At 66.3% G+C, this 53,302-nt stretch carries 58 protein-coding genes (1 of these 58 cut by a window edge); 28 read left to right on the forward strand and 30 right to left on the reverse strand.

Annotation, left to right across the window (positions count from 1 at the left end; translation table 11 throughout):
- Positions 1–33: 33 nt before the first annotated feature.
- Both ACFMBG_RS07325 and ACFMBG_RS07330 read right to left on the reverse strand, forming a co-directional pair.
- Positions 34–864, reverse strand: a complete 831-nt coding sequence (locus ACFMBG_RS07325; protein WP_421054052.1) for a VCBS repeat-containing protein — start codon at positions 862–864, stop codon at positions 34–36.
- Positions 864–1,187, reverse strand: a complete 324-nt coding sequence (locus ACFMBG_RS07330; protein ID WP_421054053.1) for a 2Fe-2S iron-sulfur cluster-binding protein — start codon at positions 1,185–1,187, stop codon at positions 864–866. The genes ACFMBG_RS07325 and ACFMBG_RS07330 overlap by 1 nt, the downstream gene beginning before the upstream one ends.
- 166 nt (positions 1,188–1,353) lie before the next feature.
- Here ACFMBG_RS07330 and ACFMBG_RS07335 point away from each other — a divergent pair, with 166 nt between their 5' ends.
- The 3 genes from ACFMBG_RS07335 (at position 1,354) to ACFMBG_RS07345 (ending at position 3,174) form a co-directional block, all read left to right on the forward strand.
- Positions 1,354–1,803: an OB-fold nucleic acid binding domain-containing protein gene (locus ACFMBG_RS07335; RefSeq protein WP_421054054.1), complete on the forward strand. Its 450-nt coding sequence runs from the start codon at positions 1,354–1,356 to the stop codon at positions 1,801–1,803.
- Between the two features lie 74 nt (positions 1,804–1,877).
- Entirely contained in the window at positions 1,878–2,417 is a 540-nt protein-coding gene (locus tag ACFMBG_RS07340) for a peptidoglycan-binding domain-containing protein (RefSeq protein ID WP_421054055.1), read from the forward strand.
- 88 nt (positions 2,418–2,505) lie between these two features.
- Positions 2,506–3,174, forward strand: a complete 669-nt coding sequence (locus tag ACFMBG_RS07345; protein ID WP_421054056.1) for a Crp/Fnr family transcriptional regulator — start codon at positions 2,506–2,508, stop codon at positions 3,172–3,174.
- Positions 3,175–3,603: 429 nt separating this feature from the next.
- Here the strand turns inward: ACFMBG_RS07345 and ACFMBG_RS07350 are convergent, their stop codons facing one another.
- From ACFMBG_RS07350 to rpiA, 6 genes are all read right to left on the reverse strand, one after another.
- A complete protein-coding gene (locus tag ACFMBG_RS07350) occupies positions 3,604–5,040 on the reverse strand; it encodes a Do family serine endopeptidase (RefSeq protein ID WP_421054057.1) in 1,437 nt (478 codons plus the stop codon).
- 307 nt (positions 5,041–5,347) lie between these two features.
- Positions 5,348–5,542 carry a DUF2065 domain-containing protein gene (locus ACFMBG_RS07355; RefSeq protein ID WP_259958806.1) on the reverse strand — a complete coding sequence of 65 codons (195 nt, stop codon included), beginning with the start codon at positions 5,540–5,542 and terminating at the stop codon, positions 5,348–5,350.
- Positions 5,542–6,423: a protease modulator HflC gene (gene hflC, locus ACFMBG_RS07360; RefSeq protein WP_421054058.1), complete on the reverse strand. Its 882-nt coding sequence runs from the start codon at positions 6,421–6,423 to the stop codon at positions 5,542–5,544. Before hflC ends, ACFMBG_RS07355 begins: the two co-directional genes overlap by 1 nt.
- Positions 6,423–7,571 carry an FtsH protease activity modulator HflK gene (gene hflK, locus ACFMBG_RS07365; RefSeq protein ID WP_421054059.1) on the reverse strand — a complete coding sequence of 383 codons (1,149 nt, stop codon included), beginning with the start codon at positions 7,569–7,571 and terminating at the stop codon, positions 6,423–6,425. Before hflK ends, hflC begins: the two co-directional genes overlap by 1 nt.
- A gap of 80 nt (positions 7,572–7,651) precedes the next feature.
- Positions 7,652–9,007 (reverse strand): glutathione-disulfide reductase, encoded by a 1,356-nt coding sequence (gor, locus tag ACFMBG_RS07370; RefSeq protein ID WP_421054060.1) that lies wholly within the window; start codon positions 9,005–9,007, stop codon positions 7,652–7,654.
- A gap of 387 nt (positions 9,008–9,394) precedes the next feature.
- Entirely contained in the window at positions 9,395–10,183 is a 789-nt protein-coding gene (gene rpiA / locus ACFMBG_RS07375; protein ID WP_421054061.1) for a ribose-5-phosphate isomerase RpiA, read from the reverse strand.
- A 145-nt stretch (positions 10,184–10,328) separates the two neighbouring features.
- Between rpiA and ACFMBG_RS07380 the strand changes: the two genes are divergently transcribed.
- The 4 genes from ACFMBG_RS07380 (at position 10,329) to ACFMBG_RS07395 (ending at position 14,429) form a co-directional block, all read left to right on the forward strand.
- A complete protein-coding gene (locus tag ACFMBG_RS07380; protein ID WP_421054062.1) occupies positions 10,329–11,105 on the forward strand; it encodes a methyltransferase domain-containing protein in 777 nt (258 codons plus the stop codon).
- Between the two features lie 132 nt (positions 11,106–11,237).
- Positions 11,238–11,945: a glutathione S-transferase family protein gene (locus ACFMBG_RS07385; RefSeq protein WP_421054063.1), complete on the forward strand. Its 708-nt coding sequence runs from the start codon at positions 11,238–11,240 to the stop codon at positions 11,943–11,945.
- Positions 11,945–13,318 carry an L-serine ammonia-lyase gene (locus ACFMBG_RS07390; protein ID WP_421054064.1) on the forward strand — a complete coding sequence of 458 codons (1,374 nt, stop codon included), beginning with the start codon at positions 11,945–11,947 and terminating at the stop codon, positions 13,316–13,318. Before ACFMBG_RS07385 ends, ACFMBG_RS07390 begins: the two co-directional genes overlap by 1 nt.
- Positions 13,319–13,514: 196 nt before the next feature.
- Positions 13,515–14,429 (forward strand): DMT family transporter, encoded by a 915-nt coding sequence (locus ACFMBG_RS07395; RefSeq protein ID WP_421054065.1) that lies wholly within the window; start codon positions 13,515–13,517, stop codon positions 14,427–14,429.
- On the opposite strand, the gene ACFMBG_RS07400 is transcribed toward ACFMBG_RS07395, so the two are convergent.
- Complete coding sequence (locus ACFMBG_RS07400) at positions 14,416–15,078, reverse strand: thiamine diphosphokinase (protein WP_421054066.1); 663 nt, start codon at positions 15,076–15,078, stop codon at positions 14,416–14,418. The genes ACFMBG_RS07395 and ACFMBG_RS07400 overlap by 14 nt on opposite strands.
- 140 nt (positions 15,079–15,218) lie before the next feature.
- Here ACFMBG_RS07400 and ACFMBG_RS07405 point away from each other — a divergent pair, with 140 nt between their 5' ends.
- A complete protein-coding gene (locus ACFMBG_RS07405; RefSeq protein WP_421054067.1) occupies positions 15,219–18,152 on the forward strand; it encodes a hypothetical protein in 2,934 nt (977 codons plus the stop codon).
- 136 nt (positions 18,153–18,288) lie between these two features.
- Here ACFMBG_RS07405 and ACFMBG_RS07410 read toward each other — a convergent pair whose 3' ends face one another.
- From ACFMBG_RS07410 to nthA, 5 genes are all read right to left on the reverse strand, one after another.
- The gene (locus ACFMBG_RS07410; RefSeq protein WP_421054068.1) at positions 18,289–18,525 is read right to left on the reverse strand and encodes a DUF2842 domain-containing protein; all 237 of its coding nucleotides are present in this window, start codon (positions 18,523–18,525) and stop codon (positions 18,289–18,291) included.
- Positions 18,525–19,838 (reverse strand): adenylosuccinate synthase, encoded by a 1,314-nt coding sequence (locus ACFMBG_RS07415; protein ID WP_421054069.1) that lies wholly within the window; start codon positions 19,836–19,838, stop codon positions 18,525–18,527. Before ACFMBG_RS07415 ends, ACFMBG_RS07410 begins: the two co-directional genes overlap by 1 nt.
- Before the next feature lie 562 nt (positions 19,839–20,400).
- Positions 20,401–20,733, reverse strand: a complete 333-nt coding sequence (locus ACFMBG_RS07420) for a nitrile hydratase accessory protein (protein ID WP_421054070.1) — start codon at positions 20,731–20,733, stop codon at positions 20,401–20,403.
- Positions 20,730–21,407, reverse strand: a complete 678-nt coding sequence (nthB, locus tag ACFMBG_RS07425) for a nitrile hydratase subunit beta (RefSeq protein ID WP_421054071.1) — start codon at positions 21,405–21,407, stop codon at positions 20,730–20,732. The genes ACFMBG_RS07420 and nthB overlap by 4 nt, the downstream gene beginning before the upstream one ends.
- Positions 21,404–22,018: a nitrile hydratase subunit alpha gene (gene nthA / locus ACFMBG_RS07430; RefSeq protein ID WP_421054072.1), complete on the reverse strand. Its 615-nt coding sequence runs from the start codon at positions 22,016–22,018 to the stop codon at positions 21,404–21,406. The genes nthB and nthA overlap by 4 nt, the downstream gene beginning before the upstream one ends.
- Positions 22,019–22,189: 171 nt before the next feature.
- Here nthA and secG point away from each other — a divergent pair, with 171 nt between their 5' ends.
- Together secG and ACFMBG_RS07440 are read left to right on the forward strand one after the other, a co-directional pair.
- Positions 22,190–22,555, forward strand: coding sequence for a preprotein translocase subunit SecG (secG, locus tag ACFMBG_RS07435; RefSeq protein ID WP_421054073.1), 366 nt, complete (start codon positions 22,190–22,192; stop codon positions 22,553–22,555).
- A 172-nt stretch (positions 22,556–22,727) separates the two neighbouring features.
- Positions 22,728–24,371, forward strand: coding sequence for a CTP synthase (locus tag ACFMBG_RS07440; RefSeq protein ID WP_421054074.1), 1,644 nt, complete (start codon positions 22,728–22,730; stop codon positions 24,369–24,371).
- Between the two features lie 159 nt (positions 24,372–24,530).
- On the opposite strand, the gene ACFMBG_RS07445 is transcribed toward ACFMBG_RS07440, so the two are convergent.
- A complete protein-coding gene (locus ACFMBG_RS07445; RefSeq protein WP_421054075.1) occupies positions 24,531–24,911 on the reverse strand; it encodes a DUF983 domain-containing protein in 381 nt (126 codons plus the stop codon).
- A gap of 147 nt (positions 24,912–25,058) precedes the next feature.
- Here ACFMBG_RS07445 and ACFMBG_RS07450 point away from each other — a divergent pair, with 147 nt between their 5' ends.
- From ACFMBG_RS07450 to ACFMBG_RS07460, 3 genes are all read left to right on the forward strand, one after another.
- Positions 25,059–26,429 carry an aminotransferase-like domain-containing protein gene (locus tag ACFMBG_RS07450; RefSeq protein ID WP_421054076.1) on the forward strand — a complete coding sequence of 457 codons (1,371 nt, stop codon included), beginning with the start codon at positions 25,059–25,061 and terminating at the stop codon, positions 26,427–26,429.
- Between the two features lie 43 nt (positions 26,430–26,472).
- Complete coding sequence (locus tag ACFMBG_RS07455; RefSeq protein WP_421054077.1) at positions 26,473–26,805, forward strand: DnaJ family domain-containing protein; 333 nt, start codon at positions 26,473–26,475, stop codon at positions 26,803–26,805.
- Between the two features lie 82 nt (positions 26,806–26,887).
- A complete protein-coding gene (locus ACFMBG_RS07460) occupies positions 26,888–27,790 on the forward strand; it encodes a fructose bisphosphate aldolase (protein ID WP_421054078.1) in 903 nt (300 codons plus the stop codon).
- Between the two features lie 69 nt (positions 27,791–27,859).
- Here the strand turns inward: ACFMBG_RS07460 and ACFMBG_RS07465 are convergent, their stop codons facing one another.
- From ACFMBG_RS07465 to ACFMBG_RS07475, 3 genes are all read right to left on the reverse strand, one after another.
- On the reverse strand, positions 27,860–28,135 hold the full coding sequence (locus ACFMBG_RS07465) for a hypothetical protein (RefSeq protein ID WP_421054079.1): 276 nt from the start codon (positions 28,133–28,135) through the stop codon (positions 27,860–27,862).
- Complete coding sequence (locus tag ACFMBG_RS07470) at positions 28,132–28,329, reverse strand: hypothetical protein (protein WP_421054080.1); 198 nt, start codon at positions 28,327–28,329, stop codon at positions 28,132–28,134. The genes ACFMBG_RS07465 and ACFMBG_RS07470 overlap by 4 nt, the downstream gene beginning before the upstream one ends.
- A gap of 413 nt (positions 28,330–28,742) precedes the next feature.
- Positions 28,743–29,528 (reverse strand): crotonase/enoyl-CoA hydratase family protein, encoded by a 786-nt coding sequence (locus ACFMBG_RS07475; RefSeq protein ID WP_421054081.1) that lies wholly within the window; start codon positions 29,526–29,528, stop codon positions 28,743–28,745.
- A gap of 142 nt (positions 29,529–29,670) precedes the next feature.
- On the opposite strand from ACFMBG_RS07475, the gene ACFMBG_RS07480 reads away from it, so the two are divergent.
- Together ACFMBG_RS07480 and ACFMBG_RS07485 are read left to right on the forward strand one after the other, a co-directional pair.
- The gene (locus tag ACFMBG_RS07480) at positions 29,671–30,783 is read left to right on the forward strand and encodes a pyridoxal phosphate-dependent aminotransferase (RefSeq protein WP_421054082.1); all 1,113 of its coding nucleotides are present in this window, start codon (positions 29,671–29,673) and stop codon (positions 30,781–30,783) included.
- 90 nt (positions 30,784–30,873) lie between these two features.
- Positions 30,874–31,068: a histidinol phosphate aminotransferase gene (locus ACFMBG_RS07485; protein ID WP_421054083.1), complete on the forward strand. Its 195-nt coding sequence runs from the start codon at positions 30,874–30,876 to the stop codon at positions 31,066–31,068.
- 30 nt (positions 31,069–31,098) lie between these two features.
- On the opposite strand, the gene ACFMBG_RS07490 is transcribed toward ACFMBG_RS07485, so the two are convergent.
- Positions 31,099–32,307, reverse strand: coding sequence for a pyridoxal-phosphate-dependent aminotransferase family protein (locus ACFMBG_RS07490; RefSeq protein ID WP_421054084.1), 1,209 nt, complete (start codon positions 32,305–32,307; stop codon positions 31,099–31,101).
- A 207-nt stretch (positions 32,308–32,514) separates the two neighbouring features.
- Here ACFMBG_RS07490 and ACFMBG_RS07495 point away from each other — a divergent pair, with 207 nt between their 5' ends.
- Positions 32,515–34,377: an ABC transporter ATP-binding protein gene (locus tag ACFMBG_RS07495; protein WP_421054085.1), complete on the forward strand. Its 1,863-nt coding sequence runs from the start codon at positions 32,515–32,517 to the stop codon at positions 34,375–34,377.
- A 66-nt stretch (positions 34,378–34,443) separates the two neighbouring features.
- On the opposite strand, the gene ACFMBG_RS07500 is transcribed toward ACFMBG_RS07495, so the two are convergent.
- Positions 34,444–35,124 carry a TIGR04283 family arsenosugar biosynthesis glycosyltransferase gene (locus ACFMBG_RS07500; protein WP_421054086.1) on the reverse strand — a complete coding sequence of 227 codons (681 nt, stop codon included), beginning with the start codon at positions 35,122–35,124 and terminating at the stop codon, positions 34,444–34,446.
- Positions 35,125–35,222: 98 nt separating this feature from the next.
- Here ACFMBG_RS07500 and ygfZ point away from each other — a divergent pair, with 98 nt between their 5' ends.
- The 3 genes from ygfZ (at position 35,223) to ACFMBG_RS07515 (ending at position 37,386) form a co-directional block, all read left to right on the forward strand.
- Positions 35,223–35,957, forward strand: coding sequence for a CAF17-like 4Fe-4S cluster assembly/insertion protein YgfZ (ygfZ, locus tag ACFMBG_RS07505; protein WP_421054087.1), 735 nt, complete (start codon positions 35,223–35,225; stop codon positions 35,955–35,957).
- Entirely contained in the window at positions 35,954–36,757 is an 804-nt protein-coding gene (locus ACFMBG_RS07510) for a fructosamine kinase family protein (protein WP_421054088.1), read from the forward strand. Before ygfZ ends, ACFMBG_RS07510 begins: the two co-directional genes overlap by 4 nt.
- 83 nt (positions 36,758–36,840) lie before the next feature.
- Positions 36,841–37,386 (forward strand): hypothetical protein, encoded by a 546-nt coding sequence (locus ACFMBG_RS07515; RefSeq protein WP_421054089.1) that lies wholly within the window; start codon positions 36,841–36,843, stop codon positions 37,384–37,386.
- A gap of 142 nt (positions 37,387–37,528) precedes the next feature.
- Here the strand turns inward: ACFMBG_RS07515 and efp are convergent, their stop codons facing one another.
- Positions 37,529–38,092 (reverse strand): elongation factor P, encoded by a 564-nt coding sequence (gene efp, locus ACFMBG_RS07520; protein WP_421054090.1) that lies wholly within the window; start codon positions 38,090–38,092, stop codon positions 37,529–37,531.
- A gap of 219 nt (positions 38,093–38,311) precedes the next feature.
- Here efp and ACFMBG_RS07525 point away from each other — a divergent pair, with 219 nt between their 5' ends.
- Both ACFMBG_RS07525 and ACFMBG_RS07530 read left to right on the forward strand, forming a co-directional pair.
- Positions 38,312–38,629: a DUF6280 family protein gene (locus ACFMBG_RS07525; protein ID WP_065270891.1), complete on the forward strand. Its 318-nt coding sequence runs from the start codon at positions 38,312–38,314 to the stop codon at positions 38,627–38,629.
- Positions 38,630–38,847: 218 nt separating this feature from the next.
- Complete coding sequence (locus tag ACFMBG_RS07530; protein WP_421054091.1) at positions 38,848–40,287, forward strand: cobyric acid synthase; 1,440 nt, start codon at positions 38,848–38,850, stop codon at positions 40,285–40,287.
- Between the two features lie 276 nt (positions 40,288–40,563).
- Here ACFMBG_RS07530 and ACFMBG_RS07535 read toward each other — a convergent pair whose 3' ends face one another.
- The 5 genes from ACFMBG_RS07535 to ACFMBG_RS07555 form a co-directional block, all read right to left on the reverse strand.
- Entirely contained in the window at positions 40,564–41,715 is a 1,152-nt protein-coding gene (locus ACFMBG_RS07535; RefSeq protein WP_421054092.1) for a hypothetical protein, read from the reverse strand.
- A 75-nt stretch (positions 41,716–41,790) separates the two neighbouring features.
- Positions 41,791–43,197, reverse strand: coding sequence for a TolC family outer membrane protein (locus tag ACFMBG_RS07540; RefSeq protein ID WP_421054093.1), 1,407 nt, complete (start codon positions 43,195–43,197; stop codon positions 41,791–41,793).
- 134 nt (positions 43,198–43,331) lie between these two features.
- Positions 43,332–43,985, reverse strand: coding sequence for a protein-L-isoaspartate O-methyltransferase family protein (locus ACFMBG_RS07545; protein WP_421054094.1), 654 nt, complete (start codon positions 43,983–43,985; stop codon positions 43,332–43,334).
- A gap of 209 nt (positions 43,986–44,194) precedes the next feature.
- Positions 44,195–44,506 carry a TraR/DksA family transcriptional regulator gene (locus ACFMBG_RS07550; protein ID WP_421054095.1) on the reverse strand — a complete coding sequence of 104 codons (312 nt, stop codon included), beginning with the start codon at positions 44,504–44,506 and terminating at the stop codon, positions 44,195–44,197.
- A gap of 153 nt (positions 44,507–44,659) precedes the next feature.
- On the reverse strand, positions 44,660–44,986 hold the full coding sequence (locus ACFMBG_RS07555; protein WP_411352436.1) for a TraR/DksA family transcriptional regulator: 327 nt from the start codon (positions 44,984–44,986) through the stop codon (positions 44,660–44,662).
- A gap of 173 nt (positions 44,987–45,159) precedes the next feature.
- Here ACFMBG_RS07555 and ACFMBG_RS07560 point away from each other — a divergent pair, with 173 nt between their 5' ends.
- A complete protein-coding gene (locus ACFMBG_RS07560; RefSeq protein ID WP_421054096.1) occupies positions 45,160–45,297 on the forward strand; it encodes an entericidin A/B family lipoprotein in 138 nt (45 codons plus the stop codon).
- A gap of 69 nt (positions 45,298–45,366) precedes the next feature.
- Here the strand turns inward: ACFMBG_RS07560 and ACFMBG_RS07565 are convergent, their stop codons facing one another.
- A complete protein-coding gene (locus ACFMBG_RS07565) occupies positions 45,367–45,606 on the reverse strand; it encodes a hypothetical protein (protein ID WP_421054097.1) in 240 nt (79 codons plus the stop codon).
- Between the two features lie 308 nt (positions 45,607–45,914).
- Between ACFMBG_RS07565 and ACFMBG_RS07570 the strand changes: the two genes are divergently transcribed.
- Positions 45,915–46,487 (forward strand): DUF488 domain-containing protein, encoded by a 573-nt coding sequence (locus tag ACFMBG_RS07570; RefSeq protein WP_421054098.1) that lies wholly within the window; start codon positions 45,915–45,917, stop codon positions 46,485–46,487.
- 31 nt (positions 46,488–46,518) lie between these two features.
- Positions 46,519–47,193: a hypothetical protein gene (locus ACFMBG_RS07575; protein ID WP_421054099.1), complete on the forward strand. Its 675-nt coding sequence runs from the start codon at positions 46,519–46,521 to the stop codon at positions 47,191–47,193.
- 262 nt (positions 47,194–47,455) lie between these two features.
- On the opposite strand, the gene lepA is transcribed toward ACFMBG_RS07575, so the two are convergent.
- Positions 47,456–49,255 (reverse strand): translation elongation factor 4, encoded by a 1,800-nt coding sequence (gene lepA, locus ACFMBG_RS07580; protein ID WP_421054100.1) that lies wholly within the window; start codon positions 49,253–49,255, stop codon positions 47,456–47,458.
- A 630-nt stretch (positions 49,256–49,885) separates the two neighbouring features.
- Here lepA and ACFMBG_RS07585 point away from each other — a divergent pair.
- The 3 genes from ACFMBG_RS07585 (at position 49,886) to ACFMBG_RS07595 (ending at position 51,665) form a co-directional block, all read left to right on the forward strand.
- Positions 49,886–50,068 carry a hypothetical protein gene (locus tag ACFMBG_RS07585; RefSeq protein WP_421054101.1) on the forward strand — a complete coding sequence of 61 codons (183 nt, stop codon included), beginning with the start codon at positions 49,886–49,888 and terminating at the stop codon, positions 50,066–50,068.
- Positions 50,069–50,218: 150 nt separating this feature from the next.
- The gene (locus ACFMBG_RS07590) at positions 50,219–50,530 is read left to right on the forward strand and encodes a hypothetical protein (protein WP_421054102.1); all 312 of its coding nucleotides are present in this window, start codon (positions 50,219–50,221) and stop codon (positions 50,528–50,530) included.
- A 169-nt stretch (positions 50,531–50,699) separates the two neighbouring features.
- Positions 50,700–51,665: a LysR family transcriptional regulator gene (locus tag ACFMBG_RS07595; protein ID WP_421054103.1), complete on the forward strand. Its 966-nt coding sequence runs from the start codon at positions 50,700–50,702 to the stop codon at positions 51,663–51,665.
- 1 nt (position 51,666) lies between these two features.
- On the opposite strand, the gene ACFMBG_RS07600 is transcribed toward ACFMBG_RS07595, so the two are convergent.
- Positions 51,667–52,104 (reverse strand): low molecular weight protein-tyrosine-phosphatase, encoded by a 438-nt coding sequence (locus tag ACFMBG_RS07600; protein WP_421054104.1) that lies wholly within the window; start codon positions 52,102–52,104, stop codon positions 51,667–51,669.
- Between the two features lie 49 nt (positions 52,105–52,153).
- Between ACFMBG_RS07600 and ACFMBG_RS07605 the strand changes: the two genes are divergently transcribed.
- On the forward strand, positions 52,154–52,870 hold the full coding sequence (locus ACFMBG_RS07605) for an NAD-dependent deacylase (protein WP_421054105.1): 717 nt from the start codon (positions 52,154–52,156) through the stop codon (positions 52,868–52,870).
- Between the two features lie 90 nt (positions 52,871–52,960).
- Here ACFMBG_RS07605 and ACFMBG_RS07610 read toward each other — a convergent pair whose 3' ends face one another.
- On the reverse strand, positions 52,961–53,302 hold the 3' portion of the coding sequence (locus ACFMBG_RS07610; protein ID WP_421054106.1) for a copper chaperone PCu(A)C. Its footprint extends 147 nt past the window's final position; 342 of the gene's 489 nt are visible here — the last part of the coding sequence; its start codon lies beyond the right edge, outside the window; the stop codon is at positions 52,961–52,963.

Here is a 53,302-nt window from a genome sequence, read left to right on the forward strand (position 1 = left end):
GGGCGCCGCGCCAATGCGCGGCGCAGGCAGCGCTCAGCGGCAGGCCAAGGCGTCCTGCACGCCTGTTCCAGGGCGGAAGGGGCCGGTGTCCCGGGTGGAGATTTCGCCATCCTGCAGCCGGGACGCCATGATCCGGCGCCAGTCGCTGCTGACCGTCACCAGTTCCGGCCCCTGGCCGCAGTCGCGGATGCCGGAGGTGATGAAATCCTGGCCGATCCGGTGATTGGTCAGGCCGGGCGCGCTGGCAACCTCGGTGAGCTTGCCGTCCCTGAACCGCCAGATGCGGAGGATCCTGGCCAGATGCGGGCGGTCGATATAGGCGATCTCCACATGCCCGTCGCCGTCCAGGTCCGCGGCGCCGATGGGAGCAAGCCAGCGGTGGCTCTGGCCGATATGCGGGGTTTCGGCAATCTTGCCCTCTGCGCCATACAAGGCCAGCGCGGCACCAAGATTCACATCGGTTTCGACCACCATCACTGCATTGGGGCGGCCATCGAGAGTCAAATCCACCAGGCGCGGCTGCAGGTCTTCAAAGACGTGATCCCCGGGAAGTGCGGTCCTGAAGCCCCGAGCCTCCCCGTTCCGCCCGGAGAAACGCAGAGACAGCCCGGACCATTCGATCTCATCCCCCAAAACCCCGTGTGCATAGCGGTTTGTCGGACCGGTGAATTCGGACGAGTAGATTTCATCCGCCAAACCTGGCGGCCAATGGCCAATGCCGCCGGGGCCTGTTTGCGCTGCAGTCGGCCCGCAGACCAGTGCAAGCCCCCCCAGCAGCCCCAGGCACAGCGCTGCCCAAGCGCGGCGGGCGGAACCGGGCCGGGCGCGCATCCGCAGACGCCGCGCCGCCGGCCCGGCAGCCATCAGATCTGTTTTTCGGGCATATGCACCACCAGACCGTCCAGATCGTCGGTCACCTTGATCTGGCAGGTCAGGCGCGAGCGGGCCGGATCGGGCTCGTAGGCGAAATCCAGCATGTCCTCTTCCATGTCGTCCTTGGCGGGCAGCTTCTCGACCCAGTCCGGCGCGATATACACATGGCAGGTCGAGCAGGCGCAGGCGCCGCCGCAATCGGCCTCGATGCCCGGAATATTGTTGTCGCGCGCGCCTTCCATCACGGTCAGCCCGCTGGCGACATCCACAACATGGCTGGTGCCGTTGTGCTCGATGTAAGTGATCTTTGCCATTGTCAGCTCTCTTCCCTTTTCCGGTACTTGGACGACTGTGTAGCCAAGCCCCTGCGCCGGTGCCAGCCCCAATTGCGACCCCGGGCTGCCGCTGCTGGACTTTCCAGGCAGATGTTCTATATTTGTTCACTCCGGAAATTTCTCAACCGCGGAGCCTGTTTGCCTCATGCCAGCCCCCTCTGCAGCCGCCTCAGCCCCGCCCGCCGCCGCACCGCCCCCCGCAGCGGCCGGCCGTGCCCGGCCCTGGCCGCGCCCGCCGCATTGCCTGCCTGCCGCCCGGCTGCAGGAGCCGCCGGAAAACGCCCGCGTCACCGTCGCCGGGCTGGTGATCCTGCGCCAGCGCCCCGGCACCGCCAAGGGGGTGATCTTCGTCACGCTCGAGGACGAAACCGGCGTCGTCAACGTGATCGTCTGGCGCAAGATCTACGAGGCCTTCCGCCGCGCGGTGATCTCCGGGCGGCTGTTGCGCGTCACCGGGCGGCTGCAGCGGGCGCATTCGGTCACCCATGTGATTGCCGAGACGGTCGAGGATATCTCCCCCATGCTCGACCTCCTGCTGGCGGACCAGGGCCGCCAGGACGATCCGGCCTTTGCGCAAGGGCCGGAACTGGGCTAGGCTGCCGCCAAAGCAAAAGCGCCCGGCACGGACAGGGGCGCCGACCTGAGGCACGCTGACAAAGGCATCCGGGCATGACGCCACCCCTCCACACACCCTGCAGGCGCCTTGCGCCCGCGCTGCTGCTGGCCGCCCTGGCGGCGCTGACCGCCTGTGTCCAGCCGCAGCCAGGCAGCCCCGGCAGCAATGTCTCCCGCGACGGCCGCTACGCGCCGCCCGGCGCGCCGCCGGACAGCTGCTGGAGCAAGCACACCTCTCCCGCGGTGATCGAAACCGTCACCAGCCAGGTGCTGGCGGAACCGGCACAGCTGGACAGCAGCGGCCAGGTCATCCGCCCCGCCATCTTCCGCACCGAAACCAGCCAGCAGATCGTGATACCGCGGCAGGAGCGCTGGTTCGAGATCCCCTGCCCCGCCACGATGACCCCGGATTTCATCCGCACTGTGCAGCGGGCGCTGGCGGCCCGCAGGCTCTACCGCGGCCCCATTCACGGCCAGATGGACATGGCCACCCGAAAGGCCGTGCAGCGCTACCAGGCGCCGCTGGGGCTGGACAGCGGCACCTTGTCGCTCACCTCCGCCCGCAAGCTGGGGCTGGTGGCAGTGGCTGGCTGAACCAGCCGGTTCAGTTCCCCGGTTCCCCGGCAGCAAACCCTCTGCTAAGGTCCGCCGGACTGGGCTCCAGACGCAAAGAGATTTGGCCATGCTGAAAACCCGCCTGCCCGATACCGGCTTCCTTTCCGGCGCCTCAGGCCCGCTGCGCCGGATGCTGGAAAGCCAGGCCACCGAGGTGCGCCTGCGCCAGGGCGAAGTTCTGTTCGAGCAGGGTGACCCGGGCGATGCGCTTTATGCCCTTGCCGAGGGCGCGCTGGAGTTCTCGGTGCTCTCCGCCTCGGGCCGCAAGCTGTCGCTCGACATGATGCGCCCCGGCGCGGTGTTCGGCGAGATCACCCTGTTCGACCCGGGCGAGCGCACCGCCACCGCCATCGCCGCCGAGCCCAGCCGGGTGCTGCGCCTGCGCAGCGGCGACGTGCTGGAGCAGATCCGCCAGCACCCCGACCTGGCCGCCGACCTGCTGCGGCTGGCCGGGCAGCGGATGCGCTGGATGAACACCCAGCTGAACGAGCAGGTGTTCCTGCCGATGCCGGTGCGGCTGGCGCGCAAGCTTCTGTATCTGGCGCCCGAGGGCAGCGACGGGCGGGTGGCCCTGTCCCAGGCCGAGCTGGCGGAATTTGTCGGCGCCACCCGCGAGGCGGTCTCCAAGACGCTGGCCGCCTGGAAGCGCAGCGGCCTGGTCGGCATCAGCCGCGGCGGCGTGCAGATCCTCGACCGCGCTGAGCTGGCAGTCCTGGCGGAGCCGGATTCCATCTGACCTTGAAATTTTCTCACTGCTGTGGCGGGAAATACCACGCTCTGTAATCCGGGTTACAGAAACCTTGGCGCTGCCGCACCATAACCGCTTCATAGTCAGCCATTATCCGTTCCATCCCAATGGCTGCCTGTCCAACAAGAGCCATGTGCCCGCCAGCACATGGCTCTTCCCTTGTTTGGCGGCCTCGAAATGCCCGGGCGGCCGAGCAGGAGACGCACCACCACCGAATTTGGAGGGCACCGGAATTCTGCGAGAATTCCGGCCCGGAAAAGACGTGTTTTCCGAGCCGTTTCCCGCGCCGGGAAACGGTTCCCCGCCAGCCACTCAGCCAAGGGTCTCTTCCGGGTATCAAGGGGACGGCAGAAACGAAGCAAGGCCGGGCAACAGCCCCGGCCTTGCCTGTTTGCTCCGCGGATTGGATCCGCCGGTTTAGTCCGCCAGGTTCAGCGCCACAAAGCGCGGCTCGCCGCCGCGGCGCACCAGCAGCAGCAGCGACTTGCGGCCCGCTTCCCTGGCTTCCTCGACCCGGGCTTCCAGCTCGCTGATCGAGCCAACCTTCTGCTGGCCCGCCTCGGTGATCACGTCACCGGCGCGCAGGCCCTTTTCCCAGGCCTCGGAGGTCTCGTCCACCGACAGGATCGCCAGCCCCTCGACATTTTCACCCACGTTCAGCTCGCCGCGCAGCTGGTCGGTCAGAACGCCAACCGACAGCCCCAGCAGCTCCTTCTCGGAGACATCCGGCTTGCTGCCGCCGCTCTCCGGGGTGGAGGAGCCGCGCTCCGCATCCTCGCGGCGGCCCAGGGTCACCCGCAGGGTTTCGGTCTTGCCTTCGCGGTAGACCACCACCCGCACGGTCTTGCCGACCTCGGCGTTGCCGACCTGGCGCACCAGGCCGCGGGTGTCGCGCACATCAACGCCGTCAAAGCTGACGATCACATCACCGGCCAGCACCCCTGCATCCTTTGCCGGGCCGTCCGGCACGTCGGTCACCAGCGCGCCGCGCGCCTTGTCCAGCCCGATCGCCTCGGCCAGATCGGCATCCACATCCTGGATCTTCACGCCCAGCCAGCCGCGGCGGGTCTCGCCGAATTCCTTCAGCTGGTCGACCACCTTGACCACCACATTGGACGCCATCGAGAAGCCGATGCCGATGGAGCCGCCAGTGGGCGACAGGATCGCGGTGTTCACGCCGACCACGTCGCCATCCATGTTGAACAGCGGCCCGCCGGAGTTGCCCCGGTTGATCGCCGCATCGGTCTGGATGTAGTCGTCGTAGGATCCCGAAAGCTCGCGGTTGCGGGCCGACACGATCCCCGCGGACAGCGAGAAGCCCTGCCCCAGCGGGTTGCCCATCGCCACCACCCAGTCGCCGACACGGGCGGTGTCGCTGTCGCCGAACTTGACGTATTTCAGCGGCATCGGCGCCTGCACCTTCAAGAGCGCGATATCGGTGTTGGGATCGGTGCCGATCACCTTGGCCGGCAGCAGGTCCTTGGGCTGGCCCTCACCCGGGTAGAACTCGATCTCGATCTCGTCGGCGCCATCGATCACGTGGTTGTTGGTGACGATGTAGCCATCCTCGGAGATCACAAAGCCGGAGCCCAGCGCCGAGGAGCGGCGCGGCCGGTTGCCATTGCCATTGCGGTCCTGGAATTCCCGGAAGAAATCCTCGAACGGCGAGCCTTCCGGCACGATGCCCTGCGGCCCGGTGCGCCCTTCCACCACGGTGGTGGTGGTGATGTTGACCACCGACGGGCTCACCCGCTCGGCCAGCGGCGCCAGGCTCTCGGGCCGGGCCATCGCGGTCACCGCCTGCATCAGCAGAACCGCCATGCTCAGCACCGCAAGCCAGACCATGCGCATCATCGCGCCCCTGCCGCTTGCCTGGCCGGAAATTGCAATTGCCTGTGGCTGCACGGAACTACTCCTTGTCATGTTTAATTTTTCTCCTCCCCCGGCCCGGCGCAAACGCCAGGCATGACCGGGGAAGTCTTATGGACCCAATGTAGGAACTTCCGCCCGGCCCGCAACAAATGTTGCAAGGAATAAAGCCGCCGTGACCCGGTTTTCCGGCCGCAGCCGCGGGCGCGTGCCCTGCTGGCGCCATCCTAGCAGGGAAAGATTACCTTTTCGCTGAAATTCTGCGTGTGCCGCAGCGCGCCGCAAAGGCCTGTCAGAAGCCGAGCAGGAAAGCCAGCCAGACCAGGATCAGCCCCAGCGCCAGCGCCGCCAGCCCGGCATTGCGGCGCTGCTCCTCGCTCAGCATCCGCAGCATTTCCAGCAGACGCTCCACAAGCGAAGGGGCCAGTGCGTACACCAGCCCCTCTGCAATCAGCACCAGCCCGAGGGCCAGGAGGACGAACCCCATTACTGCGTCGCCGTCTTGCCGCCCGAGGATTTCAGGTAGTCGAAAAACTCGTTGTCGGGCGACAGCACCAGCGAGGAGTTCCCCGCCAAGAGCGAATTCGCATAGGCGTTCAGCGAGCGGTAGAATTCAAAGAATTCCGCATCCCGGCCATAGGCCTCGGCAAAGATCGCGTTGCGCTCGGCGTCCGCCTCACCGCGGATCACCTCGGCCTCGCGCTCCGCCTCGGAGACCAGTTCGACCTCGGTCCGGTCGGCCTGGGCGCGCACCCGCTGCGCCGCCTCTTCACCGCGGGCGATCTCGTCCGCCGCTTCCCGCTCGCGCTCGGCGCGCATCCGGGCAAAGGTGGCTTCCAGGTTGGCCTGCGGCAGGTCGGTGCGCTTCAGCCGCACGTCAATCACCTCAAGACCCAGCGCCCGGGCCTGGGCAATCGCGCCATTGCGGATCCGCAGCATCAGCGCGGCCCGGTCCGACGACAGGATGTCGTTGGAGCTGACGGAGCCCAGCACCTCACGGGTCTGCGCCCGCATGATCTTGTCCAGGCGCGATTCCGCGGCACCGATACCGCCGGCACCCACCGCCTGGCGGAAGGTATCCACATTGGCGATCCGGTAGCGCGAGAACGCATCCACGATCAGGCGGCGGTCATCCAGCGGGGTGACCTCCAGCGGACCGACTTCCAGGCTCAGAATGCGGTCGTCGTACCGCACCACGTTGTCGATCACCGGCACCTTGAACGCCAGGCCCGGGGTTTCCTTGATGTCGACAACCCGGCCAAAGCGCAGCACCAGCGCCTTTTCACGCTCGTCCACGATGAAGATCGCCGACAGCACTGCAATTGCCGCAACCACCAGGACCGGCAGAAGAAGAGTCGATTTCCGCATCAGTTGCCCTCCTGCGGCTTGCGCAGCTCATTGAGCGGCAGGTACGGCACCACGCCTTGCCCTTGGCCGCCTCCGGTTTCATCCAGAATGATCTTATCCACGCGGCCCAGTACTTCTTCCATGGTTTCCAGGTACAGGCGCTTGCGGGTCACTTCCGGAGCTTTCTGGTACTCCGCCAGAACCGCGCTGAAGCGGCTGGCCTCACCCTGGGCCTCGTTCACCACCTGGGCGCGGTAGGCTTCGGCCTCTTCCAGCGTCTGCGCCGCCTGGCCGCGGGCGCCCGCCAGCTTGCGGTTGGCATAGGCGTCGGCCTGCTTCTCAAGCCGGTCACGCTCCTGCCCGGCCGATTGCACTTCGCGGAAGGCGTCTTTCACCGGCTCCGGCGGGTCGGCGCCGTCAAAGTTCACCCGGATGATGTTCACACCGCTGTCATAGCTGTCCAGGGTCGCCTGGATCAGCTCTTCCAGCCGGGCGGTAATGGCGCCGCGGTCGCGGTTCAGGATCGGTGCCAGCTCGGACTGGGCGATGATCTCGCGCATCGCCGATTCCGACACCGCGTTGATGGTCGAGCGCGGGTCGCGCAGGTTGAACAGGAACTGGGCCGGATCGGAGATGTTCCAGACCACCTGGAAATCGACGTCGATGATGTTCTCGTCACCGGTCAGCATCAGGCCCGCATCCGAGCCGCGCCCGCCGGCGCCGATGTTCTCGGTCTGCTCGACCCGCACCGGGATCACCTCATAGGTGACCAGCGGCCAGGGGGCAAAGTTCAGGCCCGGCTGGCCGGTGTCCGAATACTCGCCCAGGAACAGCTCCACCGACTGCTCTTCCGGCTTCACGGTGTAGATGCTGGCAAAGCCCCACAGGACCACTGCGGCAACAGCCGCCAGGCCCATCGTGCCCTTGGTGAACAGCGGCGCACCGCCGCCCGGGCCGCCGCGTCCGCCGCGGCCGCCGCCAGCGCCGCCGCGCCCGCCCATCAGCACGCGCAGCTGCTCCTGGCCTTTCTTCACCAGCTCATCGATTTCGGGGATCTGGGGTTCGTCCGGCTTGCGGCCGCCGCCGCCATTGCCGTTGTTGCCCCGCTTGCCTCCTCCGCCGCCGGAGGAGCCGCCGCCCCCCCATGGGCCACCGCTATTGCCCGCCATTTCACTCCTATCCGTTTGCTGCCGCCCATGATCATTCATTACAGGCGGCATGTGTTGTCAGTTATTGCCGGTGCAGCGTCTCAGCTCGAGCGCACCGGAGTCTTCAGCGTTACCAACTCTTCCGACATTGTCGGGTGCACCGCAACCGTGCGGCCGAAATCTTCCTTGGTCGCCCCCATTTTTACGGCGATTCCGGCCAGCTGGATCATCTCTCCGGCGCCGGGTGCGACGATATGGCAGCCCAGCACCTTGCGGGTTGCCTTGGAGACGATCAGCTTCATCAGCACCCGCTGCGCCCGTCCGGCAAAGCTTTGCTGCATCGGCTTGAAGGAGGTTGCATAGACCTCGACCGGCTCCTGCTCGCTTGCCTCTTCCTCGCTCAGCCCGATGGTGCCCATTTCCGGCTGGGTGAAAATCGCCGTCGGGATCAGCTCATGGTCGGGGCTCGTGGGGTTGCCCTTGAACACGGTCTCGACAAAGGCCATGCCCTCGCGGATCGCCACCGGCGTCAGGTTCACCCTGTCGGTCACATCCCCGATCGCATAGACCGACGGCACCGAGGTCTGGCTGTACTGGTCAACGACGATCTCGCCCTTGCGGCCGCGCTCCACGCCCAATTCCTCCAGGCCGAGGTTATCGGCATTGGGGGTGCGGCCGGTGGCATACATCACCTTGTCGAACAGCCGTTCCTGGCCATTGGTCGACTTGACCCAGATCTTATCACCTTCCTTGCGCATCTCCAGCACGTTGGTGCCCAGATGCACATCGATGCCCGCCTGGCACATCTCCTCGGAGATCAGCCCGCGCGCCTCGTCGTCGAAACCGCGCAGGATCTGCGCGCCGCGGTAATACTGGGTGGTCTTGACGCCCAGCCCGTTCATGATGCCCGCAAACTCGCAGGCGATATAGCCGCCGCCAACGATCAGCAGGGTTTCGGGCAGCTTGTCCAGGTGGAACATCTCGTTCGAGGTGACCGCCAGCTCGGAGCCAGGGAAGTCCGGCACCGACGGCCAGCCGCCAGTGGCGATCAGGATGTGCTTGGCGGTCTTGCGGGTGCCGTCGGCCAGCTCAACCGTGTGGGCATCAGCCAGTTTGGCGCGGCTGTCAAAGCTCTCGACGCCGCTGTTCTTCAGCAGATTGCGGTAGATGCCTTCCAGCCGGTCCAGCTCGGCGTGCAGCTTGCCCTTGAAAGCGTCCCAGTTGAAGGCGCCGGGCTGGATGTCCCAGCCATAAGCCTGGGCATCCTCGACCATGCCGGCGTATTCGGAGGCGAAAACCATCAGCTTCTTCGGCACGCAGCCGCGGATCACGCAGGTGCCGCCATAGCGGTCCTCTTCGGCCAGCGCCACCTTGGCGCCTTCCTGCGCCGCAACACGGGCTGCCCGCACCCCGCCAGAGCCGCCGCCGATGACAAACAGATCGTAATCAAAGCTCATGAATATCCGCCCTTTGCATGTCTTGTGCTGGTATCCCACAACGGAGCACCAAACGCCATATGCGCAAGTGGGCGTTCTTGCACCGCTTTCAACCTTTTGCATTGAATTTGCACAGGGTTGTGAGGCGGAAAACCCGCATTCCGGCAAGCCGCGGACGGCGCCCATCCCCTGCGCCAGGGCCACCGCATCCGGAGGAGGCGGAGTTCGGCGCGAATTCCGTCCTGAAATCCTGCGAGGATTTCAGGCCCGTTTCAGCCGGCCGCCTTTAGTTTCCCCTCCCCCGGTTTCCGCGCCGGAAACCGGGCCGGATTCCTCGCAGGAATCCGGCTTGCAGCACGCTAACCCTGCCTTTGAAGCAGCGGGGCGCAGCCTTGCCCTCCGGCCGGTTCAGTCCTGCAGGTCGGTGAACAGGTTATCGTTCTCGACGAAATCCAGCTTGTCCTTCTCGACGGTGCCTTCATTGATGTCGCGCACCTCGACCCGGCCGTCGCCATAGCCGATCACCACGGTGTCGCAGATGTCGATGAACAGCCCGTTCTCGATCACGCCGGGGATCTGGTTCAGCACCAGCGCCAGCTGGCGGGCGTTGCCGATGCGGTTCAGGTGCAGGTCGAGGATATAATTGCCCTCATCGGTCACGAAGGGCGCATCGCCATTCATCCGCAGGGTGGTGGTGCGGCCCATCACGTCCATCGACACCAGGGTTTCCTCGATCAGCGCCTGGCTGCTCTGCCAGCCGAAGGGCAGCACTTCCACCGGCAGCGGGAAGGCGCCCAGGGTCTCGACCGATTTGCTGGCATCGGCAATCACCACCATCTGGTCCGAGGCGGTGGCGACGATCTTCTCCTGCAGATGCGCGCCGCCGCCGCCCTTGATCAGGTTCAGGTCGGCATCGAACTCATCGGCGCCGTCGATGGTCATGTCCAGCCACTTGGCCTCATCCAGCGACACCACGTTGATGCCCACGTCGCGGGCAAGCGCCGCAGTGCGCGACGAGGTCGGCACGGCGGTGATCTTCAGCCCGTCCTTCTGCACCATCTCGCCAAGGCAGCGCACCAGCCAGGCCGCGGTGGAGCCGGTGCCGAGGCCAACCCGCATCCCGTCCTCCACCATTTCGGCCGCCCGCTTGGCAGCTACGAATTTCGCCTTGTCGATGGGCGACAGTTCTCCGGTCATGTGTTCGGCTCCGTGAAACGCGTTTGCGGCGGTTATAGGCAGTTTGCCGCCCATGTGCGAGAGGGGTTTTGCGGCGGTTATCCGGCGCCCGGCTGGAAATCCCGGGGCAGCGGCCTAAAGCTCTTTTACCTAGGGGACCAATTTCATGCTGAACTTTGACGAAGAGACCACACGCCTGCTCGAGGACGCCTATCAGGGCGCCGATGTGTCGCAGCGGCGGCGGGCGACATTTGACGCGCTGGCGCCGGAGCCGGGCGAGCGCATCCTGGACGTCGGCTGCGGCAACGGGCTGCTGACGCTGGAACTTTCCCGCGCGGTCGGCCGCGGCGGCCATGTCACCGGGCTGGACGCCAGCCCGCAGATGCTGGCCGCCGCCCGCCAGCGGCTGGACGGGCGCGGCAACACCACCCTGACCGAAGGCGACGCCGCCCGGCTGCCGTTTGACGAGGCCAGCTTCGACAAGGCCGCGGCGCTGCAGGTGTTCGAATACCTGACCGACCGCCGCCCGGCCCTGCGCGCGCTGCACAAGGTGCTCAAGCCCGGCGGCCTTCTGGTGGTGGGGGACATGCACTGGGACACCCTGGCCTGGCACAGCGACAACACCCGGCGCATGGAACGGATGCTGGAGGCCTGGGGCCGCCACATGGCGGTGCGAGATCTGCCCGCAAAACTGCCCGCCGAGCTGCGCAGCTGCGGCTTTGAGGTCCGCCAGACCCGGCCGCTGACCGTCTGTGACACCACCCTGCGCCCCGACGGGCTGGCGGCGATGATGATCCAGCTGATCCGCGCCTTTGCGGTGGATATCGGCGCCACCGACGCCGACGACGCCGCCGCCTGGGCCCGGGAGCAGCAGGAGCTCGCCGCAGAGGGGCGTTTCTTCCTGTCGCTCACCCATTTTGTCTGCACCGCGCGCAAGCAGTAAGCACCTGAGCCGCAGGCAGCTTTCCGCCGCCGGGCAGCGCGGCGGCGAAACATGCATCACAAAGGCGGGTTTCCTATTGGAAACGCCGGAAACGGACACATTTACTGCGCGTCTGCGTCATATCATTGCGCCATGAAACCCGAATACCGCCTGCATTACGCCCCCGACAACGCCTCACTGGTCATCCGGCTGGTGCTGGAGGAGCTTGGCCAGCCTTATGAAACCGTGCTGGTCGACCGCCGGGCAGAGGCGCAGAACAGCGCCGAATACCGGGCGCTGAACCCGGGCGGGCTGATCCCGGTGCTGGAAACTCCCGACGGTCCGGTGTTCGAGACCGCCGCCATCCTGCTGTGGCTGTCCGAACGCCATGGCGCGATGGCGCCGCAGCCCGGCAGTGCGGACCGCGCACCGTTCCTGAAATGGCTGTTCTTCGCCTCCAACACGCTGCACGCCGACCTGCGGATGCTGTTCTACCCCGAGAAATACATCGGCCCCGGCAAGGGGGATCAGGCCCAGCTGCAAAAGGTGCTGCGCCAGCGGCTGCATGTGCATCTGACCAATCTCGACCAGGCCGCAGCCGACCGCCCTTCCTGGCTCGGCGCGCCGCAGCCGTCGGTTCTGGACTATTACCTGGCCTGCCAGATGCGCTGGATGGCGCTTTATCCTTCCAGGGCCGACAAATCCTGGTTTGTCATGGCCCATTACCCCAGCCTGCAGCGGATCTGCGCCGGGCTGGAGGGCCGCCCCGCCGTTACCGTGGCACGCGAGGCCGAGGGCCTCGGCGCCACCCCGTTCACATCCCCGGCCTACGCCAATCCCCCAGAAGGATCAGCCACCTAATGTTCCTCTCCGTTTTCGACATGTTCAAAGTGGGCATCGGCCCGTCGTCCTCCCACACGATGGGGCCGATGGTCGCCGCCGCGCGGTTCCTCGACATGATGCGCGCCTCGCCCTTTGAATTCCACGGCCTGCGCGCCTCGCTGCACGGCTCGCTCGCCTTCACCGGCGTCGGCCACGCCACCGACCGCGCCACCATCCTGGGCCTCGGCGGCTTTGTCGCCCATGACTATGATGACGAGAAGGCTGAGGCCTTCCTGGCGGAGCTGGCCAAGACCCACACCATGCACCCCGAAGGCTTGGGCGAGCTGCACTTCGACCCCAAGGCCGACATGATCTTCGACTACGATCACGCGCTGCCGGGCCACGCCAACGGCATGATCCTGATGGCCACCGACGCCCAGGGCGACGTGATCCTGAAACAGGTGTTCTACTCGATCGGCGGCGGTTTTGTCGTCACCGAAGAGGAACTGGCGGCAGGCAAGGATACCGACGAGGGCGACCCGGTCCCCTACCCGTTCAAATCCGCGGCTGAGATGCTGGAGATGGCCAAGGCCAGCGGCAAGTCGATTGCCGAGATGAAGCGCGCCAACGAGATCTCCCGCGGCTGCTCCGAGAGCCTCGCCAAGGGCACCGCCCGCATCTGGCAGGTGATGAACGACTGCATCAACCGCGGGCTGGAGCGCGACGGCATCCTGCCCGGCGGCCTCAAGGTGCGCCGCCGCGCCAAGGGCATCTATGATGCGCTGATGAAAGAGCGCGGCATGAACCTGACCGCGCCGCACACCATCAACGACTGGATGAGCGTCTACGCGATGGCGGTGAACGAGGAAAACGCGGCCGGCGGCCAGGTGGTGACCGCGCCGACCAACGGCGCGGCAGGCACCCTGCCCGCGGTGATCCGCTACTACCTCGACCACGTGCCGGGCGCGTCGGAAAGCCATGTCGAGGACTTCCTGCTGACCGCCGCCGCGATTGCCGGCCTGGTCAAGTATAACGCCTCGATCTCCGGCGCCGAGGCCGGCTGCCAGGCTGAAGTCGGATCGGCCGCCGCCATGTCCGCCGCGGGCCTGTGTGCGGTGATGGGCGGCACGCCCGAACAGGTTGAAAACGCCGCCGAGATCGCGCTGGAGCATCACCTGGGCATGACCTGCGATCCGGTGAAGGGCCTGGTGCAGGTGCCCTGTATCGAACGCAACGGCTTGGCGGCGATCAAGGCGGTCTCCGCCGCGTCGCTGGCGCTGCGCGGCGACGGCCAGCACTTCGTGCCGCTGGACGCCTGCATCGAGACCATGCGCCAGACCGGCGCCGACATGCATGACAAGTACAAGGAAACCTCGCTCGGCGGCCTCGCCGTGAACGTGCCGAACTGCTGAGTTACTCCGCTTTCCTGAGAAGATAGCGTGACATAAGGCCCGTGGCTGACCTTGGTTAGGCGCGTATGCGCCTGACCGGGGGGAAGGTCAGGCGCGGGCCGTGCCGCTGCGCGCCACGTCCAAAAGGGACGCAACGTCTCTCCTTTCCCCGCAACTCCAGCTTGCGCCTCTCACTGTGCAGGCCTAGCCTGCCGCCATGACACAGGACCGGCCCCTTCTCGGCATCGCACTGATGCTGGGCTTCTGCCTGGTGATCCCTCTCGGGGATGCCATCGCCAAACTGCTGACCAACCGGGTGCCGGTCGCCCAGATCGTCTTCATCCGCTTTGCCGCCCAGGCCGCGATCCTGCTGCCGCTGGCCCTGGCCCTGCGGCTGCCGCTCAGCCTGTCGCACCGGGTGGCGCCGCTGCTGTTCCTGCGCACGCTGCTGCAAATGGGCGGCATCGGCGCCATGTTCACCGCCTTCAAATACCTGCCCTTGGCCGATGCGGTAGCGATTGCCTTCGTGATGCCCTTCATCATGCTCCTGCTGGGCAAATACGTGCTGCACGAAGAGGTCGGCCTGCGCCGCCTCGGCGCCTGCGTCGTCGGCTTCACCGGCACCCTGCTGGTCATCCAGCCCAGCTTTGCCGCGGTCGGCTGGAACGCGCTCTGGCCGCTGCTGGTGGCGGTCATCTTTGCCCTGTTCATGCTGATCACCCGCAAGATCGCCAAGGAAACCGACCCGGTCTCGGTGCAGGCGGTAGCCGGCGTCATGGGCACCGTGCTGCTGGCCCCGGTACTCCTGATCGGCGATGCCGCCGGCGTGGCGGCCCTCTCCACAGCCCCGCCGCCGCAGGACACCTGGTCCCTGCTGGCCGCCGCCGGCGCGCTCGGCACCCTGGCGCATCTCCTGATGACCTGGAGCCTGCGCTTCGCGCCCACCTCAACGCTTGCCTCGATGCAATACCTGGAGATCCCGGTGGCAGTGTTCTTCGGCTGGCTGATCTTTTCCGAGCTGCCCAACACGCTCGCCGCCTTCGGCATCCTGCTGACCATCGGCGCAGGCCTTTATGCCGTGATGCGCGAGCGCAAGCCCGCCGAAACCGAAGAACGCATCAATCCCGCCTGAGCGCTGCCATCACATCCCGCAGCAGCCGCCGCGGCACGATCATCAGCAGCCCCGGCCCGTCCGGCAGCAGCCGCACCGGCCCCAGTGCCCGATTCGACGTGCCGATCCGCCCCATCGGCGACATCACCAGCCCTTCGATCGGCCACTCCAGCCCCTCCGACCGCCCGGTCACCTGCTGCATCGGGAACAGCGAAATCACCTCCCCGGCCCGGGCCGGCAGCTCCACTTCACCGGTCAGGTGAAAGATCACCTCGGTCTCGCCAATCAGCACACATGGCGTCTCATACCCCTGCATCAGCGTGCTGAAGGCCGCCAGCTGGTGATCCACCCGTGCGCCCAGAAACCCCACCGCCAGCACCACCGGCGCCCCGATGGAGCGCAGCGCCTTGTCGAAATCGGTGCTGTCCTGCTCCGCCACCGGGTGCAGGCTCCCCGGCGGCAGTTGCGCCCGCACCGCGTCGCTCAGCGAGTCGAAATCGCCGATCACCGCCTGCGGCACATGCCCCCGGGCCAGCGCCGCTGCCGCGCCGCCGTCAGCTGCTACCAGCACCGGCGCCAGCGCCAAGGCCTCCTCCAGCGCGCCGGAGGCGATCTCGCCGCCGCCAACCAGGGTGATTGGTTCGAAGTGTTCAACAATCAATCCGTTCATGGGCGGAATTCCTGCCTGATTTGGAAACAGGTCACAATGTGAACACAAAATGATACGATCAATTGCACGGATTCGAGCAAAATTGGTCCTTCCAGCCAATATGGTGAATGGCAACAGATGTGGCGAAGACGAGCGAGCTGATGGTACACAATAACAAAGTCTTGACGGTATCCTATGGGACCTTTTCCTGCACATTGGAAGGGTTCGAGGATTCCTTCGGCACGATGAAGGCCATTGCCGAGTATTTCCGCGACCTGGCTGCCGATGACCGTTACTTCGGCGCCGAGCCGCCGCAGCCCGATGCCGACATGCTGGCCCGCATCGCCCAGCGCGAGATCGCCCGCCAGGTCGAGGCCCGCACCAGCGACACCGGCATCCACCTGCGCGCCGCCACCCCGGCGCTGGGATCCGCCGCGGCTGAAGCCCCCGCGCCGGCAGCAGCACCCGCGCCGGCTCCGGCTGCCGCCCCGGTGGCCGAACAGCCCGCGCCCGCCCCTGCCCCGGCAGAGGAGCAGGCCGCCGAAGCGGAAGCTGCCGTGAGCGAAGCCGCCGCCGAAGACGCCGCTGCGGCAGACACCCCTGCCGCCGAGGCCGTCACAGAGGAAGCCCCGGCCGCCGCCGAAGAGATTGAGGAAGCGGCGGCAGAGGTTGAAGCGGCGGCAGAGGTTGAGGCCGAAGCCGAAGCCGAAGCCGAAGCCGAAGCCGAAGCCGAAGCCGAAGCCGAAGCCGAAGCCGAAGCCGAAGCCGAAGCCGAAGCCGAAGCCGAAGCCGAAGCCGAAGCCGAAGCCGAAGCCGAAGCCGAAGCCGAAGCCGAAGCCGAAGCCGAAGCCGAAGCCGAAGCCGAAGCCGAAGCCGAAGCCGAAGCCGAAGCCGAAGCCGAAGCCGAAGCCGAAGCCGAAGCCGAAGCCGAAGCCGAAGCCGAAGCCGAAGCCGAAGCCGAAGCCGAAGCCGAAGCCGAAGCCGAAGCCGAAGCCGAAGCCGAAGCCGAAGCCGAAGCCGAAGCCGAAGCCGAAGCCGAAGCCGAAGCCGAAGCCGAAGCCGAAGCCGAAGCCGAAGCCGAAGCCGAAGCCGAAGCCGAAGCCGAAGCCGAAGCCGAAGCCGAAGCCGAAGCCGAAGCCGAAGCCGAAGCCGAAGCCGAAGCCGAAGCCGAAGCCGAAGCCGAAGCCGAAGCCGAAGCCGAAGCCGAAGCCGAAGCCGAAGCCGAAGCCGAAGCCGAAGCCGAAGCCGAAGCCGAAGCCGAAGCCGAAGCCGAAGCCGAAGCCGAAGCCGAAGCCGAAGCCGAAGCCGAAGCCGAAGCCGAAGCCGAAGCCGAAGCCGAAGCCGAAGCCGAAGCCGAAGCCGAAGCCGAAGCCGAAGCCGAAGCCGAAGCCGAAGCCGAAGCCGAAGCCGAAGCCGAAGCCGAAGCCGAAGCCGAAGCCGAAGCCGAAGCCGAAGCCGAAGCCGAAGCCGAAGCCGAAGCCGAAGCCGAAGCCGAAGCCGAAGCCGAAGCCGAAGCCGAAGCCGAAGCCGAAGCCGAAGCCGAAGCCGAAGCCGAAGCCGAAGCCGAAGCCGAAGCCGAAGCCGAAGCCGAAGCAACCATCGCCGCGGTGCTGGAAAACGCAAGCGCCGAAACGCAGGAGCAGGCGCGGAAAGACACCACCGCAGTCGAGCTGCTGGAAGTCAACGAGGCCGGCGCGGCAGAAGACGCCGGTGCCCCGGAAGCTGCCGAAGCCGAAGAACCCGCCCCGCGCGCGGAAGAGGACACCGCGCCCGCCGCCGACAGTATCGCGGCCAAGCTGCAGCGCATCCGTGCCGTGGTGGCTCAGGCGCCCGAAGAGGACTTCAGCGAGGACGAGCACGCCGACGACGTGCTGGAAAGCGCCGCTGAGGACATCACCTCCGCGCTGATGGAGGATGACGGCACCGGCGCACCGGACTTCGATGACGAGGGTGACGACGAAATCGCCAGGACGCTGGACCGCCTGGACCTGGGCCGCACGGCCGCTGAGCAGCCCGGAACCGCAGAGGACGCGGACACCGAAGGCGGCGCAGAGGCCTCGGATGACAGCCTGTTCGCGGACCTGAAGGACGGCGCCGCCGCAGACCAGCCCGAAGCCGGCGATGCAGAGAACCTGCTGGCGGAAGACGCTTCCGGCCAACCGGCCGCTCCCGCAGCGCGCGTGCGCATCACCAAGGTCAAGCGCTCCGAATTCGACCAGGCCCTTGCCTCGGGCCGCCTGGAGGAAACCGGCAGCCGCCCGGAACCGGCGCCCGCCCCTGCGGCGCTGTCGGAGGAAGACGAAGCCGACCTGATGCGCGAGCTGGCCGAGGTGGAAGCGGAAATCCTTGCCGCCTCGGAACTGCCAGAAGATACCGCTTCGGCCGAAGACAGCATCAGCCCGGAGGCCGCCGCGGAGCAGCCTGCAGCACCAAGCCCGGCAGACAGCGATGTCAGCCGGCTGATGGCCGCCGCAGAAGAAAAGCTCGAGGACCCCGAATCGGCCTCCTCGCGGGAAGCCTACAGCCACTTGCGCGCCGCCGTTGCTGCCGCCAAGGCCGGCCCGGCCGCTGGCACCACGGGCAGCGACGACGCCCAGCCCTACCGCGAGGACCTGGCCAGCGTGGTCCGCCCGCGCCGCCCGGAGGCCCGCCAGGCCAGCTCCGAGCGCCCGGCCAGCCCGGCGTCCCGCCCGGCGCCGCTGAAGCTGGTGGCTGCCCAGCGCATCGACCAGGGCGCAGCCGCGAAACAGCCGGTGCGCCCGCGCCGGGTCTCGGCCGCAGTTCTGGGCGAGGAAACCGAGACCGGCAGCAGCGGCTTTGCCGACTATGCTGCCGAACGCGGCGCCGCCGAGCTGCATGAGCTGCTGGAAGCCGCCGCCGCCTACATGAGCTTTGTCGAAGGCCGCGACCACTTCTCGCGGCCTCAGCTCATGAGCAAGGTGCGCAGCGCCGGCAGCGGCGAATTCAACCGCGAGGACGGGCTGCGCTCCTTCGGCCAGCTGCTGCGCGACGGCAAGATCGAACGCTCCGGCAACGGCCAGTTCACTGCCTCCGGCGACATCGGCTTCAAACCCGGCAAACGCGCCGCTGGATAACCGCTTGTCAGACAAACAGAAAAGGCGGCCCTCGGGGCCGCCTTTTCTGTTTTCAAACACTGGATCCGGCTTCTTCTGGCCGGAAATATCCCGGGGGGAATTGGCCGTCAGGCCAAGAGGGGCAGAGCCCCTCCCCTTACTGGTCCTTAGCGTCCGGGTCTTCCTTGCCGACGCCGCGGAACACGAACTTGAACGGCAGCACCCAGACGATGCCCAGCGCCACATAGACGATCAGCTCCAGCCACAGCGGCGGCCGGTCGAGCCAGTTCAGCACCGTGACCGCGGCCACGATGTAAACCGGCATCCCGACCAGCAGGATCACCAGGGCCCAGCGCCGCCGGGCCTTGTAGCTCAGGCCTTTGTTCTCTGCCATCAGTCGGCGAACGGGTCGGTCACCAGGATGGTGTCGTCCCGCTCCGGGCTGGTGGACAGCAGCGCGACCGGGCATTCGATCAGCTCTTCCACCCGCTTCACGTATTTGATCGCGTTGGCAGGCAGATCGTTCCAGCTGCGCGCGCCCTCGGTCGACTCGCTCCAGCCCGGCATCTCCTCATAGATGGGGGTGCAGCGCGCCTGCTGGTCGGCGGCGGTCGGCAGGTAATCCAGACGCTCGCCGTCCAGCTCATAGCCGACGCAGATCTTCAGGGTCTCGAACCCGTCCAGCACGTCCAGCTTGGTCAGCGAGATGCCGTTGATGCCGGAGGTGGCGCAGGTCTGACGCACCAGACAGGCGTCGAACCAGCCGCAGCGGCGCTGGCGGCCGGTGGTGGTGCCGAACTCATGGCCGCGGGTGCCCAGGCGCTCGCCGTCCGCATCCGGGGTGCCGTCTTCCTTCAGCAGCTCGGTCGGGAACGGCCCTTCACCCACACGGGTGGTGTACGCCTTCACGATGCCAAGCACGTAATCGATCGAGCCCGGGCCGATGCCCACGCCGGTCGCTGCCTGGCCTGCAATCACGTTCGAGGAGGTCACAAACGGGTAAGTGCCGAAATCGATGTCCAGCAGCGCGCCCTGGGCGCCTTCGAACAGGATCCGCTTGCCGGATTTGCGCTTTTCGTTCAGCACCTTCCAGACCGGCGCCGCAAACGGCAGGATCTGCGGTGCGATCTCTTTCAGCTGGGCAATCAGCGCGTCGCGGTCCACCGGGTCAACACCCAGCCCCTTGCGCAGCGGGTCATGGTGCTGCAGCGCGCGGTCGACGCGGGCAATCAGGGTCGCCTCGTCGGCCAGGTCGGCAACGCGGATCGCGCGGCGGCCCACCTTGTCCTCATAGGCCGGGCCGATGCCGCGGCCGGTGGTGCCGATCTTGGTGCCCTTCGACGCCGCTTCCTCGCGCGCCCGGTCCAGCTCGCCGTGCAGCGGCAGGATCAGCGGAGTGTTCTCGGCGATCATCAGGGTTTCCGGGGTGATCTCGACACCCTGCTCGCGCACCGTTGCGATCTCCTTCATCAGGTGCCAGGGATCCAGCACCACGCCATTGCCGATGACGCTCAGCTTGCCGCCGCGCACCACGCCCGAGGGCAGCGCGTGCAGCTTGTAGACCTTGCCGTCAATGACCAGCGTATGGCCCGCGTTATGGCCGCCCTGGAAGCGTGCGATCACGTCAGCGCGCTCGCTCAGCCAGTCCACGATCTTGCCTTTCCCCTCGTCGCCCCACTGGGCGCCGACTACGACGACATTGGCCATATCCGGTCCTTTACAGTCTGGTTCAAACCCACGCTCATATAGCGATGCTGCGCAGGCAGTGGAACCGCAAATTCGCCGCAGCCGGACACCAGGAGCCCCTTTTCGTCTCATTCACAGAGGGCTGCGCCTGCCTGGGCGGGCGCGAATGCGCCTGCCGGGGGGCAGGCAGGCGCAGCCCGGCGGTACCGCCGGGCGATTCCCTCCCATAGCGCTTCCGCGGAACGCTGCTGGCGTTGCGCGACCGCCGCACGCCCGCTTCATCGGTTTCTCATACTCCCATGCCAGACTGCCAAACGATCGCGATCCCCCGCCATGGGCCCGCGCGCGGGGCCATGATACGAGGCGCAGGCATCTGTGCGGCTGCCTGCGCAACACCCGGAGACCGGCCCTGATAAAAAGGGGGTCGTTCAGGAAATCCTGTCCGAGCAGGCCCCGAGGGGTCTGTCCATTCTCTGCCCGGCGGCGCCGCCATCCTTAACCGGATCAGCGCTCAAGCAAATCAAAGGAAGACATTCAAATACCGTCCGGGCCTTCACCGGCCCCGGCGGCCAAAGCCGCGCGCTCAGCGGCGCAGATGCACCGGCGCGCCATGCGGCGTGCTCAGATACGCTTCCTCCCAGCGGCTGCGCATCACCTCGGCCTCCGCAGGCGAGGCCGCGCCCTGTTCCGCCAGAACCCCCTCCAGCGTTTCCAGCCAGGCGCGGAAGTAATCCTCGCCGCCATCCAATTCACGGCTGAGGCCATGCCGCTTCAGCGTTGCGGAAAACCGCTCTACCCACTCACTCCAGCTGAACCGCCCGGATTCGTTCAGGTGCACGGTCAGGGCAAACACCTGCGCGTGCCAGGGTTCGGCAAAAACCGGCTCCGGCGCGGCAACCTCGGGACACTCGCTCATAACGGCTCCAGATAGCTCTGCCACAGGTCCAGCACCACCTCGTCCTCCGGGTGCTCCGGATGCGCCCACAGCTCACGCGCAAAGAAGCGCACCGCATACAGCGGCTCCGGCGCCTCGCCCAGGCCATGGGCGCTGCTGTCGGGGAACACATGGGTGCCATGCAGCCGCAAGATATAGCCGCGCGCGCCGGCAGCGTACTGCGGCAGCCTTGTGTGGCCGCCATCCGCCAGCGCGTTGTCCGCCGGTATCCGCGCCCGCACCGCCTGCCCGGGCGAGAACCGCGGCTGAGGCCCGCCCTGCCGGTCCGCCGGGCCGCCCTTGGCCAGCACAGCAGCGACGTTCTCTGCCTTCAAGGCCCGCTGCGCCAGCGCATGAATGTCTTCGGAGCCCTTGCCCTCAAGATCCTCCTGCGTCAGCACGCCCTTCTCCACCAGCAGATCCGCCAGCGCCGCGATCCATTTCTCGTAATAGGAAAACCGGGTGTAATCCTTGGGCGACAGCCGCTCGCGGGCATGGCGCGACACATCGATGTTCCACTGCCCGAGCGCGCCGCAAGCCAGCGTCACCGCCAGGGCGCGGGCGTGCCAGTCCTCCGCAAAGACCGGCGCATCCTCGGCTTCCGGCACCACCGGCCCGTCGCCGAATCGCCCGCCCATGTCATGCACCCGGGTCATGCCGGCACCTTCGGCTGGCCGGTGCCGATCATGCTGTCGCGGGTGACCAGCGCGGCCAGGTCCTCTTCGCTGAGCCCTTCCGTGCCTTCGGGCCGCACCGGCAGCACCAGATAGCGCACCTCGGCGGTCGAATCCCAAACCCGCACCGCGCATCCCTCGGGCAGTGTGACCCCGAACTCCGCCAGCACCTTGCGCGGCTCCCGCACCGCGCGGGCGCGGTAGGCGTCGGATTTGTACCAGCCCGGCGGAATGCCCAGCAGCGGCCACGGGTAGCAGCTGCACAGGGTGCAGACGACCATATTGTGCTGTGCGGGCGTGTTCTCCACCACCACCATATGCTCGCCCTGGCGGCCGGAATAGCCAAGGTCCGCCAGCACCGGATCGGCATCCGCCAGCAGCGCCGCCTTGAACTCCGGATCGCTCCAGGCCCTGGCCACCACCCGGGCGCCGTTCTGCGGGCCGATCCTGTTCTGATAGGTGTCGATGATCTCCTCCAGCGCGGCTGGGTCGATCAGCCCCTTCTGTACCAGAATCGTCTCCAGCGCCTTGACCCGCAAGGCAGGGTCCGGCGGCAAAAGGGCGTGCGGGTGGTCGTGGTGATCATGGGGCATGAAGAAACTCTGCCCTGCCCCAAGGGCCTGCGTCCAGTCACAAAGCACCGCTGCGGCGCCTCTGACTGCACGTCATGGGTGCTGCCCGGCGTCAGGCAAACTCCGCCCTTGCCCCCCCGGGCAATCTTGCCTATTTACCGCCCGATACTCAGCCAACCGCCGCAGGGACCCATGGAAAACGTTGTTCTCATCATCCATCTTCTTCTGGCTCTCGGCCTGATCGCCGTGGTGCTGCTGCAGCGCTCCGAAGGCGGCGGTCTGGGCATGGGCGGCGGCGGCGGCGGCGCCATCTCGGGCCGTGCGGCGGCAACCGCGCTCAGCAAGGTGACCTGGCTGCTGGCAATCGCCTTCATCTGCACCTCGATCACCCTGACCATCATGGCGGCACAGAAATCCGCAGGCTCCTCGGTCACCGACCGGCTGGCGGTTCCGCAGACCGAAGACGGCGGCGCACCGGCGGTGCCGGCTCCGCTGGGCAGCGACCTGCTGCCGCCGAGCGAAGGCGACAACGCGCCGCTGGTTCCCAGCGCCGACTAACCTACTACACCTTGAGAGGGTTATAGGGGCCGCAACAGCATCTTGCGGTTCCCTTGCGCATTTCGTGCGAATCCTTTATATATGAAGTCCCGTGATGCTGCGGTTTTTGGAATGATTCCGATCACCGCCGGGCAGCTAGATTCTGACTTCTCACGGGGGCAGCCGAACACTCATGGCGCGTTTCATCTTTATCACTGGCGGTGTTGTTTCATCCCTGGGCAAAGGCCTGGCTTCGGCAGCACTGGGGGCGCTTCTGCAGGCCCGCGGATACTCTGTCCGCCTGCGCAAGCTGGACCCCTATCTGAACGTCGACCCGGGCACCATGAGCCCGTTTGAACACGGCGAGGTGTTCGTCACCGACGACGGCGCCGAGACCGACCTGGACCTCGGCCACTACGAGCGCTTCACCGGGGTTCCGGCGCGCAAGACCGACTCGATCTCCTCCGGCCGGATCTACACCAACGTGCTGGAGAAGGAGCGCCGCGGCGACTACCTCGGCAAGACCATCCAGGTCATTCCGCACGTCACCAATGAAATCAAGGACTTCATCTCCATCGGCGAGGATGAGGTCGACTTCATGCTCTGCGAGATCGGCGGCACCGTCGGCGATATCGAGGGCCTGCCCTTCTTCGAGGCGATCCGCCAGTTCGCCCAGGACAAGCCGCGCGGCGAGTGCATCTTCATGCACCTGACGCTGCTGCCCTACATCAAAGCCTCCGGCGAGCTGAAAACCAAGCCGACCCAGCACTCGGTGAAGGAGCTGCGCTCCATCGGCCTGGCGCCCGACATCCTGGTCTGCCGCTCCGAAGGCCCGATCCCCGAGAAGGAACGCGAGAAGCTGGCGCTTTTCTGCAACGTGCGCCCCGACTCGGTGATTGCCGCGCAGGACCTGAAATCCATCTATGAGGCGCCGCTGGCCTACCACCGCGAAGGGCTGGACCAGGCGGTTCTGGACGCCTTCGGCATCGCACCGGCCCCCAAGCCGAACCTGGACCGCTGGGAAGATGTGGCCGACCGCATCTACAACCCCGAGGGCGAAGTGCGGGTGGCCATCGTCGGCAAATACACCCAGCTGGAAGACGCCTATAAGTCGATCGCCGAGGCGCTCACCCACGGCGGCATGTCGAACCGGGTGAAGGTCAAGATCGAATGGGTCGATGCCGAGCTGTTCGACAAGGAAGACGCCGCCCCGCACCTGCAGGGCTTCCACGCGATCCTGGTGCCCGGCGGCTTTGGCGAGCGGGGCACCGAGGGCAAGATCAAGGCGGCGCAGTACGCGCGTGAAAACAAGGTGCCCTACCTGGGCATCTGCCTGGGCATGCAGATGGCGGTGATCGAGGCCGCCCGCAACGTGGCAGGCATTTCCGAGGCGGGCTCCGAGGAGTTCGACCACGAGGCCGGCAAGAAGCGGTTCGAGCCGGTTGTCTACCACCTCAAGGAATGGGTGCAGGGCAACACCATGGTTGAGCGCAAGGTCGGCGACGACAAGGGCGGCACCATGCGCCTGGGCGCCTATGACGCGACGCTGCTGGAAGGCTCCAAAGTGTCCGAGGTCTATGGCAGCACCCATATCGAAGAGCGCCACCGCCACCGTTACGAGGTCGACACCAAGTACCGCGAACAGCTGGAGGAATGCGGCCTCAAGTTCTCGGGCATGTCGCCGGACGGCCGCCTGCCGGAGATCGTGGAATGGTCCGATCACCCGTGGTTCATCGGGGTGCAGTTCCACCCGGAGCTGAAGTCCAAGCCGTTCGCTCCGCACCCGCTGTTTGACGGCTTTGTGCGCGCCGCCAAGGACGCGTCGCGGCTGGTCTGACGGATCGCGCGGCTGGCGGGATCCTCCCGCCCGTCGCCTGCGCATGACACATGCGCGGCTCCCGTTGGGCCCGGCGCCGCTGCGCGGCGCTGGGAGAAAACAGAAAAAGGCGGGCCCTGGGCCCGCCTTTTGCATTTTAACTCATTGGATTTTGGCGGCTCAGAAGCCGTGCATCCGCTTGGCCCATTGATAGGCCACCACCAGCCCCTTCATCCGCGGCAGCATGATCAGCGACGCGCCTACCGTGACCACCGACATGATGATCGCCAGCGTCCAGGGGTCCGGGCGCAACTGCATGTAGACGATGTGCAGCGCAAAGCCGAGGATGTGGCCCACCACCAGGATGGTCAGATAGGCCGGCCCGTCATCGGCGCGCTGGTGGTGCAGCTCCTGGCCGCACTCGGTGCAGCTGTCGTTCACCTTCAGATAGCTGTGCAGCAGCTTGCCGCCGCCGCAGTTCGGGCAGCGCAGCCGCAGCCCCTTCAGCAACGCGGGTTTCAGCGCCCGCTGCTCCTCTTCCACTAGATCAATCCCGGTCATCGCGGCGTCTCCTTGGGTTCCGGCGCCTGATAGCGCGATTCCCATATTGACTGCAAACATTATGCGATCATTTATGTTGCATTTATTGTCGCACTCGTGCATTGAACCGATCAATCACAGCGCAATACGCCCCTCGGAGACACGGCGATGAAACAATGGACCCCTGCCCGGCTGGAGGGTGCCAGGCCCCGCTACCTGGAGCTGGCCGAGGCGATCAAATCCGACATCGACGCAGGCGTGCTGGCGCCCGGCGACCGGCTGCCGCCGCAGCGGCGGGTGGCGCAGGAGCTGGGGGTGGATTTCTCCACCGTGTCGCGGGGCTATGCCGAGGCGGTGCGGCGCGGCTATATCGAGAGCTTCGTCGGCCGCGGCACCTTTGTGAAGGCGCTGGAGGCGCTGCCCGAACGCCCCGACCCGCGGCGGGCGCTGGAAGAAGACCCGATGATGAACATGCCGCCGGAGCCGGATGACCCGGCGCTGCTGGCGCGGATGCGGCAGGGGCTGGAGCATGTCTCCGCCAACCTGCTGCCCTTGCTGCGCTATCAGTCGGTGACCGGCAGCCCGCAGGACCGTGCCATTGCGGCGGAGTGGATGCAGGCCAACGGGCTGGCCTGCGTGCCGGAGCGGCTGGTGATCACGCCGGGGGCGCACGCCAGCCTCTATGCCATTCTGACGGTTCTGTGCGAGCCGGGTTCGACACTGCTGTGCGAGGATGTGACCTATCCCGGCCTGCGCTCCATCGCGGCGCGGCAGGGGATCCGGCTGATCGGGCTGCCGCGGGACAAGGACGGCATCCTGCCGGATGCGCTGGAGAAGGCCATCACCGGCGACTGGCCCGCGGCGCTGTACCTCAATCCGACGCTGCAGAACCCGACCACCCGCACCATAACGGCCAAGCGGCGGCAGGAGATTGCCGCGGTGCTGCAGACACACGACCTGCCGCTGATCGAGGATGACGCCTATTGCTTTGTCGACAACGGCGCGCCGCAGCCGGTCAGCAGCCTGATCCCCGATCTGGGCTGGCACATCGCCGGGCTCTCCAAGTGCTTTGGCGCCGGGCTGCGGCTGGCCTATACCACGGTGCCGAAACGCGCCTTGCTGGGCCAGTTCAGCCAGGCGCTCCGGTCGATGCATGTGATGGTGTCGCCGCTGAACCTGGCGCTGCTGGGCCGCTGGATCGAGGACGGCACCGCGGCGGAGCTGCAGCGCTTTATCCGCAAGGCCGCGGCAGAGCGGCAGGCGCTGGCGGCGGAAGTGCTGCAGGACTGCTTCGTCGAAAGCGATCCGCTGGCCTTCAACCTGTGGCTCAGCCTGCCCCGCGGCACCAGCCGGGCGGAGGTGATGGGGCGCATGGCCGGGCGCCAGATCGGCATCATGCCCAGCGATGCCTTCACCGTCACCGGTGTCCCGGAGGAAGCGGTGCGGGTGTGCCTGGGCGGGCCGGTCGGGCTGGAGGAGCTGCGCGAGGACCTGCTTGCGCTGAATGACGCGGTCACCCGCAAGGACTGGCTGGGCTGACCTGCCGCTGGTAGAGTCGCCCGGCACCGCAAAGAGGCCCCGCATGATCCGCGCCTTCCGCAACCTGATCGAACGCCAGCTGACCAAGGCGCAGGCCGAGGGGCAGCTGCAGGGGCTGGAGGGCGAAGGCAAGCCGCTGCCCGACCGCAGCAGCGAGGCGCATGTGGACGCCGGAATGGCGGCGGGGATGCGGATCATGGCTGAGGCCGGGGTAGTGCCGGAGGAGTTCGGGCTGAAGGAACAGCTGGCCGCGGCGCGCAAGGAATACGCCAGGCTGACGGATCCCGCGCAGCGCAAGGCGGCGATGGCGCGGATCTCGGATCTGGAGATGCGCTACAACATGGCCCGGGATGCGCGGAAATCCTTCTTCCGTTAGCGCAACACCCCGTTGTTTCCGGCGCAATTCACGCTATAGACAGCGCCAAGACATCACACCATTCGCAAGAGAGTGAGGCATTATGGCCAAAGACGCTTCCGTACAGCAGGCACAACTCGACCGCATCGCCAACGGCAAGGGCTTCATCGCCGCGCTGGACCAGTCGGGCGGCTCCACCCCGAAGGCGCTGAAGCTTTATGGCGTGAACGAGGACGCCTATTCGAACGACGACGAGATGTTCGCCGAGATCCACAAGATGCGCACCCGCATCATCACTTCGCCGAGCTTTGGCAAGGACCGCATCCTGGGCGCGATCCTGTTCGAAAAGACCATGGACGGCGAGATCGAAGGCACCCCCACCGCCACCTACCTGTGGGAGACCTGCGGCGTGGTGCCGTTCCTGAAGGTCGACAAGGGCCTGGCGGACGAGGAAAACGGCGTGCAGATGATGAAGCCGATGCCGGAACTGGACGCGCTGCTGGCGCGCGCCAGCGAGGCGGGCATCTTCGGCACCAAGATGCGCTCGGTCGTCAAGGAAGCCAATGCCGAGGGCATCAAGGCGGTTGTCGCCCAGCAGTTCGAAGTGGGCCAGCAGATCGTTGCGGCCGGCCTGGTGCCGATCATCGAGCCGGAAGTCGACATCAACTCCGCCACCAAGGCCGAGGCCGAGGAGCTGCTGAAGGCAGAGATCAAGGCGCAGCTGGACGCCCTGCCCGCGGACAGCAAGGTGGCGCTGAAGCTGACCATCCCGACCAAGCCGGGCCTCTATGACGATCTGGCGGACCACGCCAATGTGGTGCGGGTTGTGGCGCTGTCGGGAGGCTACACCACCGATGACGCCTGCGCGCGCCTGGCGCAGAACCCCAAGATGATCGCCTCCTTCAGCCGCGCCCTGACCGAGGGCCTGAACGTGGCGATGTCCGATGCGGAATATGACGCCGCCCTGGGCGCCAACATCTCCAAGATCTACGACGCGTCGCTGTAATCCAGCCGCCGTCTGCAAGTAATGAGGGCCGCGCCTGCACAGGGCGCGGCCTTTTCCGTTTCGCGCGCCTCAGGGTCCGGAGCGCCCGGCGCAGCAGACCGCCAGCACCAGGCCCGCGCCGCTGAGGAAGGGCAGCCAGAAGTAGCGCAGCGCCGTCAGGGTGAACCAGCCGGGCTGCGCCTCCGGCGCCTGGCCCGCGCCGCCGAGCCAGACCCAGAACACCAGTGACGCGGCCGAGATCAGAACGCCGCTGAGAGCCAGCAGCCAGCGCGCGGAGCTAGGCATCCGCGCCTCTGCCGCGGCGTGCCGTTCGGCAGTCCGGCTGGCGGCGAGCCATCCGCTCACGCCGCTTCGGTCAATGAGGGGCGCAGGCCGGTGCAGCTGACGCGGTTTTCGTTGGAAGCCAGGTAGCGCTGCGCCTCCTCGCGGTTTCCGAAGCTGAGCGCCTCGTCATAGAAATATGTGATCCTGTCCCCGGTCCGGGACAGCAAGGCGCCGCTTTCAAACAGGATAAACCACTTTTTACGCACCAGCTGCATCAGCCTCACTCCTTTCTGAAGCCCGGCCCAGGGCGGTCCCGCCTGGCCGGTTCCACTGCATTTCCTGAGGGTGCGCGCAGCCGTCCGGGGCCCTTGCCGGGTCTCCCGCCGTGTGTCTGCCAGGTGCTGATTTGGCCCCTGTTGCGCCCTCCTGAAGGCAGGTTTTGCGCCCAGAGGTTGCCAAAAAGTTAACAGGTCTTTGTGCTGATTTTGCGCGGCATTATTCTGCCGGCAGGCGGCGGTTTCCCGCTTGCATCGGCGGATTTACGGAAAATTTGGCAAAAACCCGCTGTTGCGGTTTTTGGAGGCCGGCCGGCAGGAAAGCGCCCGTGCCGGGCGCTGCCTCCGGCGGGGGTATTTCGGGCAAGAGGAAGAGCCCCGGGGGCCAGCTGCAGCGCTGCAGGGGCGGCCCCTTAGCGGAAGTTTGGAGGGCGTTTCTGCAGCTGGGCGGCAACCGCCTCCATTTGGTCGGGTTTGCCGATCAGCTCCAGCTGTTCGGCGCTTTCGGCCAGCAGCACCTCTGCCTGGCTGGCGCCGCTTTCGGCATAGGCCGTCAGCCGCTTGGCAGCGCGGATGGCAGAGGGGCTTTTGGCGGCGATGGCGGCGGCCAGCTCATTGGCGCGGGACAGCGGGTTGCCGGCCAGTTCGGTCACCAGGCCCCAGTCCAGCGCCTGCTCGGCGCCGATCTTCTCCGCCGTATAGGTCAGGCGGCGCAGCACGTCCGCGCGCACCAGCCGCGGCAGCAGCGCCATGCCGCCCATGTCGGGGATCAGCCCCCATTTCATTTCCATCACCGACAGCTGCGCCTCCGGGTGGGCGATGCGGATGTCGGCGCCCAGCGCGATCTGCAGCCCGCCGCCGAAACAGGCGCCGTGGAGGGCCGCGACCACCGGCACCGGCACCCGGCGCCAGATCATCGCCACCTCCTGGAAGGCGTTGGCGTCGTGGTGGGTGCGCTCCATGATCAGGGTGCTGAGGTCGCGCTGCGCAAAGCCGGCCAGCGCCGCCATGTCGAGCCCTGCGCAGAAGCTCTTGCCGGCCCCGGACAGAACCACCGCGCGGGCGTCCGAGGCGGCCACCTCCTGGCCCGCGGCGATGATCGCCTCGATCATTTCCTCGTCCAGCGCGTTGTGCTTGTCCGGGCGGGCAAGCGTCACATAGGCGATATGGTCCTTGTAGCCGGTGGTCACTCTGGCCATGGTCTTCTCCCCGCTGGATCTTTTGCGTCAGCCTGCCCCGGAACCGGCGCCGTTTCCAGTGCTACGTGGGGGCAGCCGGCCCGGGGCGGGGCGCATTGCTGCAGGCCTTGCCCCGCTTGGCGGCTTGGGGTTATCTGCCGCCATGACTGGTCCCCGCTACACCCCGCTTGCCCTCTCCCTGCCCGCCACCGTGCCCTTTGTCGGCCCCGAAACCCAGGAGCGCGCCCGCGGCCAGGGTTTTGCCGCCCGGCTGGGCGCGAATGAGAATATCTTTGGCCCCTCCCCCAAGGCAATCGAGGCGATGGCCAGGGCGGCGGGCGGCATCTGGATGTACGGCGATCCCGAGAACCATGATCTGCGGCAGGCGCTGGCGGCGCATCATGGCATTGCCCCGGAGAATATCATGGTGGGCGAAGGCATTGACGGCCTGCTCGGCTACCTGGTGCGGCTGCTGATTGCCGAAGGCGACGCGGTGGTGACCTCGCTGGGGGCCTATCCGACGTTCAACTATCACGTTGCGGGCTTTGGCGGGGTGCTGCACACGGTGCCCTACACCGGCGACCACGAGGATTTCGGGGCGCTGTTTGCCAAGGCGGCGGAGGTGGGCGCCAAGATCGTGTACCTCGCCAACCCCGACAACCCGATGGGCAGCTGGCACCAGGGGGCGGAGATTGCCGCGGCGCTGGACAGGCTGCCGGAGGGCTGCCTGCTGCTGCTGGACGAAGCCTATGTGGAATGCGCGCCCGAAGGCACCGCGGCACCAATCAGCGCGGATGATGCGCGGGTGATCCGGATGCGGACCTTCTCCAAGGCTTACGGCATGGCCGGGGCGCGGGTGGGATATGCGCTGGGGCATCCGGAGCTGATTTCCGCCTTCAACAAGGTGCGCAACCATTTCGGGATGAACCGGGCGGCGCAGGCGGGGGCGCTGGCGGCGCTGCAGGATCAGGACTGGCTGGCGCAGGTGCTGGCGCAGATCGGAGGCGCGCGGGCGAAGATTGCGGAGATCGCGGCGGCGAACGGGCTGAGCGCCCTGCCCTCGGCCACCAATTTCGTCACCATCGACTGCGGCCGGGACGGGGCGTTTGCCAAGGCGGTGCTGGACTCGCTGGTGGATCAGGGGATTTTCGTGCGGATGCCCTTTGCCGCGCCGCAGAACCGCTGCATCCGCGTCAGCTGCGGACCTGAGGCGGAGATGGCCGCATTTGCCGCCGCTTTGCCGCTGGCGCTGGAGGCCGCGCGCGGGGCCGGCTGAAACCTGCCGGCCGCTGCCGGATCGCGGCGGTTTTACCGGACATTCACCACTTCCGGGCTACCATAGAAGGGTATCACCGGGAGAATTGTCATGCGTGACCCTGAACTGCCGGACGGCATGCCGGATTTCTTCACTGCCGCGATCACTTTTGCCGGAATCAACCTGATGTGGATCTTCTTCGTGATCTGGGTGATGTACGGGATGGTCCCCGTGCTGGTGCTGGCGGTGCTGATAAACCACTTCATCACCAGGCTGGAAATCCGGCTGAATTCGCAGAAGGCGTGACGCCGCCTTCTGCCCGCACCTGACCGGCCGCTAAGCGCCCGCCAGCGCCACTGCGGCCGCCTCCAGCGCACCTGCCCCGTGCGGGATGTCCAGCGCCTTGAGGCCGGTCTCGATCCCCCCCAGCAGGCCCATCACCATATGGCCGTTCACATGGCCCATGTGGCCGAGCCGGAAGAAGCCGTGCCATTCCGGGCTGCTGGGCGGCGCCATGCCCAGGCCGATGCCCAGGGTCAGGCCCAAATTCTGTTCCAGCCACTGACGCAACTCGGTGCCGTAAGGCGACCCGATCTGCAGCGCGGTCACCGCGTTGGAGCGCAGGGACTGGTCCGGCACGTTCATCCTCAGCGGGCCGTCCGCGCCCCAAGCCTCGCAAGCGGCCCAGATGGTGCGGGCCAGATGCGCGTGGCGGGCCCAGACGGCCTCAACCCCCTCGGCGTGGATCATGTCCAGCGCGGCGCGCAGGCCGTAGAGGTGATGCGTCGGTGCGGTGCCGCCGAAGTACTGGTAGAACTCTTCCGGATTTGCGCGCGGCTCCCAATCCCAATAGCGGCTGATCCGCGGCAGCGTCTTGCGCGCGGCAGCGGCCCTGTCGTTGAAGAACACAAAGCCCATGCCCGCGGGCACCATCAGCCCCTTCTGGCAGGCGGTGACCATCACGTCCACGCCCCAGTCATCCATCTCGAACCGGTCGCAGCCGAGCGAGGCGATGCAATCGGCCATCAGGAGCGCCGGGTGGCCGGCCGCGTCCAGCGCCCGGCGCAGGGCGGCAACGTCGTTGCGGATCGAGCTGGAGGTGTCCACGTGCACGCCCAGCACCGCCTTGATGCGGTGATCCGTGTCCGCGGCCAGGGCTTCGGCAATCCGGGCGTGATCCCAGGGCGCGTGGTTGCCGAAGTCGAGCACCTCTGTTTCGATCCCCAGACCCTCGGCCATTTCCGACCAGCCGATGGCAAAGCGGCCCGACGAGGGCACCAGCACCTTATCGCCCGGCTGCAGCGTGTTCTGCAGCGCCGCCTCCCAGGCGCCGTGGCCGTTGGAGATGTAGATCGCAACCTGATGCTGCGTGCGCGCCACGCGGCGCAGATCAGGGATCAGGGTGGCAGTCATCTCGACCAGCTCGCCCGCGTAGATGTTGGGAGAAGCCCGGTGCATGGCCTGCAGCACCTGGTCCGGCACCACCGACGGCCCTGGGATGGCCAGGTAGGAGCGCCCTGCCGACACGTTCACTGATCCGCTCATGGCTGATGTTCCTTGCAGCGCGGAAGGCGTCCCTGCCCGCCGCGGTTGATCCGTGCCGCCACAGTAGCCGCCCGGCCCGCCGGGTCAATTCCATTGACCGCAGCGTCACGGCGAATTGCTTGCGCCCTGCACCGGAGCTGCTTAAATGGTCGCGGCATGTCAGAAAAGGCCCGTAATGACCCGAATTCCCTGCCGGATCCTCCCCGCATGAGCCAGCCTCACAAATCCTCCCGCGAGCTGTTCGGCTGGCTGTGGCGCGGATATTTGCGCCATTACATCGGGCTCCTGGGCGTTGCGGTGATCTTCATGCTGCTGGAAGGCGCCACCATGGGGGCGCTCGGCTATATGATGCAGCCGATGTTCGATCTGGTGTTTGTCGCGGGCAATACCGATGCGCTGGTCTGGGTCAGCCTGGCGTTTCTGGCGATCTTCACCCTGCGCGGCGTGTCCAGCGTCACCCAGAAGGTGCTGCTCAGCAAGGTGTCGCAGACCTCTGCCGCGCATCTGCGCAAGGACATGCTGGCGCGGCTGATCCGGCAGGACCCGGCCTTTCACCAGCAGCACCCGCCGGGGCTGCTGCTGCAGCGGGTGCAAAGCGATGTGGGGGCGATCAACTCGGTCTGGCAGGCGGTGATCACCGGTGCGGGGCGCGACCTGGTGGCGCTGGTGGCGGTGCTGGGCGTGGCCTTCAGCATCGACTGGCGCTGGACCCTGATCCTGCTGATTGGCGTTCCGGTGCTGCTGCTGCCGATCTCCTCGATCCAGCGCTATGTGCGCAAGAAGGCATCGCGGGCGCGGGATCTGGGTGCCGATCTGGCGACCCGGCTGGACGAGATTTTCCACGGCATCGTGCCGGTCAAGCTGAACCGGCTGGAGGACTATCAGGTCAACCGTTTCTCCGAACGCACCGATGAGTTTGTCCGCTCCGAGGTGAAGGCGGCCTTTGGCACCTCCTCGATTTCCGGGATGACCGACATCATGGCCGGTGTCGGCTTCATGGCGGTGCTGCTTTATGGCGGCTCCGAGATCATTGCGGGCGAAAAGACCGTCGGCCAGTTCATGAGCTTCTTCACCTCGATCGGCCTGTCGTTTGAACCGATGCGGCGGCTGGCCAATATCTCCGGCGTCTGGCAGGGGGCGGCGGCGGCGCTGGAGCGGATCAAGGAACTGCTGGATGCGCCGATCCTGCTGAGCGAGCCGGAGCATCCCAAGGCGGCGCCGCAGGGCCTGCCGGCAATCAAGCTGGAGGGTGTCGATCTGAGCTATGGCGACGCCAGGATCCTGAACCAGCTGGCGCTGGAGGCCGAGGCGGGCAAGACCACCGCGCTGGTCGGCGCCTCTGGAGCGGGCAAATCGACGATTTTCAACCTGCTCACCCGGATGGTGGACCCGCAGGCGGGATCGGTCACCGTCGGCGGGGTCGAGGTCCGCGACCTGAACACCGCCGACCTGCGCAGCCTGTTCTCGGTGGTGACGCAGGATGCGATGCTGTTTGACGAGACCCTGCGCGAGAACATCGTGCTGGGGCGCACCGATGTCAGCGACGCGGAACTGCAGGCGGCGCTGGATGCCTCGCATGTGGCGGATTTCCTGCCCAAGCTGGAGCATGGCCTGGAAACCCGGGTGGGCCCGCGCGGATCGGCCCTGTCGGGCGGCCAGCGGCAGCGGGTGGTGATCGCCCGGGCACTGTTGCGCAACACCCCTGTGCTGCTCTTGGACGAGGCAACCTCGGCGCTGGATGCGCAGTCGGAGAAAGTGGTGCAGCAGGCGCTGGACAAGCTGTCGGGCGGGCGCACCACGCTGGTGATTGCGCATAGGCTGTCGACCATCCGCAACGCCGACAAGATCGTGGTGATGGACCGCGGCCAGGTGGTTGATCAGGGCAGCCATGACGAGCTGCTGGCGCGCGGCGGCATCTATGCCGACCTCTACCGGCTGCAGTTCCAGGACGGCAAGACGGTGGTGGACACGGCAAGCATCGCCGCCCAGGCGCAGCAGGTTCCGGATGGCGCGGCGGACAATGGCAAACAGCGCTGGTTCCGCCGCTTTGCGCGCAAGGTGTTCGGCTGAATTCCAGCTTCCCCTGTTGAACGCTGAGGGTCGGGCGCTGCCCGGCCTCCCGGCCGGGCGGAACAGTTATTTGCTGTAAGACTTTGCCAGCCTCTCCGGGGCCACTCCTAGGAAATACCGCATCAGCGTCCACAGGTTCCTGGCCCCGCGCCGCAGCCAGCCAGCCCGCTGATAGCGCCCCGCGCTGGTCAGGGCTGCTGAGGGCAAGGCGGTCAGCCCCTTGAGGCGGCGCACCAGCGCCACGTCCTCCATCAGCGGCTGGTCCGGGTAGCCCCCCGCGGCGTCATAGTCCGCACGGCGGATCAGCAGCCCCTGATCGCCATAGGGCAGCCCGAACAGGCGCGACCGCAGGTTGGCCCAGCCCGCGACCCAGGCCGGCAGCACGCCGCGCGCCCGGAACCGCAGCCGGAAATAGGCGGGATGCCCCTGCCCCTCCTCCAGGTGCTGCGCCACCGCCGCGGCCCAGCCCGGCTCCAGACGGGTGTCGGCGTGCAGCACCAGCAGCCAATCGCCCTTGGCCGCCGCACAGCCCCGCCGCAGCTGGCCGCCGCGCGAGGGCGCGCCGCTGATCCACTCCGCCCCGGCGGCCTGGGCCATGGCGCGGGTCTCATCCGTGGAGCCGCCATCCGTGATCACCAGTTCGCGGATCAGCCCTGCCCCCAGCCCCTCCATCAGACGCTCCAGGCAGGCGGGCAGCTCTTCGGCTGCGTTCAGGGTGGGGATCACGAGGCTGACCGGCGCGGGCATGGATGTTTCCTCTGCGGTTTTGCTGTTTTCTTCCGCCCTGCTTCCTATATCACTGGGCCAGGCAGTGAAACGCCCCAGAGGCACACAGGAGAATAGACATGAGCGACCGCCGCATCCTGCGCGTGAGTGGCAGTGACGCCAAGAGCTTCCTGCAAGGGCTGGTCACCAACAACGTGGACCGGCTGAGCGAAGGTTTGGTCTATGCCGCGCTGCTGACGCCGCAGGGCAAGTACATTGCGGATTTCTTCCTCGCCGCCGAGGGCGATGCGGTTCTGCTGGACGTGGACGCCGCGCTGGCCGAGGGCCTGCTGAAACGGCTGAACATGTACCGGCTGCGCGCCGACGTGCAGGTGGAGATGACGGATCTGCAGGTGGCCCGCGGCACCGGGGAGGCTCCGGAGGGCGCGTTGCGTGATCCGCGCCATGCGGCGATGGGCTGGCGGCTCTATGGGGCCGAGGGCCGCGATGACGGCAGTGACTGGGACGCGATCCGAGTGGCCCACTGCATCCCCGAGACCGGCGTCGAGCTGGGGCCGGACACCTATATCCTGGAAGCCGGGTTCGAGGCTCTGAACGGGGTGGACTTCCGCAAGGGCTGCTATGTCGGCCAGGAAGTGACCGCGCGGATGAAGCACAAGACCGAGCTGCGCAAGGGCTTCCGCACGGTGGAGGTCGAGGGCGCGGCGCCGGTTGGCACCGAGATTACCGCGGACGGCAAGCCGGTGGGCACGCTGTTCACCCAATCGGGCGGCAAGGGTATTGCCTACCTGCGGTTCGACCGCGCCAAGGGGGAGATGCAGGCGGGGGACGCCCACGTCACCTGGCAGCCGTGAACGGGCTGGCGGAGACGGTTCTGTCCCTTCTGGGCGCGGAAGTTTCCCGCGCCCGCCCGCTGCATGGCGGCGACCTGTCGGAGGTGCAGCTTCTCTCCTTGAGCGACGGCCGCCAAGTGGTGGCCAAGACCGGGCCGCTGGTGTCCTCAGAAGCCGCCATGCTGCACGCAATCCGCGAGGCTGGCGCGCCAGCCCCCGAAGTGCTGGGCGTTGCCGGTGATGTGCTGCTGATGGAAGCGCTGGAGGAAACCTCCGCCAGCGCGGAGGGCTGGCAGGCGCTGGGACAGGCGCTGCGGCAGCTGCATTCGGCCACAAGCCCCCATTATGGCTGGCCGGAGGAGTACGCCTTTGGCGCGGTCGCGATCCCCAACGCGCCGCTGGAAAACTGGCCGGAGTTCTGGGCCGGCCGCCGCCTGCTGGCGGCGCCCGATGCCCTGCCCCGTGATCTGCGGCTGCGGATCGAGGCGCTGTGCGTCCGGCTGCCGGAGCTGCTGCCCGCTGCGCCGCCCGCTTCTCTGCTGCATGGCGACCTGTGGACCGGCAACGTGCTGTTCAGCGGCCGCACTGCCTGGCTGATCGACCCGGCCTGCTGCTATGGCGACGGCGAGGTGGATCTGGCGATGCTGCATCTGTTCGGCACGCCGCCTGCGGCGTTTCACGCGGCCTATGGCGCGCTGGAGCCGGGGCATCAGGCGCGCCGCCATATCTATCAGCTGTGGCCCGCGCTGGTGCACCTGCGGCTGTTCGGGGCCAGCTACCGCGGGATAGTGGAGGCGCGGCTGGCGGCACTTGGCTTCTGACAAGCCTCTGTTCACCTCCTTGCGCTAGTGTCGCGGGCAAAGGGGCCGCGCCTGATGCGGCCGTTTGCCGAAAGGGATATTTGATGCGACTGATTTCCGGCTTTTGCCTGGCCGTGGCGGCGGCCTCCCCCGCGTGGGCGGAGTATTGGAATTACAAGGACTGGCACGTCACCGTCGAAGCGCATGTCACCGAGCAGGACAGCTACCTGACCTGCCGCGCCTGGACCGGGGGCGACGGCGACCCGGTCCTGGCGCTAGACGTGTTTTCCGGCGATGCCGGACCGCCGGCCTTCTATCCGATGGCCCAGGTGCAGGAATATGCGCCCCGGCATTACCCCACCCTGATGCAGCAGGGCGGCACCGTGGATTTCATCTTTGACTTCGACCGGACGTTCTCGATCGCTGCCGGGATCAATTCCTGGATCAATGAGGAGGGGCTGGCGGAAGCCGAAAGCGTGCTGCGGTTCCAGGATCACCTGGTGATGCTGCAGGCGATGAAGCAGGGAAGCTGGGTGGAAATCTGGGCAGGCAACGACATGTTCTATGAAGCGTCGCTGAGCGGCTTCACCGCGGCCTATGGCAAGATGATGGATGAATGCGGCTTCAGCCTGGCGCTGCCTGCGGGATAAGCTTGGCTGCTGGCCGTCCGGGCAAAAGTTTTCTGAAAACTTTTGTCTAAGACTTTTCAGAAAAGTCTTAGGCCTGCGCAGAAACGTAAAAAAGCCGCCCCCGAGGGAGGGCGGCTTTCTGCATTCCGGGACGCGGCCTGGATCAGGCGCGCTCGGAATATTCCATGGTCTCGGTATTCACCACGATCATCTCGTCCTGGCCGACAAACGGCGGCACCATCACCTTGACGCCGTTGTCCAGGATCGCCGGCTTGAAGGAGTTCGCGGCGGTCTGGCCTTTGACGACCGGCTCGGTCTCGACGATCTTGCAGGTGACTTTCTGCGGCAGGGTCGCGTTCAGCGCCTCGGACTCATAGAATTCCACCACGATGGTCATGCCGTCCTGCAGGAACGGGCGGCGGTCGCCCAGCAGGTCCGCGGGCAGTTCGATCTGCTCATAGGTTTCGGCGTCCATGAACACCAGCATGCCGTCGCTCTCATAGAGGAACTGCTGGTCCTTCTGCTCCAGGCGGACACGCTCCACCTTGTCTGCGGAGCGGAAGCGCTCGTTCAGCTTGGAGCCGTTGCGCAGGTTGCGCAGCTCGACCTGGGCAAAAGCGCCGCCCTTGCCGGGCTTCACGTGATCGACTTTCACCGCTGCCCAAAGGCCGCCATTATGCTCCAGCACGTTGCCGGGACGGATTTCGTTGCCGTTGATCTTGGGCATGGGAAAATGCCTTTCAGATGGTTGATGATAATTTGCAAGACCCTATATCTGGCGGGCTGATCGCTGGCAAGACAAGGATATGGTGTGAAGGAAGTGTGATTAAGGTATGCGCAATTTGCATGAAAGCTATGCATATGCGCCCTATCCGAATCGTCACAATTCCGCCATAAGCAGCGCTACGCCGAAAATTGCAATAGCAAGAACAACAAGGGATACGAGATGCGAGATTTCGTAGACGGCACCGCTTATAACAACGAGCAAGGCAACCGCGCCCGCAAACTGTTTGCAGCCGTTGTCCTGGCCGCACTGGATGATGCCATCGCCGACGACAAGAAATACGGCAATGGCCCGGAACAGATCGCCCGCTGGGCGCGCTCGCGCGATGGCCGCGAAGTGCTGTCCTGCGCCGGTATCGACCCCAACGAACGGGTGGTCGAAGGCCTGATGGAATTCGTCGGCCGCGGGGTCCGGACCTCGGTTGCGCTGTCGCGCGAGGAAAGCGAGCGCCGCAATGCCGCACAGGCTGAAGCCGCCTAAAGGCTGCTGCCTGCATTGCTGAAAAGCGCGTCCCTCCGGGGCGCGTTTTTCTTTTGCCTGCACGGGTTTCCCCAGCGTCATGCCGTCGCCCCGCGGCAGCGGGCCGACGGTTCCGGCACAGCCGCCATGGACGGCGGCGTCTAACCTGCTATGCAGGCCCCTGAAAGGCAGGGCGCAGGCAGGGAGTTGGCAGCAGGATGACACGGGCGCGTTCAATCATGATCCAGGGCACCGGCAGCAATGTCGGCAAGTCGCTCCTCGTGGCGGGGCTGGCGCGCGCTTATGTGCGGCGCGGGCTGAAGGTGACGCCGTTCAAGCCGCAGAACATGTCCAACAATGCCGCCGTCACTCCAGAGGGCGGCGAGATCGGCCGGGCGCAGGCGCTGCAGGCGCGCGCGGCGATGCGGCCGCCGCATACCGACATGAACCCGGTGCTGCTGAAACCGGAGACCGACACCGGCGCCCAGGTGATCGTGCAGGGCAAGCGCCGCGGCACCCAAGGCGCAGGTTCCTTCATGCGCGACAAGTCCGGCCTGCTGGAGGCAGCGCTGGAGAGCTACCGGCGGCTGGCGGCAGACGCGGATCTGGTGCTGATCGAGGGCGCGGGCTCACCCGCCGAGACCAACCTGCGCAAGAACGACATTGCCAACATGGGCTTTGCCTGCGCCGCAGAGGTACCGGTGGTGATTGCCGGCGATATCCACCGCGGCGGGGTGATTGCGCAGATCGTCGGAACCCATGCGGTGCTGGAGCCGCAGGACCTGGAGCGGGTCGTGGGCTTCATGGTGAACCGGTTCCGCGGCGATCTCAGCCTGTTTGACGGCGGCCGCGATGATATCGCCGCGCGCACCGGCTGGCCGTCCTTGGGCGTGGTGCCGTGGTTCTGGGACGCCTGGAAACTGCCGGCCGAGGACATGATGGACATCGCCTCGCATCAGGGCGGCGCCTGCAAGGTGGTGGTGCCGCAGCTGGAGCGGATGGCGAATTTCGACGACCTCGACCCGCTGGCGGCAGAGCCGGAGGTGACGGTGGAGATCGTGCCGCCAGGCCGCGCCCTGCCCGGCGATGCGGATCTGGTGATCCTGCCCGGCAGCAAATCGACCATTGGCGACCTGACCTACCTGCGGGCGCAGGGCTGGGACATCGACATCCTCGCCCACCATCGCCGCGGCGGCCATGTGCTGGGCCTGTGCGGCGGTTACCAGATGCTGGGCAAGACCATCGACGACCCCGAGGGCGTCGACGGGCGGCCCGGCAAGGTGGACGGCCTGGGTCTCTTGGACGTGCACACGGTGATGGCAGGCGAAAAGCGGGTGACACTGACCGAGGCGGTCACGCGGGACGGCAACCTGCCGGTGAGCGGCTATGAGATCCACATGGGCCGCACCGAGGGCGCCGACTGCCGCCGTGCCTGGCTGAGCATTGATGGGCGCAGCGAGGGGGCCGCCTCTGCCGATGGCCGGGTGAAGGGGTCTTATCTGCACGGGCTGTTTTCCTCGGATGCCTTCCGCGCCAGCTTCCTGGCCACCCTGGGCCACGAGAGCCAGGCGGGCTACGAGGACGGCGTCGACGCAACGCTGGACGCGCTGGCGGAGCATCTGGAGCGCTATATGGACCTAGACCAGCTGCTGGAGCTGGCGCAGCCGGTCCGGTTCTGACCACAGGCGGAGGCGCTCCCGCGCCCGCCGGCCACCGCTGGCTGCCGCCAGCACCGTCCGCGGCCTTGGGGGCGGCGCCGCGCGATGCGCGGCGCCGGGCCCAACGGGCGGAAGGCTTTTTCAAAAGCCGCATGCCGGGCGGGAGCGCTCCCCCTTGCCGCACTCCGAACCGGCGGGGAATAGCAGGCCCGGTCAGTCCGCGCGGCCTAAAGAAAAAGGCGCGCCTTCGGCGCGCCTTGCTGTAAACAGTCCGCGTCTGCCGCCTGCCGTCAGGCTTCAGAGCAGATCATGCGCCGCCAGCGCCCGGTGGATTTCCCGCCGCACCAGCTTGCGCACGTTCCGGGTGATCCGCTCGCCCAGGGGGCCCTGAAGCTCTTCGCGCACGATGCTGGCAACCAGATCGCGCAGGCCGTCCTCGTCGAGATAGCTGTCACCGGACTCCGCCAGCGCGTCCAGAGCGGCGCCGGTGAATGCGGCCTCCACCACCGCGTCCGCCGGTTTCGCGCCGTCCGCCCCGGCCGGCTGGGACCCGCCGGGGCTTGTTTCAGTGGCCTCTGCCACGGGTTCCATGCCGCTTTCTGCATCCCGGGATGCGGCCTCGCCCCCCGTCTGCCGGGCGCGGCGCGGGGGATGCGGTTCGTCCCGCCATTCGATGGTCTCACCCGTGGCGGCGGCGAAGGGCGCTTCGGTCTTGCTGTCGGGCTCCCAATGCTGCTCCGCCTGCTCCCGCGCGCGGGAAATGCGGGCCTCCAGCTCGGCGATCTTGCGCACCACCGACGCCGCACGGGCCCCGGCTGTGCCGCCGGCCAGATCCTCCGGCGCGGTCTCCCCTGCGGTGTCCCTGGCGCCCCCGTCCTGCGGCGGCGTGCCGGATGCCGCGGCAAACAGCGTGGTATCGGGGTTGGCCCAGGGCGCCTTGTCCTGAGCCGTCTCCGGCTCCGCTGCGTCCGCGCCATCAGGCTGCGCGGTCTCCGCTTCGGCATCCGTCCTGTCCTGCTGCGCGCCCTGAGTGGCAGAGCCTCCGGAAGCGTAGGGTGTTTCGCGGTGCCGGAAGGCTACGGCCGGCTCCGTTGCGGTTTCGTCTGCCGCATCCTCCGCGCTCTCAGAATCTTCCGCTGTCTCAGCCGCTGCAACGGTCCCCGGATGGGTGTCAGCCTTCTCCTCCTGCGCGAGTGCGGGGGGCGGCGCGGCGGCGGCGGCCTCCTGCCCGGAGGCTTCCTCCTGGCGCGTCTCATCGTCAGCCGGGTCCGGGCGATCAGCCGCATCAGGGCTGCGGGTTTCCGGATTCTTCACCCGCAGCGCGGGCGTCAGCACCAGCTTTGCCGCCGGTTCCGGGGCCGCGGGCTGGCCGCGGCTGTCTTCGCTCACCAAGCGGCGGATTGAGGACAATACATCTTCAATCTCGGCATGGGTAACTGGGTCGGACATTTTTTGAACCACTCTTGCCTCTTGCCAGAGAGTGTAGCCGCCTTCCCGCCACCGCACAACAGATAGGATGAATTGTCAGTTGCGCCCCAAGGCCTTGAGCACCCGATCCAGATCCTTGCCGCGCTTGCTGCGGTGCGCGGGGGCGTCCTTGACCAGGTTGTAATAAAGCGTCGGGTCGTAGATCTCCACCGCCAGGCCCAGGTGCTCCGCGGTCAGCAGGCCCTGCGCCTGCAGCAGCTGATAGGCGGCAATGGCCTGGTTGGCGCGGGCGTTCACCTGTTCGGTCTGCGCATCCAGGTATTCCTGTTCCGCCTGCAGCACGTCGAGCGTGGTGCGGGCGCCCAGGGTGGCTTCCTCGCGGATACCGTCAAAGGCGACCTTGGAGGCACGCACGCGCTCACCCGAGGAAACCAGGCTCGCGCGCGCGGTTTCGACGTTGAAAAAGGCCTCGCTCACCGCTTGCCGGACGGAGCGCTGGGTGTTGATCAGCACACCGCGCTCTGCATCGGAGTTGGCGATTGCCCGGCGCCGGACAGCCGCATTAAGGCCCCCTGTGTAGAGGTCCTGGGTCATCTCGATGCCGATGCCGGAGGAGGTGGCAGAATCAAACCCGCTTTGCACGTCTTCACTCAGGCCGGCGTTCGCCCGCAGGGTCACTGTCGGCCCCAGGCCCGCGGTCGCGGAAGCGACCTGATACTCGCGGGCCTTGACGACGTGCTGCTGCGACAGCAGATCCGGCTGGTTCCTGGTTGCCACGGCCTGAGCCCCGTCGAGCGACACCTTCCGGCTCGGCAAGGCAGGCTGGCCGGCAATGACTCCCGGCGCCCGGCCCACGACCTGCTGGTAGGTTGCCTTGGCGGTCAGCAGGGTGCCCTCGGCGTCCGTCAGGTTGGCCCGGGCGGCAGCAACACGGCTTTCAGCCAGGGCCACGTCCGTGCGGGTGACTTCGCCCACTTCGAACCGGTCCTGCGCGGCCTTCAGTTCTTCCTGCAGCAGGCGCAGGTTGTTGCGGCGCAGCGCAACGTTTTCCTGCCCCTGGAGGACGCCCACATAGGCCTGAACGGCCCGGAACAGCACCGTCTGCTCGACGCTCAGCAGCGCCTGCCGGGTGGCCAGCACGATTTCCTGAGCCGCAAGCCTGTCCAGGCGCGTCGCGCCGCCATCATACAGCAGCTGCGTCAGCTCCAGCTGGGTCGACAGGGTGTTCCGGGTCGGGTTCACGTTGAATTCATTGTAGGAGTTGGCCGCAGCCACCGTCCATTGGACCAGCGGGCGCAGCCGGGAAACGGCCACCGCCACCTCTTCATCGGCGGCCCGCAGCAGCGCCCGGTTCTGCTCCAGCAGGCCGCTGGTCTTATAGGCGCCAATCATCGCGTCGGACAGGTTGTCCGCCGCCGCCTTGAGCGGCACCAGCGCCGTGGCGGCCACGCCGCCGGCAAACACAAAAGCCTTAAACACACTCGCCGGGAATTTCATTCGCATCGGTTGCCTTATGTTTTGCCGCGCCGCCAGCCGCGGTGAGTTGTCCCTGTCCAGGCGCCAGCCGTCACCGGCGCCCGTCCTTTCCCCATTGTCAGCGGCCCCGCCCCGTCAGCCGCCGTGCCTGACCGCTGCGGTCAGAGCGCAAATTCCTGCGCGGCGGCAAAGCCCGGCAGCACCGGCGCACCGGCGTTGAAGTCAAACCGCCAGGAAATCGCGCCGCCGCTCTTGTAGCCGATCTTCACCTCGCCCAGCGCCCCGTTCATCATCAGCGCCGCGATCCGGCCGCCGTCCTTGAGCTGCGCCAGCAGCGGTGCCGGCAGCTCCTCGGCCCCGCCCTGCACCAGGATCACGTCATATGGCCCATGCTCGGCTGCGCCGTCCGCCAGCGGGCCGGTGTGGACAATCGCATTGTCCGCGCCGGTTTCGGACAGCAGCGCCTGGGCGTCGGCGGCCATGTCCTCGTCTTCCTCGACACCGATCACCATCTGGGCCACCCGCGCCGCAACCGCGGTGGAATAGCCCAGCCCGCAGGCCACATCGAGCACCAGCTCGTCATTCTGGATATCCAGCGCGTCCAGCATCTTGGCCAGGGTGCGCGGCTCCAGCAGCACCCGGCCGCCGCCAAGAGCCACATTCTGGTCGGCATAGGCCGCTTCGCGCTGCGCATCCGGCACGAACTGCTCACGCGGGACCGCCAGCATGGCTTCGATGATCGGGTATTTGGTGACATCCGACGGGCGGATCTGGGTATCCACCATCATGCGGCGGCGTTCGGCGAAATCAGGCATCTGCTAAACTCATGTGTTCAGTCTGTCACAGCAGGTTGTGGCACATCCCGGCAGGCACGGCAACGGGGCCTTTTACGCGAATGCACTGACTGGTGCACCGCTGCAGCGGGACACAGGAAAAGCCAGCGGACCGGACGCCCGCTGGCTGCTGCAAACTCCTGGTTTCCGGATCTCCGGGAACGCGCTGTGCCCTGTCCCTTTTTTGCCCGCTACAGCGCGCAGCTCTTGCAGAACGGCGAGGCCGGGCGCTGGTCTAGCCAGTCGTCGGCAATGTCGTCGCCGCAGATCTGGCAGAAGCCGTAGGACCCCTCGCGCAGGCGGGCCAGAGCCGCGTCGATGCGGCGCAGCTCGTCCAGGCTGGCCTTGGCCGGCACCTTGATGGCGGAGGCGCCGGGCGCCACGGCCCGCTGCTGCCGGGACGCGCCATAGGCGGTTTCCGTCCCGAGCCCGGCCTGTGCCAGCATCCCTGCCAGCTCCATCCGGCGCACCTCAAGCGTTTGTTTTCTGGTGGAAAAGTCCATCGCACATGCCCTCCAGCTCAATTCCCGCGCAACCTGCCGCAAGGTCAAAGCTACAGCCTTGATCCAGATCAAGATACTCGCGATTTTCGGGGATTTCACTACCTTATAAGTTGCAAACTTTTGGTAAATCCCTGTTAAGCCGGAGGCTGCGGGTCAGCCCGCGCCCTCCGCGGCGCAGGTCTTGCACAGGGGGGCGGCGGGCAGCAGGTCCAGCCGCGCATCGGAAATCATCTCGCCGCAGGAGGCGCAGATCCCGTAGGTGCCCGCCTTGATCCGGGCCAGCGCCGCATCGATCCGGCGCAGCTCGTCCAGCTCCGCCTTGCCGAGGCTTTCCAGCACCTCGTCGCCCTGCCGTTCCGAGGCCCGGTCTTCCCAGTCCTTGGGCATCGGCGCGTCCAGCGTATGCTCAACCTCGCTCAGGTGCCCGGTCAGTTCGGCCCGGCGCGCCTCCAGCGCCTGTTTGCGGGTGGAAAGATCCATAGTGTTTGCCTCCTTTTTTGCCCCCGCAGATTAGCCCGGCGCGGGTCCGGCGGCCTTGACCTCGCTCAACCGCCGCCCGCAAATCCGGCGGCCTGCAAATTCGCTGGCCTGGGCCGGGGCGGCTTGCTAGACATCTGCCAAAGGGTTTGAGCAGAGATGAGGAGCCTTCACCGATGATGCGGATTTTGACCTGCGCGCTGATGCTGCTGGGGCTGGCGGCCTGTGAGACCGCCAAGGGCGCCGGGCGCGACATTTCCAAGGCCGGCAACGCGATCAGCGGCGTGGCGCAGGACGTGCAGAACAGCTTCTGAGCCGCCCGCACGCACCGTTTGAGGAACGCCCGGCCACCCGCCGGGCGTTTTTGTTTCAGGGTCCGGGTGTCAGATCCCCAGCAGCGCCTTGGCCTCGGCCAGGGTCTCGACCGAGGCATCATGGTCGCCGCTGTCATGCAAGCTTTGCCCCTCGTCGCGCAGTTCCTGGACGGTTGCCAGATCGGCCTCGGACAGTTCCGTTCCCGCGGCCAGAGCGGCGTCGATGGCGGCAATGTCGGCGGGGCATTGCCCGGCCAGAACCGGAGACGCCAGCAGGGTGAGCGCTGCGGCCAAAGTCAGGTGTTTCATGGTGTCATCCTCCCCAGGTGAACGGGGTGGAGGATAACACGGAATGGGTGCGTTTTCAGGCGGAGAGTTGCGGCGGGGCGGCGGATGGGCGGAGAGTGGCGCATGGGTGTTGGCGGTAGATGGTGGGCAGGATTGCCCACCCTACGGGAATAGGACTAGGCCAGATCAATACACGGAGGACAGCGCCCGCCCCGTGGGGGCGGGACGGGCGCTGCCCGGTCTGCGACCGGGAAGAAATTCTCCACCAGCTGAATGCGAAATTGCCACATTCGCTTTCCTAGTCGCAAAAATGCTACTAAACGCTCGGAATGACCCTATTCTGGGTTATTGGCGACTATCAAAGGCGACAACCAGGCGGTGGCAAAATGCACGAACTTTACACCATTGGGTACGAAGGTTCCTCAGTCGACGATCTGATTGCAACCCTACAAGCCCTTAATATTGAAGTTTTGGCAGACGTCCGTGAACTACCTCTTTCTCGGAAAAAGGGGCTTTCTAAGAACAAATTGGCGGAGCGTTTGGCTGACGTCGGGATCCAGTATGTGCATTTCCGTGCGCTTGGCGACCCCAAGGCTGGTAGGGACGCTGCTAAGGCGGGCAATTTCGCTAAATTCGAGCAAGTATTTCTTGCCCACCTTGACACGGATTCCGCGCAATCATCACTACAAGACTTACTGAAGATTGCAAAAGACAAGAAAACTTGCATGATGTGCTTTGAACGCTGCGCAGTCCATTGCCATCGCTCGTATATTGCGGATGCAGCAGCAACCGAAGAATTTGAAATTTACAATTTGGTCGCGGACAAACCGGCCGAGTATCAAAAAAATGGCATCACAGTCGCGCGTTACAATCCTCGTAAAGGCCTCGCCGCAGCCGAGTAAGCGGCACTCTGAGACTGTTTGCTGCGCTGGGTTGCAGGAAGACGGGACTTGGAAGCGGCTGTTTCCCATCCGTTTCCGCAGGCTTTCCGGGGAAAAAGCTTTCTCACGCTGGGACATAGTTAGCTTCGAGTACAGTACTCCTCGTGACGACAACAGGCTGGAAAGTTGCCGTGTTCATGAGGAAAGTATCCAAATCGTCGGCAAAACGAAGCGCACGCAAGAAAAGTCGGGTCTAATCGAACGCGCATTGTTGGCTTCGGAGAAGGAAGCGGTAGATAGAAACATGTCGCTCGCTCTCATTCGGCCGGTTGATGTATCGCTGACTTGGCAGAGACTAACTGAGAAAGAGATTGAAGCAGACCGGCAAAAGTTCGCTGAACAAGCTAAACAGCTGTCTTTTTTGGAAGATGAGATAGCGGCGTACGAACCCTGTCCCTACAGGTTCAAGATGCGATATTGGGACGAAGCGGGCGAACACACGAAGACTTGCGCAGACTGGGAAACTTCTGCAGCATTCTTCAATCTGAGAAGGTCCATGCCCGAAATCGACGTTTTACGCCACTTGGAGAAAACCTACTGCGACGACTATGCTCAGAAAGGACTTGTCTTGGCTTTAGGTAACATGAAGAGGCGCCCTCAAACGTGGCAACTGCTAGGGATTTTTCCTGTTGAGCGACCGGTTCAGGGGGATCTGTTTAGCTTCTGACCACACTTTTTTTTGCGTTACATTTCGCCAAGGGCCGCGCCCGGTCCGAGGGTGGGTGCGAAGCGCCCGCCCGTGGGGGCGGATCGGGCGCTGCCCGGCCTCTCGGCCGGGCGGGACTTTGACAATCGCAGACATGACAAACGGGGCCGAAGCCCCGTCTTGCAATTGTTGTATGGGTGCTTCCGCCGCATAACGCCGGGGTGCGGGCACGCAATTGGCTGCGCCAACCGCTTTCGCCCGCCGTCCCTCAAAATGGACAGCCTCAGCTGTCCATTTTGAGGGCTGAAATAAACGCTTCCTGCGGGATGTCGACCTTGCCGAACTGGCGCATCTTCTTCTTGCCCGCTTTCTGCTTGTCCAGCAGTTTACGTTTACGCGTGGCGTCGCCGCCGTAGCATTTGGCGGTCACGTCCTTGCGCAGCGCCGAGAGGGTCTCGCGGGCGATCACCTTGCCGCCGATGGCGGCCTGGATCGGGATCTTGAACATGTGGCGCGGGATCAGCTCCTTGAGCTTCTCGCACATCGCCCGGCCGCGCAGCTCGGCGCGGTCGCGGTGGACCATGGTGGAGAGCGCGTCGACCGGCTCGTCGTTCACCAGGATCGACATTTTCACCAAGTTGTCCTGGCGGTAGCCGGTCATCTGGTAGTCGAAGGAGGCATAGCCCTTGGTCACCGATTTCAGGCGGTCGTAGAAGTCGAAAACCACCTCGTTCAGCGGCAGGTCATAGACCACCATGGCGCGGGAGCCGGCGTAGGACAGGTCCATCTGGATGCCGCGGCGGTCCTGGCAGAGCTTCAGCACGTCGCCGAGGTATTCGTCGGGCACCAGGATGGTCGCCTTGATGCGCGGCTCCTCCAGGTGGTCGACCTTGGAGAGGTCGGGCATGTCGGCGGGGTTGTGCAGCTCGATCTTCTCGCCGTCTTTCATGAAGACGTGGTAGATCACGCTCGGCGCGGTGGTGATCAGCTCGATGTCATATTCGCGCTCGATCCGGTCGCGGATCACCTCCAGGTGCAAGAGGCCGAGGAAGCCGCAGCGGAAGCCAAAGCCGAGGGCGGCGGAGGTTTCCATTTCGAAGCTGAAGGACGCGTCGTTCAGCGCCAGCTTGTCGATGGCGTCGCGCAGGTCCTCGAACTCGGCTGAATCGACCGGGAACAAGCCGCAGAACACCACCGGCTGGGCGGGTTTGAAGCCCGGCAGGGCCTTCTCGGTGCCGTTGCGGTCGTTGGTGATGGTGTCGCCGACGCGGGTGTCGCGCACCTGCTTGATCGATGCGGTGAGGAAGCCGATCTCGCCCGGGCCCAGCTCATCCACCACCTGCATGGCAGGGCGGAAGACACCGATGCGGTCGACGTGGTGCAGGGTGTTGTTCGACATGAACTTGACCCGCATGCCCTTCTTCAGGACGCCGTCCATGATGCGGACCAGAACGATCACGCCGAGGTAGCTGTCGTACCAGGAGTCGACCAGCATGGCCTTCAGCGGCGCGTCGCGGGTGCCCTGCGGCGCGGGCAGGTGCTGCACGATCGCCTCCAGCGTTTCGCGGATGCCCTGGCCGGTCTTGGCCGAGACCTGGATGGCGCCGGAAGCGTCGATGCCGATCACATCCTCGATCTGCTCCGCCACCCGGTCGCAGTCGGAGGCCGGCAGGTCGATCTTGTTCAGCACCGGCACGATCTCATGATCCGCCTCGATCGCCTGGTAGACGTTGGCCAGCGTCTGCGCCTCCACCCCTTGCGTGGAGTCGACAACCAGCAGCGAGCCTTCGACCGCGCGCATGGAGCGGGAGACCTCATAGGCAAAGTCGACGTGGCCGGGGGTGTCGATCAGGTTCAGGACGTAGGTCTCGCCGTCCTGCGCCTTGTAGTCGATGCGGACGGTGTTGGCCTTGATGGTGATCCCGCGCTCGCGCTCGATGTCCATGGCGTCGAGCAGCTGTTCCTTCATGTCACGGTCCTTCACCGTTCCGGTCTCCTGGATGAGCCGGTCAGCGAGGGTGGATTTGCCATGGTCGATATGGGCGACGATGGAGAAATTGCGGATATGAGCGAGGTCAGTCATGCTGAGGCATATGATTTGGATTCGGGGTTTGGTCAAGCTCTGGCGTGCATTGAAAGAAAGGTTGAATTTGGCTGGGGCAAGACTTGCCCAACAAGACTGCAGTCTTTCGCCATGCTTTGCGCCTTTTCCCGGTCAGCGGCCAAGACGTGTTGCAAGGGCAGCGCCCCCAAGTTCCAGCTCCATATCTGCCGGTTGTTGATTTCGGGTGGTGCGCCGCTTCTCCTTTCCTGCGGAGGATACTCTCCAACCGCGGTGACTTGCACGGCACAAACCGAAAGCGTCCAATCCGTTGCCAAGGCCATTTGGACATTCGTCAAGGCACTCCAATAGGCTGGTTTGAGCCTCCCGCCCGTCCGCAAGGCCGGGCCGCGCCTGACCTTCCCGTCAAACCGCAGGTTTGCCTCCGGCAAAAGGGGAAGGCGCGTTGCGCCTCCCCAAGGTCAGGCGCGGCCCTCCGCTCTGCAACAGCACCGGAGCCACCGCCAGCACCCGCCGACGGCGTCCGCCCACGCCCAAACCCCGCAAATTCTCCCCGTTCCCTGCACGCCTGCGAAAAATGCGCTATACTCCATGCGTACCGCGAGACGCGCGACCCTCTGGTGGGTGACACAGCAAAGGAGGACGACCCGCATGGATGCAATCAAAGCCGCTGAGTATGCCCGCGCGCTCTATAGCGCGCATGGCGACAAGGCCGAGGCCGAAGCCGCGCAGAAAATGCGCGAATGCGAAGAGGCCGGCAAGGACGACGAGGCCGCAGACTGGAAAGCCGTGCGCCAGGCAGTCCGCGCCATGCGCGGGCCGAACCAGGCTTGAGCACCTGACAGCTGGAGGGCCGCGGCATGCGGCGCTCCAGCCCTTTCAAACACCCCGTTTACCACGATTGAAACGCATCCCGGCTTGCGGCATACTATGGCCAATTCCGCGGGCATCAGACCCGCTTGCCAAAAACGGGGCACGAGCCAGATGAAACACTTCCTGACAGCCGCGCTTTGCGCAGGATTCCTTGCAACCCTCGCCCCCTCCGGGGCCGACGCCGGCGCCATCGAGCGCGCCTGCCGCCAGTCGGACCGCACCGCCGCGACGCCGTCGTTGTGCAACTGCATCCAGAAGGTCGCCAACCGCAGTCTGACGCGCTCGGAGCGCAAGACCGTCTCCAAGTGGTTTGCCGACCCGCACCAGGCCCAGGTGGTGCGCCAGTCCAGCAACCGCAGCGATGAACGCCTGTGGCAGCGCTACAAGGCCTTTGGCGATCACGCCGCCCGCAGCTGCGGCTGAGCCGGCCCATTGGCGGACTGAAGCGAAGGCGTCCCCGCGGGCGCCTTTTTGCTGTTTTGATGCATTTGCGCTGCGGCATTTTCGCTAGGGGGGAAAGACCCCGCCCCTGGCCCCCTTGACCGGGCCGCGGCAACGCGGAACAAACGGCGCAAGGTATTGGAGCAGTTAGATGTTGATCAAAGGTGTTACCCTGCGCGGGCTGGAAGTGTTCGAGGCCTTGGCCAAAACCGGCTCGGTGGCGCAGGCGGCGGAGCTGACCGGCCTCAGCCAGCCCGCCGTCAGCCAGCAGATGCGCAACCTGGAAAAGGCGCTGGACAGCGAGCTGATCGACCACGGCCGCCGTCCGATGGTGCTGACCGCCGCGGGGCGCAGTTTCCTGGCCCGCACCGAGGCGGTGCTGTCCGAGCTGCGGCTGGCCCAAAGCGAGCTGACGGTGATGGATCTGACCCACCTGCAGGCGCTGTCGATCGGCCTGATCGACGATTTCGACAATGACCTGACGCCGCGGCTGGCCACCATCCTGGCCGACAGCCTGACCCAGTGCCGGTTCAAGATGATCACCGCCTCCAGCCATGACATCGTGCGGGCGATGGAGGCGCGCGAGCTGCATATCGCCGTCGCCGCCACCACCGGAGAGCTGCACGAGGGGCTGGTGGAATACCCGCTGGTGCGCGATCCCTTCATCCTGGTGGCGCCGCGCGGCACGGTCTCGGATGCGGCGCAGGCAGCCGAGCAGCTGCAGGACCTGCCGTTCCTGCGCTACGCCCGCGAGCAGCTGATCTCGCAGCAGATCGAGGCGCTGCTGGCACGCCAGAAGCTGGAGTTCGAGGACCGGTTCGAGGTCGGCTCGCACCTGGCGCTGATGGCGATGGTGGCACGGCGCATCGGCTGGGCGATCACCACACCGCTGGGCTATATGCGCGCCGGGCGCTTCCACGACCAGATCGACGCCTTCCCGCTGCCCTTTGGCGAGATGTCGCGGACCATTTCGCTGTTCACCGCCGCCGACTGGGCCGACCGGGTCCCGCGCGACGTGGCCGAGACCCTGCGCCGCCTGGTGCAAAGCCAGATGATCGACCCGGCGGTGCAGCAGCTGCCGTTCCTGGCGGGCGGCTTCCGGGTGATCGCCGACTAGGTCAGAGTGCGGCTTTCAGCCCTTTGGCCGCCGCTTCGATCAGGTCCAGGCAGCCGTCGAAGTCGCGGGTGTAATAGGGGTCGGGCACGTGGTCAGCGCCGGTTTCCGGCGCGTAACCGGTGAACAGGCGCACCGGGGTTTCGTTACCTGCGGGGCGCAGCATCTCGATGTTGTCCAGATTGCTGGCGTCCATCGCGATGATCAGGTCGAAGGCCTCGAAATCGCCGCGCCGGAACTGCCGCGCGCGCAGGTCCGAGATATCCAGCCCGCGCGCCCGCGCCGCTGCCTGCATCGGGCCGTAGGGCGGCTCGCCCACGTGATAGGAGGCGGTGCCGGCGCTGTCGGTCTCCGCTTCCGGGCACAGCGCGCGGAACACGCCTTCGGCCGCCGGGGAGCGGCAGATGTTTCCTAGGCAGACGAACAGAATACGGGTAGGCATTGGCAAGCAGCTCCTTTGAATGGACGCAGTGATAGGAGGTTCCGGGACAATGGGAAAGACCGCGGCGGCACAGAGCACTGCCAAAATTGTCATCCTGACCGGCGCCGGGATTTCCGCCGAAAGCGGGCTGGGCACCTTCCGCGACGAGGGCGGGCTCTGGGCGCAGCACCGGATCGAGGATGTGGCGACGCCGGAGGCTTTCCTGCGCAATCCGGATCTGGTGCACGGCTTCTACAATGCCCGCCGGGCCCAGGCCGCAAAGGCGCAGCCCAATCCCGCGCATCAGGCGCTGGCCCGGCTGCAGGCGGAACACGCAGGCGAGGTGGTGATCGTCACCCAAAATGTCGACGGGCTGCACGAGGCAGGCGGCGCGTCTGAGGTGCTGCATATGCACGGCACCCTGGCAGGCGCACTCTGCGCCGCCTGCGGCCACCGCTGGGCTGCGCCGCTGGAGATGCAGACCGGCCAGCCCTGCCCCGCCTGCGCCGCGCCTGCGGGCCGCCCGGATGTGGTCTGGTTCGGCGAGTTTCCCTATTTCATGGACGAAATCTATGCCCACCTGGCCGGGGCGGATCTGTTTGCCGCCATCGGCACCTCCGGCGAGGTCTACCCGGCGGCCGCCTTTGTCGACGAGGCACGGGCGGCGGCGGCCCATACGGTGGAGCTGAACCTGGAGCCGTCGGCCACCGCCTCCCGCTTTGCCGAGCGCCGCTTTGGTCCGGCCAGCGAGACGGTGCCCGCCTGGGTGGCGGAGCTGCTCGCCTAGCCGCAGGCGGCAAAAAGCCCGCCACCGGGCGGGCTTTGGGCGCGAAGGAGGGCCGCAGCGCGGCCTGACGCCGCGCCCGCCCTGCCGGGCTTAGTTTGTGTGGCCGGAGTGATCCATCTGGCCGTGGCCCTCGGCCTTGCGCTCCAGATCGACCGGCACCTCGATCTCGATCTCGCCGGCCTTTTCGAACACCAGCGTGACCTTCACCACGTCGCCGTGGTTCAGCGCCTGGTTCAGGCCCATGAACATGATGTGGTCGCCGCCGCGCGTCAGCATGTGGGTTTCACCGGCAGGCACGGCAAAGCCCTCCTCAACATGCATCATCTTCATGACGCCGTCATCGCCCTCCTTGTGGGTGTGCAGCTGCACCCTGGCCGCCACGTCAGAGCGTACATCAATCAGCTGATCGTCTTCGCCGCCCTTGTTCATGAT

This window comes from Leisingera coralii, from assembly GCF_049056525.1.
GTDB lineage: Bacteria > Pseudomonadota > Alphaproteobacteria > Rhodobacterales > Rhodobacteraceae > Leisingera > Leisingera coralii.

Coding starts and splice junctions, on each gene's coding strand:
- ACFMBG_RS07325 (WP_421054052.1), bottom strand. CDS start 864: ATGGCTGCCGGGCCGGCGGCGCGGCGTCTGCGGATGCGCGCCCGGCCC.
- ACFMBG_RS07330 (WP_421054053.1), bottom strand. CDS start 1,187: ATGGCAAAGATCACTTACATCGAGCACAACGGCACCAGCCATGTTGTG.
- ACFMBG_RS07335 (WP_421054054.1), top strand. CDS start 1,354: ATGCCAGCCCCCTCTGCAGCCGCCTCAGCCCCGCCCGCCGCCGCACCG.
- ACFMBG_RS07340 (WP_421054055.1), top strand. CDS start 1,878: ATGACGCCACCCCTCCACACACCCTGCAGGCGCCTTGCGCCCGCGCTG.
- ACFMBG_RS07345 (WP_421054056.1), top strand. CDS start 2,506: ATGCTGAAAACCCGCCTGCCCGATACCGGCTTCCTTTCCGGCGCCTCA.
- ACFMBG_RS07350 (WP_421054057.1), bottom strand. CDS start 5,040: ATGATGCGCATGGTCTGGCTTGCGGTGCTGAGCATGGCGGTTCTGCTG.
- ACFMBG_RS07355 (WP_259958806.1), bottom strand. CDS start 5,542: ATGGGGTTCGTCCTCCTGGCCCTCGGGCTGGTGCTGATTGCAGAGGGG.
- hflC (WP_421054058.1), bottom strand. CDS start 6,423: ATGCGGAAATCGACTCTTCTTCTGCCGGTCCTGGTGGTTGCGGCAATT.
- hflK (WP_421054059.1), bottom strand. CDS start 7,571: ATGGCGGGCAATAGCGGTGGCCCATGGGGGGGCGGCGGCTCCTCCGGC.
- gor (WP_421054060.1), bottom strand. CDS start 9,007: ATGAGCTTTGATTACGATCTGTTTGTCATCGGCGGCGGCTCTGGCGGG.
- rpiA (WP_421054061.1), bottom strand. CDS start 10,183: ATGACCGGAGAACTGTCGCCCATCGACAAGGCGAAATTCGTAGCTGCC.
- ACFMBG_RS07380 (WP_421054062.1), top strand. CDS start 10,329: ATGCTGAACTTTGACGAAGAGACCACACGCCTGCTCGAGGACGCCTAT.
- ACFMBG_RS07385 (WP_421054063.1), top strand. CDS start 11,238: ATGAAACCCGAATACCGCCTGCATTACGCCCCCGACAACGCCTCACTG.
- ACFMBG_RS07390 (WP_421054064.1), top strand. CDS start 11,945: ATGTTCCTCTCCGTTTTCGACATGTTCAAAGTGGGCATCGGCCCGTCG.
- ACFMBG_RS07395 (WP_421054065.1), top strand. CDS start 13,515: ATGACACAGGACCGGCCCCTTCTCGGCATCGCACTGATGCTGGGCTTC.
- ACFMBG_RS07400 (WP_421054066.1), bottom strand. CDS start 15,078: ATGAACGGATTGATTGTTGAACACTTCGAACCAATCACCCTGGTTGGC.
- ACFMBG_RS07405 (WP_421054067.1), top strand. CDS start 15,219: ATGGTACACAATAACAAAGTCTTGACGGTATCCTATGGGACCTTTTCC.
- ACFMBG_RS07410 (WP_421054068.1), bottom strand. CDS start 18,525: ATGGCAGAGAACAAAGGCCTGAGCTACAAGGCCCGGCGGCGCTGGGCC.
- ACFMBG_RS07415 (WP_421054069.1), bottom strand. CDS start 19,838: ATGGCCAATGTCGTCGTAGTCGGCGCCCAGTGGGGCGACGAGGGGAAA.
- ACFMBG_RS07420 (WP_421054070.1), bottom strand. CDS start 20,733: ATGAGCGAGTGTCCCGAGGTTGCCGCGCCGGAGCCGGTTTTTGCCGAA.
- nthB (WP_421054071.1), bottom strand. CDS start 21,407: ATGACCCGGGTGCATGACATGGGCGGGCGATTCGGCGACGGGCCGGTG.
- nthA (WP_421054072.1), bottom strand. CDS start 22,018: ATGCCCCATGATCACCACGACCACCCGCACGCCCTTTTGCCGCCGGAC.
- secG (WP_421054073.1), top strand. CDS start 22,190: ATGGAAAACGTTGTTCTCATCATCCATCTTCTTCTGGCTCTCGGCCTG.
- ACFMBG_RS07440 (WP_421054074.1), top strand. CDS start 22,728: ATGGCGCGTTTCATCTTTATCACTGGCGGTGTTGTTTCATCCCTGGGC.
- ACFMBG_RS07445 (WP_421054075.1), bottom strand. CDS start 24,911: ATGACCGGGATTGATCTAGTGGAAGAGGAGCAGCGGGCGCTGAAACCC.
- ACFMBG_RS07450 (WP_421054076.1), top strand. CDS start 25,059: ATGAAACAATGGACCCCTGCCCGGCTGGAGGGTGCCAGGCCCCGCTAC.
- ACFMBG_RS07455 (WP_421054077.1), top strand. CDS start 26,473: ATGATCCGCGCCTTCCGCAACCTGATCGAACGCCAGCTGACCAAGGCG.
- ACFMBG_RS07460 (WP_421054078.1), top strand. CDS start 26,888: ATGGCCAAAGACGCTTCCGTACAGCAGGCACAACTCGACCGCATCGCC.
- ACFMBG_RS07470 (WP_421054080.1), bottom strand. CDS start 28,329: ATGCAGCTGGTGCGTAAAAAGTGGTTTATCCTGTTTGAAAGCGGCGCC.
- ACFMBG_RS07475 (WP_421054081.1), bottom strand. CDS start 29,528: ATGGCCAGAGTGACCACCGGCTACAAGGACCATATCGCCTATGTGACG.
- ACFMBG_RS07480 (WP_421054082.1), top strand. CDS start 29,671: ATGACTGGTCCCCGCTACACCCCGCTTGCCCTCTCCCTGCCCGCCACC.
- ACFMBG_RS07485 (WP_421054083.1), top strand. CDS start 30,874: ATGCGTGACCCTGAACTGCCGGACGGCATGCCGGATTTCTTCACTGCC.
- ACFMBG_RS07490 (WP_421054084.1), bottom strand. CDS start 32,307: ATGAGCGGATCAGTGAACGTGTCGGCAGGGCGCTCCTACCTGGCCATC.
- ACFMBG_RS07495 (WP_421054085.1), top strand. CDS start 32,515: ATGAGCCAGCCTCACAAATCCTCCCGCGAGCTGTTCGGCTGGCTGTGG.
- ACFMBG_RS07500 (WP_421054086.1), bottom strand. CDS start 35,124: ATGCCCGCGCCGGTCAGCCTCGTGATCCCCACCCTGAACGCAGCCGAA.
- ygfZ (WP_421054087.1), top strand. CDS start 35,223: ATGAGCGACCGCCGCATCCTGCGCGTGAGTGGCAGTGACGCCAAGAGC.
- ACFMBG_RS07515 (WP_421054089.1), top strand. CDS start 36,841: ATGCGACTGATTTCCGGCTTTTGCCTGGCCGTGGCGGCGGCCTCCCCC.
- efp (WP_421054090.1), bottom strand. CDS start 38,092: ATGCCCAAGATCAACGGCAACGAAATCCGTCCCGGCAACGTGCTGGAG.
- ACFMBG_RS07525 (WP_065270891.1), top strand. CDS start 38,312: ATGCGAGATTTCGTAGACGGCACCGCTTATAACAACGAGCAAGGCAAC.
- ACFMBG_RS07530 (WP_421054091.1), top strand. CDS start 38,848: ATGATCCAGGGCACCGGCAGCAATGTCGGCAAGTCGCTCCTCGTGGCG.
- ACFMBG_RS07535 (WP_421054092.1), bottom strand. CDS start 41,715: ATGTCCGACCCAGTTACCCATGCCGAGATTGAAGATGTATTGTCCTCA.
- ACFMBG_RS07540 (WP_421054093.1), bottom strand. CDS start 43,197: ATGCGAATGAAATTCCCGGCGAGTGTGTTTAAGGCTTTTGTGTTTGCC.
- ACFMBG_RS07545 (WP_421054094.1), bottom strand. CDS start 43,985: ATGCCTGATTTCGCCGAACGCCGCCGCATGATGGTGGATACCCAGATC.
- ACFMBG_RS07550 (WP_421054095.1), bottom strand. CDS start 44,506: ATGGACTTTTCCACCAGAAAACAAACGCTTGAGGTGCGCCGGATGGAG.
- ACFMBG_RS07555 (WP_411352436.1), bottom strand. CDS start 44,986: ATGGATCTTTCCACCCGCAAACAGGCGCTGGAGGCGCGCCGGGCCGAA.
- ACFMBG_RS07560 (WP_421054096.1), top strand. CDS start 45,160: ATGATGCGGATTTTGACCTGCGCGCTGATGCTGCTGGGGCTGGCGGCC.
- ACFMBG_RS07565 (WP_421054097.1), bottom strand. CDS start 45,606: ATGAAACACCTGACTTTGGCCGCAGCGCTCACCCTGCTGGCGTCTCCG.
- ACFMBG_RS07570 (WP_421054098.1), top strand. CDS start 45,915: ATGACCCTATTCTGGGTTATTGGCGACTATCAAAGGCGACAACCAGGC.
- lepA (WP_421054100.1), bottom strand. CDS start 49,255: ATGACTGACCTCGCTCATATCCGCAATTTCTCCATCGTCGCCCATATC.
- ACFMBG_RS07585 (WP_421054101.1), top strand. CDS start 49,886: ATGGATGCAATCAAAGCCGCTGAGTATGCCCGCGCGCTCTATAGCGCG.
- ACFMBG_RS07590 (WP_421054102.1), top strand. CDS start 50,219: ATGAAACACTTCCTGACAGCCGCGCTTTGCGCAGGATTCCTTGCAACC.
- ACFMBG_RS07595 (WP_421054103.1), top strand. CDS start 50,700: ATGTTGATCAAAGGTGTTACCCTGCGCGGGCTGGAAGTGTTCGAGGCC.
- ACFMBG_RS07600 (WP_421054104.1), bottom strand. CDS start 52,104: ATGCCTACCCGTATTCTGTTCGTCTGCCTAGGAAACATCTGCCGCTCC.
- ACFMBG_RS07605 (WP_421054105.1), top strand. CDS start 52,154: ATGGGAAAGACCGCGGCGGCACAGAGCACTGCCAAAATTGTCATCCTG.